Annotated in this window: 54 protein-coding genes and 2 pseudogenes (2 of these 56 only partly in view); 33 read left to right on the top strand and 23 right to left on the bottom strand. The window is 45.3% G+C overall.

Features of this window, described 5'->3' with window-relative positions; translation table 11 throughout:
- From H6F63_RS23905 to H6F63_RS23925, 5 genes are all read left to right on the top strand, one after another.
- Window positions 1–337, top strand: the 3' portion of a protein-coding gene (locus H6F63_RS23905; protein ID WP_190639863.1) for a PAS domain S-box protein. Its footprint begins 3,137 nt before the window's first position; 337 of the gene's 3,474 nt are visible here — the last part of the coding sequence; the start codon falls outside the window, past its left edge; it ends in the stop codon at window positions 335–337.
- 280 nt (window positions 338–617) lie between these two features.
- Window positions 618–1,115 carry an HNH endonuclease gene (locus H6F63_RS23910; RefSeq protein WP_190427406.1) on the top strand — a complete coding sequence of 166 codons (498 nt, stop codon included), beginning with the start codon at window positions 618–620 and terminating at the stop codon, window positions 1,113–1,115.
- Window positions 1,116–1,482: 367 nt separating this feature from the next.
- Window positions 1,483–2,769: a bifunctional oligoribonuclease/PAP phosphatase NrnA gene (locus H6F63_RS23915; protein WP_190427403.1), complete on the top strand. Its 1,287-nt coding sequence runs from the start codon at window positions 1,483–1,485 to the stop codon at window positions 2,767–2,769.
- A gap of 28 nt (window positions 2,770–2,797) precedes the next feature.
- Window positions 2,798–3,295: a phosphohistidine phosphatase SixA gene (sixA, locus tag H6F63_RS23920; RefSeq protein ID WP_190639864.1), complete on the top strand. Its 498-nt coding sequence runs from the start codon at window positions 2,798–2,800 to the stop codon at window positions 3,293–3,295.
- 94 nt (window positions 3,296–3,389) lie between these two features.
- Window positions 3,390–4,523 carry a citrate synthase gene (locus tag H6F63_RS23925; protein WP_190427398.1) on the top strand — a complete coding sequence of 378 codons (1,134 nt, stop codon included), beginning with the start codon at window positions 3,390–3,392 and terminating at the stop codon, window positions 4,521–4,523.
- 110 nt (window positions 4,524–4,633) lie between these two features.
- Here H6F63_RS23925 and H6F63_RS23930 read toward each other — a convergent pair whose 3' ends face one another.
- Entirely contained in the window at window positions 4,634–4,792 is a 159-nt protein-coding gene (locus H6F63_RS23930; RefSeq protein WP_190639865.1) for a type II toxin-antitoxin system HicB family antitoxin, read from the bottom strand.
- 203 nt (window positions 4,793–4,995) lie between these two features.
- Window positions 4,996–6,120: a CD225/dispanin family protein gene (locus H6F63_RS23935; RefSeq protein ID WP_190639866.1), complete on the bottom strand. Its 1,125-nt coding sequence runs from the start codon at window positions 6,118–6,120 to the stop codon at window positions 4,996–4,998.
- 171 nt (window positions 6,121–6,291) lie between these two features.
- On the opposite strand from H6F63_RS23935, the gene H6F63_RS23940 reads away from it, so the two are divergent.
- The 5 genes from H6F63_RS23940 to nuoK all read left to right on the top strand — a co-directional run bounded on the left by H6F63_RS23940 (window position 6,292) and on the right by nuoK (window position 10,317).
- Window positions 6,292–7,149 (top strand): Rpn family recombination-promoting nuclease/putative transposase, encoded by an 858-nt coding sequence (locus H6F63_RS23940; protein WP_190639867.1) that lies wholly within the window; start codon window positions 6,292–6,294, stop codon window positions 7,147–7,149.
- A 247-nt stretch (window positions 7,150–7,396) separates the two neighbouring features.
- On the top strand, window positions 7,397–8,515 hold the full coding sequence (gene nuoH, locus H6F63_RS23945) for an NADH-quinone oxidoreductase subunit NuoH (protein ID WP_190427542.1): 1,119 nt from the start codon (window positions 7,397–7,399) through the stop codon (window positions 8,513–8,515).
- Window positions 8,516–8,679: 164 nt separating this feature from the next.
- Window positions 8,680–9,261, top strand: coding sequence for an NAD(P)H-quinone oxidoreductase subunit I (ndhI, locus tag H6F63_RS23950; RefSeq protein WP_190427539.1), 582 nt, complete (start codon window positions 8,680–8,682; stop codon window positions 9,259–9,261).
- Window positions 9,262–9,357: 96 nt separating this feature from the next.
- A complete protein-coding gene (locus tag H6F63_RS23955; protein ID WP_190458433.1) occupies window positions 9,358–9,990 on the top strand; it encodes an NADH-quinone oxidoreductase subunit J in 633 nt (210 codons plus the stop codon).
- 21 nt (window positions 9,991–10,011) lie between these two features.
- Entirely contained in the window at window positions 10,012–10,317 is a 306-nt protein-coding gene (gene nuoK / locus H6F63_RS23960; RefSeq protein WP_190427538.1) for an NADH-quinone oxidoreductase subunit NuoK, read from the top strand.
- Window positions 10,318–10,499: 182 nt separating this feature from the next.
- Here nuoK and H6F63_RS23965 read toward each other — a convergent pair whose 3' ends face one another.
- The gene (locus tag H6F63_RS23965; protein ID WP_190427381.1) at window positions 10,500–10,736 is read right to left on the bottom strand and encodes a hypothetical protein; all 237 of its coding nucleotides are present in this window, start codon (window positions 10,734–10,736) and stop codon (window positions 10,500–10,502) included.
- On the opposite strand from H6F63_RS23965, the gene H6F63_RS23970 reads away from it, so the two are divergent.
- Window positions 10,720–12,042, top strand: coding sequence for a 3-isopropylmalate dehydratase large subunit (locus tag H6F63_RS23970; RefSeq protein ID WP_190639868.1), 1,323 nt, complete (start codon window positions 10,720–10,722; stop codon window positions 12,040–12,042). The genes H6F63_RS23965 and H6F63_RS23970 overlap by 17 nt on opposite strands.
- Window positions 12,043–12,121: 79 nt before the next feature.
- Here H6F63_RS23970 and H6F63_RS23975 read toward each other — a convergent pair whose 3' ends face one another.
- Complete coding sequence (locus H6F63_RS23975) at window positions 12,122–12,310, bottom strand: hypothetical protein (protein ID WP_190639869.1); 189 nt, start codon at window positions 12,308–12,310, stop codon at window positions 12,122–12,124.
- A gap of 25 nt (window positions 12,311–12,335) precedes the next feature.
- On the opposite strand from H6F63_RS23975, the gene H6F63_RS23980 reads away from it, so the two are divergent.
- From H6F63_RS23980 to H6F63_RS31180, 3 genes and pseudogenes are all read left to right on the top strand, one after another.
- Window positions 12,336–15,344: a HEAT repeat domain-containing protein gene (locus H6F63_RS23980; protein WP_190639870.1), complete on the top strand. Its 3,009-nt coding sequence runs from the start codon at window positions 12,336–12,338 to the stop codon at window positions 15,342–15,344.
- 26 nt (window positions 15,345–15,370) lie between these two features.
- Window positions 15,371–15,622: a hypothetical protein gene (locus tag H6F63_RS23985; RefSeq protein ID WP_190639871.1), complete on the top strand. Its 252-nt coding sequence runs from the start codon at window positions 15,371–15,373 to the stop codon at window positions 15,620–15,622.
- A gap of 104 nt (window positions 15,623–15,726) precedes the next feature.
- Window positions 15,727–15,888: pseudogene (locus H6F63_RS31180) on the top strand (HNH endonuclease); the annotation flags it as partial.
- Window positions 15,889–16,127: 239 nt separating this feature from the next.
- On the opposite strand, the gene H6F63_RS23990 reads toward H6F63_RS31180, so the two are convergent.
- Entirely contained in the window at window positions 16,128–16,460 is a 333-nt protein-coding gene (locus H6F63_RS23990; RefSeq protein ID WP_190639872.1) for a hypothetical protein, read from the bottom strand.
- Window positions 16,461–16,646: 186 nt separating this feature from the next.
- Here H6F63_RS23990 and H6F63_RS30685 point away from each other — a divergent pair, with 186 nt between their 5' ends.
- Window positions 16,647–16,772 carry a hypothetical protein gene (locus H6F63_RS30685; RefSeq protein ID WP_277876484.1) on the top strand — a complete coding sequence of 42 codons (126 nt, stop codon included), beginning with the start codon at window positions 16,647–16,649 and terminating at the stop codon, window positions 16,770–16,772.
- On the opposite strand, the gene H6F63_RS23995 is transcribed toward H6F63_RS30685, so the two are convergent.
- From H6F63_RS23995 to H6F63_RS24005, 3 genes are all read right to left on the bottom strand, one after another.
- Window positions 16,750–16,929, bottom strand: coding sequence for a PCP reductase family protein (locus tag H6F63_RS23995; RefSeq protein ID WP_190427366.1), 180 nt, complete (start codon window positions 16,927–16,929; stop codon window positions 16,750–16,752). The genes H6F63_RS30685 and H6F63_RS23995 overlap by 23 nt on opposite strands.
- Window positions 16,930–17,037: 108 nt before the next feature.
- A complete protein-coding gene (cynS, locus tag H6F63_RS24000) occupies window positions 17,038–17,478 on the bottom strand; it encodes a cyanase (RefSeq protein ID WP_190427364.1) in 441 nt (146 codons plus the stop codon).
- Window positions 17,479–17,559: 81 nt separating this feature from the next.
- Window positions 17,560–18,744 (bottom strand): NAD(P)H-quinone oxidoreductase subunit H, encoded by a 1,185-nt coding sequence (locus H6F63_RS24005; RefSeq protein ID WP_190639873.1) that lies wholly within the window; start codon window positions 18,742–18,744, stop codon window positions 17,560–17,562.
- Window positions 18,745–18,834: 90 nt separating this feature from the next.
- Between H6F63_RS24005 and rsmH the strand changes: the two genes are divergently transcribed.
- Window positions 18,835–19,704, top strand: coding sequence for a 16S rRNA (cytosine(1402)-N(4))-methyltransferase RsmH (gene rsmH / locus H6F63_RS24010; protein WP_190639874.1), 870 nt, complete (start codon window positions 18,835–18,837; stop codon window positions 19,702–19,704).
- Window positions 19,705–19,825: 121 nt separating this feature from the next.
- Here the strand turns inward: rsmH and H6F63_RS24015 are convergent, their stop codons facing one another.
- The 7 genes from H6F63_RS24015 to H6F63_RS24045 form a co-directional block, all read right to left on the bottom strand.
- Window positions 19,826–21,169 (bottom strand): ATP-binding protein, encoded by a 1,344-nt coding sequence (locus tag H6F63_RS24015; protein ID WP_190639875.1) that lies wholly within the window; start codon window positions 21,167–21,169, stop codon window positions 19,826–19,828.
- A 1,165-nt stretch (window positions 21,170–22,334) separates the two neighbouring features.
- Window positions 22,335–24,215, bottom strand: coding sequence for a CheR family methyltransferase (locus H6F63_RS24020; protein ID WP_190639876.1), 1,881 nt, complete (start codon window positions 24,213–24,215; stop codon window positions 22,335–22,337).
- Between the two features lie 96 nt (window positions 24,216–24,311).
- Entirely contained in the window at window positions 24,312–25,997 is a 1,686-nt protein-coding gene (locus tag H6F63_RS24025) for a chemotaxis protein CheB (RefSeq protein WP_190639877.1), read from the bottom strand.
- 636 nt (window positions 25,998–26,633) lie between these two features.
- A complete protein-coding gene (locus H6F63_RS24030) occupies window positions 26,634–29,318 on the bottom strand; it encodes an ATP-binding protein (protein ID WP_190639878.1) in 2,685 nt (894 codons plus the stop codon).
- A 107-nt stretch (window positions 29,319–29,425) separates the two neighbouring features.
- Complete coding sequence (locus tag H6F63_RS24035; RefSeq protein ID WP_190427334.1) at window positions 29,426–29,854, bottom strand: response regulator; 429 nt, start codon at window positions 29,852–29,854, stop codon at window positions 29,426–29,428.
- A gap of 68 nt (window positions 29,855–29,922) precedes the next feature.
- A complete protein-coding gene (locus H6F63_RS24040; RefSeq protein WP_190639879.1) occupies window positions 29,923–32,688 on the bottom strand; it encodes a PAS domain S-box protein in 2,766 nt (921 codons plus the stop codon).
- A 367-nt stretch (window positions 32,689–33,055) separates the two neighbouring features.
- Entirely contained in the window at window positions 33,056–35,257 is a 2,202-nt protein-coding gene (locus tag H6F63_RS24045; RefSeq protein ID WP_190639880.1) for a PAS domain S-box protein, read from the bottom strand.
- A gap of 670 nt (window positions 35,258–35,927) precedes the next feature.
- Between H6F63_RS24045 and H6F63_RS24050 the strand changes: the two genes are divergently transcribed.
- The 5 genes from H6F63_RS24050 to H6F63_RS24070 all read left to right on the top strand — a co-directional run bounded on the left by H6F63_RS24050 (window position 35,928) and on the right by H6F63_RS24070 (window position 39,827).
- Window positions 35,928–36,650, top strand: a complete 723-nt coding sequence (locus H6F63_RS24050) for a response regulator transcription factor (RefSeq protein ID WP_190427327.1) — start codon at window positions 35,928–35,930, stop codon at window positions 36,648–36,650.
- A gap of 184 nt (window positions 36,651–36,834) precedes the next feature.
- Complete coding sequence (locus H6F63_RS24055) at window positions 36,835–37,005, top strand: hypothetical protein (RefSeq protein WP_190639881.1); 171 nt, start codon at window positions 36,835–36,837, stop codon at window positions 37,003–37,005.
- Window positions 37,006–37,009: 4 nt separating this feature from the next.
- On the top strand, window positions 37,010–38,710 hold the full coding sequence (locus H6F63_RS24060) for a SpoIIE family protein phosphatase (protein WP_190639882.1): 1,701 nt from the start codon (window positions 37,010–37,012) through the stop codon (window positions 38,708–38,710).
- Window positions 38,711–38,714: 4 nt separating this feature from the next.
- Entirely contained in the window at window positions 38,715–39,143 is a 429-nt protein-coding gene (locus H6F63_RS24065; RefSeq protein ID WP_190639883.1) for an anti-sigma regulatory factor, read from the top strand.
- A gap of 252 nt (window positions 39,144–39,395) precedes the next feature.
- Window positions 39,396–39,827, top strand: a complete 432-nt coding sequence (locus H6F63_RS24070; RefSeq protein ID WP_190639884.1) for a hypothetical protein — start codon at window positions 39,396–39,398, stop codon at window positions 39,825–39,827.
- Window positions 39,828–39,966: 139 nt separating this feature from the next.
- Here H6F63_RS24070 and H6F63_RS24075 read toward each other — a convergent pair whose 3' ends face one another.
- Window positions 39,967–40,398 carry a ketosteroid isomerase family protein gene (locus H6F63_RS24075; RefSeq protein ID WP_190639885.1) on the bottom strand — a complete coding sequence of 144 codons (432 nt, stop codon included), beginning with the start codon at window positions 40,396–40,398 and terminating at the stop codon, window positions 39,967–39,969.
- Between the two features lie 187 nt (window positions 40,399–40,585).
- Here H6F63_RS24075 and queG point away from each other — a divergent pair, with 187 nt between their 5' ends.
- Together queG and H6F63_RS24085 are read left to right on the top strand one after the other, a co-directional pair.
- Entirely contained in the window at window positions 40,586–41,536 is a 951-nt protein-coding gene (gene queG / locus H6F63_RS24080) for a tRNA epoxyqueuosine(34) reductase QueG (protein WP_190639886.1), read from the top strand.
- Between the two features lie 71 nt (window positions 41,537–41,607).
- A complete protein-coding gene (locus tag H6F63_RS24085) occupies window positions 41,608–42,249 on the top strand; it encodes an HAD-IA family hydrolase (protein ID WP_190639887.1) in 642 nt (213 codons plus the stop codon).
- A 114-nt stretch (window positions 42,250–42,363) separates the two neighbouring features.
- On the opposite strand, the pseudogene H6F63_RS24090 reads toward H6F63_RS24085, so the two are convergent.
- Window positions 42,364–42,564: pseudogene (locus tag H6F63_RS24090) on the bottom strand (restriction endonuclease subunit R); the annotation flags it as partial.
- Between the two features lie 68 nt (window positions 42,565–42,632).
- Window positions 42,633–43,931: an ATP-binding cassette domain-containing protein gene (locus H6F63_RS24095; RefSeq protein WP_190639888.1), complete on the bottom strand. Its 1,299-nt coding sequence runs from the start codon at window positions 43,929–43,931 to the stop codon at window positions 42,633–42,635.
- A 1-nt stretch (window position 43,932) separates the two neighbouring features.
- Here H6F63_RS24095 and H6F63_RS24100 point away from each other — a divergent pair, with 1 nt between their 5' ends.
- Window positions 43,933–44,079, top strand: coding sequence for a hypothetical protein (locus tag H6F63_RS24100; protein ID WP_190639889.1), 147 nt, complete (start codon window positions 43,933–43,935; stop codon window positions 44,077–44,079).
- A gap of 48 nt (window positions 44,080–44,127) precedes the next feature.
- On the opposite strand, the gene H6F63_RS24105 is transcribed toward H6F63_RS24100, so the two are convergent.
- Entirely contained in the window at window positions 44,128–46,644 is a 2,517-nt protein-coding gene (locus H6F63_RS24105) for a DNA topoisomerase (ATP-hydrolyzing) (RefSeq protein WP_190639890.1), read from the bottom strand.
- A 164-nt stretch (window positions 46,645–46,808) separates the two neighbouring features.
- Here H6F63_RS24105 and H6F63_RS24110 point away from each other — a divergent pair, with 164 nt between their 5' ends.
- A complete protein-coding gene (locus H6F63_RS24110) occupies window positions 46,809–47,207 on the top strand; it encodes a response regulator (protein ID WP_190427293.1) in 399 nt (132 codons plus the stop codon).
- A 613-nt stretch (window positions 47,208–47,820) separates the two neighbouring features.
- Here the strand turns inward: H6F63_RS24110 and H6F63_RS24115 are convergent.
- Entirely contained in the window at window positions 47,821–48,168 is a 348-nt protein-coding gene (locus H6F63_RS24115; protein ID WP_190427290.1) for a hypothetical protein, read from the bottom strand.
- Between the two features lie 213 nt (window positions 48,169–48,381).
- Here H6F63_RS24115 and H6F63_RS24120 point away from each other — a divergent pair, with 213 nt between their 5' ends.
- Window positions 48,382–49,326: a DMT family transporter gene (locus tag H6F63_RS24120; protein ID WP_190639891.1), complete on the top strand. Its 945-nt coding sequence runs from the start codon at window positions 48,382–48,384 to the stop codon at window positions 49,324–49,326.
- On the opposite strand, the gene H6F63_RS24125 is transcribed toward H6F63_RS24120, so the two are convergent.
- Entirely contained in the window at window positions 49,313–49,552 is a 240-nt protein-coding gene (locus H6F63_RS24125; protein ID WP_190639892.1) for a hypothetical protein, read from the bottom strand. The genes H6F63_RS24120 and H6F63_RS24125 overlap by 14 nt on opposite strands.
- Before the next feature lie 108 nt (window positions 49,553–49,660).
- On the opposite strand from H6F63_RS24125, the gene H6F63_RS24130 reads away from it, so the two are divergent.
- Both H6F63_RS24130 and H6F63_RS24135 read left to right on the top strand, forming a co-directional pair.
- Window positions 49,661–50,548 carry a three-Cys-motif partner protein TcmP gene (locus tag H6F63_RS24130; protein WP_199298240.1) on the top strand — a complete coding sequence of 296 codons (888 nt, stop codon included), beginning with the start codon at window positions 49,661–49,663 and terminating at the stop codon, window positions 50,546–50,548.
- Window positions 50,549–51,334 carry a phage Gp37/Gp68 family protein gene (locus tag H6F63_RS24135; protein ID WP_190639893.1) on the top strand — a complete coding sequence of 262 codons (786 nt, stop codon included), beginning with the start codon at window positions 50,549–50,551 and terminating at the stop codon, window positions 51,332–51,334.
- Window positions 51,335–51,428: 94 nt separating this feature from the next.
- Here H6F63_RS24135 and H6F63_RS24140 read toward each other — a convergent pair whose 3' ends face one another.
- Window positions 51,429–52,343, bottom strand: coding sequence for a LysR family transcriptional regulator (locus H6F63_RS24140; protein ID WP_190639894.1), 915 nt, complete (start codon window positions 52,341–52,343; stop codon window positions 51,429–51,431).
- Window positions 52,344–52,733: 390 nt separating this feature from the next.
- Between H6F63_RS24140 and H6F63_RS24145 the strand changes: the two genes are divergently transcribed.
- Complete coding sequence (locus H6F63_RS24145) at window positions 52,734–53,012, top strand: hypothetical protein (protein ID WP_199298241.1); 279 nt, start codon at window positions 52,734–52,736, stop codon at window positions 53,010–53,012.
- A gap of 241 nt (window positions 53,013–53,253) precedes the next feature.
- On the opposite strand, the gene H6F63_RS24150 is transcribed toward H6F63_RS24145, so the two are convergent.
- On the bottom strand, window positions 53,254–53,922 hold the full coding sequence (locus H6F63_RS24150) for a class I SAM-dependent methyltransferase (RefSeq protein ID WP_199298242.1): 669 nt from the start codon (window positions 53,920–53,922) through the stop codon (window positions 53,254–53,256).
- Between the two features lie 137 nt (window positions 53,923–54,059).
- On the opposite strand from H6F63_RS24150, the gene H6F63_RS24155 reads away from it, so the two are divergent.
- The 4 genes from H6F63_RS24155 to H6F63_RS24170 all read left to right on the top strand — a co-directional run.
- The gene (locus H6F63_RS24155; protein WP_190639895.1) at window positions 54,060–54,482 is read left to right on the top strand and encodes a hypothetical protein; all 423 of its coding nucleotides are present in this window, start codon (window positions 54,060–54,062) and stop codon (window positions 54,480–54,482) included.
- 169 nt (window positions 54,483–54,651) lie between these two features.
- Window positions 54,652–55,851: an alanine racemase gene (gene alr / locus H6F63_RS24160; protein ID WP_199298254.1), complete on the top strand. Its 1,200-nt coding sequence runs from the start codon at window positions 54,652–54,654 to the stop codon at window positions 55,849–55,851.
- Between the two features lie 385 nt (window positions 55,852–56,236).
- Window positions 56,237–56,623 (top strand): SH3 domain-containing protein, encoded by a 387-nt coding sequence (locus H6F63_RS24165; protein WP_242020076.1) that lies wholly within the window; start codon window positions 56,237–56,239, stop codon window positions 56,621–56,623.
- A 471-nt stretch (window positions 56,624–57,094) separates the two neighbouring features.
- Window positions 57,095–57,671 carry the 5' portion of a mechanosensitive ion channel family protein gene (locus H6F63_RS24170; RefSeq protein ID WP_190639897.1) on the top strand. The gene runs 212 nt beyond the window's last position, so only the first 577 of its 789 coding nucleotides appear in the window; the start codon lies at window positions 57,095–57,097; the stop codon falls past the right edge of the window.

Genomic DNA, 57,671 nt, shown 5'->3' on the forward strand with positions numbered 1-57,671 from the left:
GATGGCGCTGGATATGCAGAATGCGATCGCTCACTTTAACCGCAAAAACGCTAAAACTTTCAGCATCCGCATCGGCATCAACACCGGGCCAGTCGTTGCTGGTGTTATTGGTATCAAAAAGTTTATTTACGATCTGTGGGGAGACACGGTAAATACCGCTTCTCGCATGGAATCCCACGGAATACCCGGTGAAATACAAGTTACAGATGCTACATACGAGTTATTAAAATACCAGTATCAGTTTCAGGAGCGGGGAGTCATTCAAGTAAAAGGCAAAGGCAACATGACAACTTATCTCCTGGTTGGGAAAAAAGTTAAAAACCACGTAGTTCTATAAGTGCGTCTGAAAAGCGATACATCTGGAGGGACATGGCAATGCCATGTCCCTACAACACAATAAAAAATTTTTAACGAAAAAAATTTTTAACTGGGAATGCTATTAGCGAGGCGACCGCCTCACGTATCATCCAAGCTTTCCTGAGTCCTTGGGGGAGATAGCGCCTCTCTTGTGAGCGTTTCCAGTCTGAAACTCTTAACAAGAATCTCCCACTCTCCCCGGCTGCCCCTATGTCAGCTGTGTTACTATCTGGGAAAATCTTCTCTTATCTCGATCACTCATGGGCAAGGTTCTGGTGTTAAACGCCTCGTATGAACCGCTCAATATAACGAGCTGGCGACGCGCGGCAGTCTTGTTGATCAAAGGGAAAGCCGAACAAGTTGAACACAACGGCAAACTCGTATATACAGAGTTCCCATTACCAACGGTTATTCGACTGCGATACTATGTCCGAGTTCCTTACAAGGAAATTCCTCTGACCCGTCGAAATATCCTCCATCGTGATAATCACTCCTGTCAATACTGCTCTTACACGGGTGATGATTTAACCCTCGATCATGTGATTCCCCGTTCTCGCGGTGGTGGTGATAGCTGGGAAAACATTGTCACCGCTTGCGTCCGGTGCAATGTCAACAAAGGTAGCCGCACTCCCAAAGAAGCAAATATGATATTGCGACACCCTCCCCGAAAACCATACAGTAGCCTGCACTTTGAGGTTGCTAAACACCTCAAGAGTGGTACGCATCAGGAATGGCGAAAATATGTAATTGGTCTTTAAACCCCCTACACCAATCAATAGGTGCAGGGGGTTTTTTGTCAAAACTCAAAAGAAAGAACTAACTTGTATTTCTAAGCTGTTAAGTTTCTGTGTCAAGTCCGGAAAACGCGACCACAGAGGGAGTGCGGCTGGTCAATTTTTTTGTCAAGATCGATGAATAAGTCGGTCTGTCCAGCTCGGCATCCTATCACCACCGTCTGAAAACCTGGTTGGCTCAGAAAAAGCGGGTTTGAAGCATATGTAGCCTTCTTGTTCATAGCCTGGAGCAATTTTGGCCAACCCTCAAGCATCTGGCAGTAAGTGTGAGGACGATTGCGGCAGTAACTGGAATATTAATCAGAAAATACTTTGACATTGCGTCATTTATATGCAATCAAATTTGCTCAACCCTCTCAATGGTTCTTCAATAGCCGCTGAGTCGATGTCTATAGACAATCAGCAAAATTCAGGGTCTGTTGTGGAAACTCAAGAAATGGAGCCAACTGCCAAACAATCGAGCAATGCGTCGGGAAATTATTCTAGAAGAGTGTCGAACGAACGGCCGCCAGAACGTGTAGTCGAGTTGCTACGACAAACTTTAGAGCGTCACCGAGGCGATCGCCAGCTGGTGCTACTACAAGATTTTCCCGATCCAGATGCTCTTTCTGGAGCTTGGGCGTATCAACTTATTGCTAAGCAGTACAATATCCAGTGCGAAATTGTCTATGCTGGTACTCTTAGCCATCAGGAAAATATTGCTCTGGTTAAACTTACGGGTTTACCTGCTAGACGCTGGGGTATCCAGAGCCTGAAGGAAAAAGATTTATCCGTGTATCAAGGATGCGTTTTGATTGATAATCAAGGCACTACTTGTCAATTACTGCCTCTGGTGCAACAGGCTGGCATCCCGATTAGGGTTGTGATTGACCATCACAGTACGCAGAACGAACTCAACGCGGAATTTACAGATATTCGCCCTAGTACCAGAGCTACTGCCACGATTTTAACTCAGTATCTCCAAGCGGGTTTACTGAAGTTAGATAGCAGCGTCAGCGATCACGTTAAATGCGCTACGGCGTTGATGCACGGGTTAAGGTCGGATACTAACCGACTGATGCAGGCGCAGGAAGAGGATTTTCAGGCGGCGGGGTATCTGAGCCGATTTTATGATGCTCAACTGCTGAATGCAGTTTTGCAGGCTTATCGGTCTAAGCGGGTGATGGATGTGATCGAGCGATCGCTTACTAACCGCATCGTCCAGAATAACTTCTCCATCGCTGGTGTCGGCTACCTCCGCTACGAAGACCGAGATGCCATTCCCCAAGCGGCAGATTTTCTAGTAACAGAAGAAAACGTCCACACTGCTGTGGTTTACGGGATTGTCCATGACGAAGACGAAGAACTCGAAGTCGTCATCGGTTCCCTGAGAACCAGCAAACTTACCCTCGACCCCGACGAATTTATCAAAGAAGCCTTTGGGCAAGACAGTCAGGGACGCTTCTTTGGTGGTGGTAGACTTTCAGCAGGCGGCTTTGAAATCCCGATGGGATTTTTGGGCGGCTTTAATGAAAATTCCGAGTACGCCAAGATAAAATGGGAAGTTTTTGACAGCCAAATCAAGCAAAAACTCCTCCGCTTGGTCAACCCCAAAGATAACCTACTTCATGGAGAGTAAAGGTTGGGAGTGGGGAAGATGATTACCAATGACCACTAAGCTATACTTAATTCGTCACGGAATCGCAGCTGATCAATCTGAGTATGAAAGCGATCGCGATCGCCCCTTGACAGCCGTTGGGCATCAAAAAACTGCTAAAGTAGCAAAACGGCTGCAAGAGTTGGATCTGCATTTCGACCTGATTCTAACCAGTCCCCTAGTAAGGGCGCGTCAAACTGCCGAAAATCTCTACCACACTAATCTGAGTTCCCATCTAGAAGAATCAAACCAACTTGCTCCCGGTGGAAATATCCATACTTGGATCAACTGGTTAGAAGCATGGCAAAACTCAGGCGGTTCCCAGTTAGCGCTAGTTGGTCATCAACCAGACTTGGGAAATTGGGCAGAAATCTTGGTTTGGGGTAATGTCAAAGCAGCAATCATCCTCAAAAAAGCAGGAATTATCGGGTTAAACTTGCCATCTAGCGGTTCGCCGATAGGTAATAGCGAACTATTTTGGCTGACAGCACCCAAGCTGTTACTGTAATGCCGATAAAATAATTCTGGTAAAAAGGGCGACCGATACATCCATTTTTGGTAAGTTACCCTGAAAATGTTTCACTCACCCAACTGGTAGTAACATGACTGTCTGCGAGTATAAACCAGGTCTAGAAGGCATTCCGGCTGCCCAATCCAGCATCAGCTACGTCGATGGTAAACAGGGGATACTGGAATATAGAGGCATTCGTATCGAAGACCTCGCAGAAAAAAGTACGTTTTTGGAAACGTCCTATTTATTAATTTGGGGTGAACTCCCGACAAAGGCAGAACTCGAAGCCTTTGAAAGTGAAATTCGCTACCACAGGCGGATTAAATATCGCATCCGGGACATGATGAAATGCTTCCCCGAAACCGGACACCCGATGGATGCGCTACAAGCCTCAGCAGCGGCTCTAGGGCTGTTTTACTCGCGTCGCGCTTTAGATAACCCGGCTTACATTCGCCAAGCCGTGGTGCGCCTTTTAGCAAAGATTCCGACAATGGTGGCGGCGTTCCAGCTGATGCGGAAAGGTAACGACCCGGTGCGTCCTCGCGACGATCTCGACTATGCTGGCAATTTCCTATATATGCTAAACGAGCGGGAACCCGATCCGCTGGCGGCTAGGATTTTCGATGTCTGTCTGACGCTCCATGCAGAGCATACGATGAATGCTTCCACCTTTTCAGCTAGGGTAACGGCTTCGACTCTGACTGACCCCTACGCAGTGGTAGCCTCAGCTGTGGGAACTTTAGCAGGCCCTCTGCATGGTGGCGCGAATGAGGAAGTCATCACCATGTTAGAAGAAATTGGCTCGGTGGAAAATGTCCGCCCTTGGCTGGATAATTTGCCGCCCAAGTCTAAAATTATGGGCTTTGGTCATCGCGTCTACAAGGTGAAAGATCCGCGAGCAACAATTCTGCAAAGTTTAGCAGAGCAGTTGTTTGAGAAGTTTGGACACGATAAATACTACGACATTGCCGTGGAGTTGGAAAAGGCAGTCGAGGAAAAATTAGGCCCGAAAGGAATTTATCCAAACGTAGATTTTTACTCTGGTTTGGTTTATCGGAAAATGGCAATTCCCACAGATTTGTTTACTCCGGTGTTTGCGATCGCTCGCGTAGCTGGTTGGCTTGCTCACTGGAAAGAACAGCTCGGAGAAAACCGCATCTTCCGTCCTACCCAAATGTATACTGGCGATCGCGGAGCTGCCTATATCCCCATCGACCAGCGCTAGATACAAGTTAAAACAAAACATTATTTCTCATGTAGAGATGTTTTCTAAAAACGTCTCTACACTTTTTTTGAGGGGTGCCACAATTATTAATAAGAAAACAAAAATTTAATTCAGGGAAACTCTTCCAGGTATAGGTTTGTAGCTTCTTTTAAATTGGAAATGGCTTCTTCAATCGTTTCCCCTTGGTCAACTGTGCCGACTTCGGAACATTCAGCTACATACATATCTTCTTCTTTGTGAATGATGACAGTAAAGGTTTGACTGTTCATAGGATTTGATATTTGTGTTGATACTGAACGTAGAGCGATCGCGCTTTTTTTCTAATCTAGTTTGACGAGTTGCTCGCTTCTGACAAAAATTGTATGGGGAAGCGATCGCTCCTTCCAAAAACTGAGGTTAAGAGGGATCGCTCTTTTTTGGACCAAACACAATTATATAAGTTTTAGTATTCCTGGTTATCACTGCTAGCCTGTTATTGCTGACACATAGCTGTATGGAGCAAATCAGGGTCAACCGCACCTTTTATTCTTGTATTCACTGTTAAAAACCCTATAATTTCATTATTTTCATTTACGATTACAGGTGGCTGATTGGTATTAGTGTTATAAGCACTTGTATCGGAAATACGGCTTCCATAATCGCCAACTCGAATCCAAACACTTTTAGAGGTGACACGGCTTCCAAACTCACCAACTTGATTGGAAATAGATTTTTCATTAATCTTATCACTAGAAATAATTCCAAGGAATACATTGTCAGCCCCCATTAGATAAGCATGGCCATCAAGTTGAGACAAAGCATTACGGACTGGATTTGTTTCTGGATATGTTTCAATTGGAGGCAGATATTCTGACGGTTGAGGTGTTACATCTGAAGGTACGTATGGATCTATTAATTGCTGTCTTGTTGCTACTTGGCGCTGATTAGCTCTTTGGAATCCCTCTCGGAATCCATGAAGGAATGCTGCACCAATGATAAAACCACCAACACTTACTCCAATAATGCAAGATATTTTTGCTTTATTGGATAAAGATAAAGCACCATCATAATCACCTTGTTGATTTTTATTTTTTACCTTGGTAGCAAAAACAATACCAGCCACTCCAGCAGGAATGCAGGCAAATAGTGTGACTAGAATAGATGGAAATAAGTAAGTGCGAGGGCAGCAGGGTTTATTTTGAAATTGAATCCGGGGAGAAGCTACGAGCTTAAATATATCCTGATTTGTTGAAGTTTTTGAATCTTCAGAAACGTTATTTTCGACGCTAGGAACACTGGTTTCCGATTGAACGCTATTATCCACGCTCATAGCCTCAAAGTCTTGACTCCAAGCTGGAAATTCATCACCAGGCTGTCGCCCATAAACCTTCACTCTCTTGATAGACTCAGACCCCAATTTAATTATCCAATTACGGACAAAAGTAACTAAGGTTGGTTGATTTGGTACTTGAGCTGATTCCAGCATGATTTGTAGACAATCATCCTTGAGGATAGCTTTCGCTATAATGCCTTTGGGTTGCAGATGGCGGTTCATCAGGGATGTGATCGCTGTTGCATCACCTTGCTTGGCGAGTTTTAGAAGATTTGGCTGAGTCATAACAAATAGATGTGAGGAGTGACAGAAAATAACCTTCTATTTAAGGATTCCCAGCGCTAATAGATAAATTGCTATTTTTCAGAAGTTTTTGCGCGGTAGCGCTCTCTTCGCATCGCTCTGATTCACTATCACCCAGTAAAGTAAGCAAAGAATCTCAACACCTATTTACCATTGGATTACGATAATATTTGCAAATATCTGGCAGAACAGTACCCAGCCGAGTTTGTGCGCTGGCTACTTTCAGATGAAGCTACCGAGATTCAGGTACTCAAAACTGAACTTAGTGCTGAACCGATTCGCGCCGATTCTCTCACACTGTTGCAAACTGCCAACCAAATCCTGCACATAGAATTTCAAACTCTGCCAGCATCAGAGCCACCACTACCATTTAGAATGCTGGACTATTGGGTGCGACTGTATCGACAGTATCGCTGTCCCATTGAGCAAGTCGTGATTTTTTTAAAATTTACTACCTCAGAAGCTGTCTTTACTGAGCAGTTTGCGGCAACAAATACTAGACATAGCTACCGAGTCATCCGCCTATGGGAGGAAGACCCGGCTCCACTTTTGGCAAACACTGCCTTGTTGCCATTGGCTACGCTAGCTAGAAGCAACACTCCCAACGCCTTATTGGAGCAGGTCGCAGCCCAGATCGATATGATCGAAGAACCAGAGCAGCGGGGGAATCTCGCGGCTTGTGTCGAGGTGCTGGCTGGTTTGCGGTTTGAAGAAAGTTTAATTCGCCAACTTTTGAGGGAGGAAATTATGCAGGAATCAGTAACGTATCAAGCCATCATCCAAAAGGGAGTGCAACAAGGCCTGCAACAAGGAAAGCAAGAAGGAAAACAAGAGGAGGCGCGATCGCTTGTCCTGCGTCTGCTAACCCGTCGATTTGGTGCTGTTGACCAAGAACTGCAAGAGCAAATTGGGACATTATCCGTCGCGCAGTTAGAGGAATTGGGCGAGGCGCTGTTAGATTTTCAGACTGTAACGGATTTAGTTGTTTGGTTGGATGAGCATTGCTCATAGCGTCCTGGAGCAGCAGGAGCAAGCGATCGCACTTTACACATCCATCTGAATGCGATCGCTCCCTGCTCAGATACAATCTCTTAACCAAATTGATAAGTAGAATTTCTCATGCGCCGCGCTGGGCTGGATACTCTGCAACGATATACTAAACACTGGGGTCGTAAAAAAATCTTCACAATAGAAAAGATAGACAGATTCGACACCCGGTGTCTCGAATCAGCTCAGTAATTACTTAGCGATGGCTTTCATGAACCCAGGCATTGACCTACAAGGAACTTTTATCCAATCCCTCAAGGATTTGGGCATCCCATCTGGTGCTGCCAAAGCGATTTGGATGCCGCTACCGATGTTTTTGATGATCATTGGTGCCACGGTCGGCGTTTTGGTAGTTGTATGGCTGGAGCGGAAAATTTCTGCTGCCGCTCAGCAGCGTATTGGCCCAGAATTCGCCGGCCCATTGGGCGTTTTACAACCAGTAGCCGATGGTCTGAAGCTGGTTTTTAAAGAAGATATTGTACCAGCCAAGACTGACCGCTTGCTATTCACCCTGGGGCCGATTATCGTCGTTATTCCAGTGTTTTTGTCCTATTTAATTGTGCCATTCGGACAAAACCTGGTAATTGCTAACATAAGCGTAGGGGTCTTTTTGTGGATTGCGCTTTCCAGCATTGCCCCGATTGGCTTGCTGATGTCTGGCTATTCGTCAAACAACAAGTATTCGCTGCTAGGTGGCTTGAGAGCAGCAGCGCAGTCGATTAGTTACGAAATTCCGCTGGCGCTATCCGTATTAGCGATCGCTATGATGTCTAACAGTCTTAGCACCATCGACATCGTAGAACAGCAATCTGGCTACGGCATTTTCAGCTGGAACATCTGGCGACAACCCGTAGGATTTATCATCTTTTGGATTGCAGCCTTAGCAGAATGCGAAAGACTTCCCTTTGACTTGCCAGAAGCAGAAGAAGAATTGGTTGCAGGTTATCAAACCGAATACTCAGGAATGAAATTCGGTTTATTTTACATTGGTTCCTACGTCAACCTCGTTCTCTCCGCCCTACTGGTGGCAATTTTGTATCTGGGCGGCTGGGAATTTCCTATTCCCATTGAGATGTTAGGCAGCTGGCTGGGATTCAATGAAGCGAGTCCCTTGTTGCAGGTAATTGATGCCTCGCTGGGAATCACAATGACTCTGCTGAAAGCTTACTTCCTCATCTTCATTGCCGTTCTACTTCGGTGGACTTTACCTCGCGTTCGCATTGACCAATTACTTAATTTGGGTTGGAAATTCCTGCTGCCAGTATCGCTGGTAAACCTACTATTAACCGCAGCGCTAAAACTCGCATTTCCTGGTGCTTTTGGTGGCTAGTCCGATTTTAAATTTTTGATTTTTGATTTTGGATTAGTTGTGAGATCCGAAATCATCGGAGACCTAGAAACTCCTTCGCCCCCGCAAAATCCAAAATTATCGGAAGACTAGAAACTCCCACCTCCGCAAAATCCAAAATTGGAGAGAGAGAGACACGAACAATGTTGAAGTTCCTCAAACAAGTTGGCGATTACGCTAAAGAAACTGTCCAGGCGGCTCGGTATATTGGTCAAGGATTGTCCGTGACTTTCGACCATATGCAGCGCCGTCCAATTACTGTACAGTATCCCTACGAAAAACTCATTCCCTCAGAGCGTTTCCGGGGTAGAATTCACTTTGAATTTGATAAGTGTATTTCCTGCGAAGTCTGCGTGCGGGTTTGCCCAATTAATCTGCCAGTGGTGGATTGGGAATTTAACAAGGAAAGCAAAAAGAAACAGCTCAAACACTACAGCATCGACTTCGGAGTTTGTATCTTTTGCGGTAACTGCGTAGAATTCTGTCCGACTAATTGCTTGTCGATGACTGAAGATTACGAGCTTTCTACCTACGACCGTCACGAATTGAACTATGACAACGTGGCACTCGGTCGTCTACCGTATAAAGTCACGCAAGACCCGATGGTGACACCGCTGCGCGAACTAGCCTACCTGCCGAAGGGTGTCATGGAGCCGCACGACCTACCGCCTGGTTCTGTTCGCGCTGGTCAGCGTCCAGAGGAAATTCTGGAACAGATGGAAAAATAAAAGTCAGTGGCTAATTGCTTATGACTAATGGCTAATGGTTTTTATCAATTAGCCATTAGCCACTAGCAATTAGCAATTAGCAAAGGACAAAAAGCAGTGAATCTAGCAGAAGGCGTTCAGATTGTTTCGTTTGGCTTGCTGTCGGTGATGATGATTGGGGCAGCATTAGGAGTAGTGCTGTTTTCTAGTATTGTCTACTCAGCATTTTTGTTGGGCGGAGTATTTATCAGCATTGCTGGTTTATACCTTCTCCTGAATGCAGATTTTGTATCAGCGGCGCAGATTCTCATCTATGTTGGAGCTGTTAACGTTTTGATTTTGTTCGCCATCATGTTGGTGAACAAGCGGGAGGATTTTACACCCATTCGCAATCGTTGGATTCGTCAAGGTTCAACCGGATTGGTATGTGTCGGTTTGTTTGCGCTTCTGGGAACGATGGTGGTAAGAACTCCTTGGGCTTTATCCAGCTTACCCCATTCTGTTGAAAGTACCATTGTGCAGCTGGGTGAGCATTTTTTCAGCGACTTTTTGCTGCCATTTGAGCTAGTTTCTGTACTGTTGTTGATGGCAATGGTCGGCGCAATTATTTTGGCGCGTCGCGAATATATTCCAGAAGAAATAGTCTCCGAACTAGCTCAAACAAAAGCTTTAACTTTGCAAGAACGTCCCCGCGAACTTTTGACGGTAGGCACTGAAAGCACAAAACTCCCCGTAGATACCAATACATAGAAGCAAAGAAAACTCATGCAACTGCAACTTCAGTATTTTCTAATATTAGCCGCTGCCCTTTTCTGCATCGGCATTTATGGCTTGATTACCAGCCGCAACGCAGTGCGGGTGCTGATGTCGATTGAATTGATGCTGAATGCAGTAAACCTGAATTTAATGGGCTTTTCTAATTATCTAGATCCCCAGGAAATAAAAGGTCAGGTTTTTACTGTTTTTGTGATTACAATTGCGGCTGCTGAAGCTGCTGTTGGTTTGGCAATTGTGCTTTCAATTTACCGCAACCGCGAAACGGTGGACATGGAGCAGTTTAATTTGCTCAAGTGGTAAATTATTAGTTATTAGTCATTAGTTGTTAGACTAATGGCTAATAGCTTAAATTAAATTGATATAGCAGTCCTATTTCATTTGTATAGCAATCCTATTTAAGTTGTTAACGAGTATTCGCCCTGGTGTAGGGACACGGCAGTGCCGTGTCCCTACACCAGGGTTTCACGAATCATTTAGGATTGCTATAGCAGGATGCCTGTTGTCGTGACACCTGCGCTACCTACAAACAAAAAAAATCGCAACTCGTTGAGGACGGCAATATAAAATGACATATTTCTAGAAAAAGTTGGCATCATTAAGGAATGCGCTACTCGCTTCCGGCGTATGCGGGAAAGCGCTACTCGCTGCCCTTGAGTGATGGTAAAGCGATCGCTATTAAAGCATCTTTGCAGGAGAATACTTATGGGGATGACCCTCACCGAAAAAATCTTAGCCCGTGCTTCCGGTCGGTCTGTTGTCGAACCGGGAGACAATATCTGGGTAAACGTTGATTTGTTAATGACTCATGACGTTTGCGGCCCCGGTACAATTGGGGTTTTCAAGCGGGAATTTGGCGCAGATGCCAAAGTTTGGGACAAAGAAAAGATTGTTTTGATTCCAGACCATTACATTTTTACTGCTGACGAACGCGCTAATCGCAACGTTGATATTCTGCGCGACTTTGCCAAAGAGCAAGACATTAAATATTTCTACGACATCACCGACCGAGCCGACTTTAAAGCTAATCCCGATTACAAAGGTGTTTGTCACATTGCCCTAGCACAAGAGGGTCACACTCGTCCGGGAGAAGTGCTGTTTGGTACCGATTCCCACACCTGCAACGCCGGCGCTTTTGGTCAGTTCGCCACGGGCATCGGCAACACGGACGCTGGTTTCATCATGGGAACTGGCAAGCTGCTGATTAAAGTCCCGGCGACGATGCGCTTTGTCTTTGAGGGAGAGATGCCGAATTACCTATTGGCAAAAGACCTGATCTTGCAAATCATTGGAGATATTGGGGTTGCTGGAGCCACTTATCGGGCGCTGGAATTTTCCGGTGGTACCATTAACGGTCTGTCGATGGAAGACCGGATGACGCTGTGTAATATGGCGATTGAGGCGGGTGGCAAAAATGGCACAGTCGCCCCGGATGAGACGACGTTTGAGTACGTCCGCGCCCGGACTAACAAGCCTTTCGAGCCAGTTTATACGGATGCTGATGCCCGTTTCTACTCGGATCGGCATTATGATGTCTCCAAGTTAGAGCCGGTCGTCGCGAAGCCCCATTCTCCAGATAATCGTGCCTTGGCGCGGGAATGCCGGGATGTCAAGATTGACCGAGTTTATATCGGTTCCTGCACTGGCGGCAAAACCTCAGATTTTATGTACGCTGCCCGCATTCTTAAGGGACAGCAGGTGAAGGTTCCTACTTATTTAGTACCGGCAACGCAGAAAGTCTACGAAGATTTGTTCACCCAGAAGTACGAAGGACAAACCCTGTCTGAGATTTTCTTGGCGGCTGGTTGCATTGAGCCTGCTGCACCTTCCTGCGCCGCTTGTTTGGGTGGACCCAAGGATACTTTCGGGCGTCTGAATGAGCCGGAAATTTGCGTTTCTACGACTAACCGCAATTTCCCCGGTCGGATGGGGAATAAAGAGGCGGGGATTTATTTGGCTTCGCCTTATACGGCTGCGGCTTCGGCGTTGACTGGATATGTAACCGACCCCCGCGAATTTCTGAGTTAAAAACGCGCTCGGTACGCAGAGGAAAATATAAAGCTTTCTTTGCGTACCGATAGCGTTTTGCTTGGCGTTATGAGAGCGTTTAAAAACTTTTTGATATATATACTTTAGCCAAGGCTGTCGATGAGATCGATATAATTTTGCCAACTTTGTTCTTGGAAAGCGCGATCGCTTGCCCAAAATATAATTTGTCACGAAGGAAGCGATCGCGCTTTTTCTGTTTGAAACGTGGACGCGATCGCTCTCTTCGACTGGTTATACTCGTAGGCATGAATTAAGCAGATACGGGGATAATTATGGACTGGTTAGCTGCGTGGGGGGTTTATACTGTTGCGGGATTTGTATTTACAGAGGTTCTGGCTCCTTTAGCCAAAGGAGCTTTAGAGGATTACGTCAAAGATTTTTTCAAAGACAGCATCAAGGATTTTACGGGCTTATTCCAGAAAGATACCCTGCAAAAGGCAGTTGGTAAAGCTCTGAAGGAATTTTTGCAATTAATGCAGCAGGAATTAGAAGATGCTGAACTTTCTGAAGAACAACTGAAAGCTTACATCACACCATTTAATCAATTTATTAATGATAAATCTGTTAAAGAGATATTAGGAAGTGCTTTTCAATATGACTGTCAAGCTATAAATATTAAGAAATTATCTATAACTTGGTATCAGCTAGACTTGTTATCTTTGCCAGAGGGATTTGATTGGGAACAGGTTGGCAAGCGTTATCTTAAAAAAGTTAAAGCCATTATCCGCGAATCAGACGAGTTACGCGGTATCTTTGACTCAAAAAATATAGAAGCTATTCAACAAAACACTAAAGAACTGGCTGGAATTTCCCCGGAATTTGATTTAACCCGATATCAGGAAGGACTGCAAGAGCGATACAGCAATCTTAATTTAGATAGTTTAGATACGACTGTTTACGACTATCGAGAAAAACTCAAGGTATGGGAAATTTTTATAGCACAAAATGTGCGAGAATGCCAGGAATATTTACCCCAAGTTTACGAGATTCCTAAAGAGCATCAAAAACGGCTAAGAGAGAGTAACCAAATCGAAGCAGACGTTAACCCGGAGGAGTGGGAACGATACAAAAAAGTTTATTATCAACAGCCAATTCGCTCAGTTTTAGATATTGTTAATGACTCTCAAACTTATCCCTATATTGTAATTTTGGGCGATCCAGGTTCGGGGAAGTCCACATTGTTGCAATACATCGCTTTGAATTGGGCAAGAACGCCTCTCAATACTGTTATTGAACAGCCGATTCCGTTGCTGATTGAATTGCGGACTTACATTCGCAATCGCGACTCTGGAGAGTGCAAGGATTTTCTGGAATTCTTCCACAAAGGCTGTGGAATTGTCTGTCGCCTCAATCAACATGAACTTCACGAACAGCTAAAAGCTGGCAAAGTTTCGGTGATGTTTGATGGGTTGGATGAGGTATTTGACCCGGCGAAACGTGAGGAGGTAATTATTGATATCCATCGCTTCACGAATGATTATCCGAAGGCGCGGGTAATTGTCACTTCTCGCATTATTGGCTACAAACCGCAACGCCTGCGAGACGCCCAGTTTCGTCACTTCATGCTGCAAGATTTAGAGTCAGACCAAATTGAGGATTTTCTCTATCGATGGCATGAATTAACGTTCACGGATGAGGCACTTAAAGTTAGCAAGCGGGAACGACTGCAACAGGCAATTAAAACGTCTTCAGCGATTGGAGAACTGGCAGGAAATCCCCTATTACTGACAATGATGGCAATACTCAACCGCAAGCAAGAATTGCCTAGATATAGACCAATACTTTACGAAAAAGCTTCAGAAGTACTGCTGCATCAATGGGATGTGGATCAGAAATTGCTAGAAAATCCGAGGATAGATTCGGTAACGATTGACTATAAAGATAAGCAGGCGATACTGCGTCAGGTTGCCTACTTTATGCAAGCAGCAGATCAAGGATTAGCTGGCAATCTGATTCGGGGAGACGATTTAGAAAAGATTCTGACTAGCTTTTTGAAAAGCAGGGAAGTCAATCAACCAAGAACAGTTGCCAGGTTGCTGATTGAACAGATGCGGAGTCGCAACTTTATTTTGTGTTTCCTGGGTGCCGATTCCTATGGTTTTGTGCATCGGACATTTTTAGAATACTTCTGTGCCTGCGAGTTTGTTGAACGGTTTGGGAAACGGGGGATTGAAGGGGGTTTGACACTTGAAGAACTCAAAACGGAAGTTTTTAGCAAGCATTGGCAGGATGAATCTTGGCATGAGGTTCTGCGCCTAGTTACGGGAATGATTGATACAAAATTTGCAGGTGAAATCCTAGATTATCTGATGGCGCAGAAGGGCGAAGATGAAAAGTTTATCAATCTATTTTTAGCAGCTGAGTGCCTTTTAGAAGTCAGGAATCGCTCGGCAATTGCAGTAACATCTGACCAACTCCTCAATCAGATGAAGGGCTTAAGTCAGTATGACCTACCTTACGATTACATACCCTATGGAGTTGAGGCAAACTTGGTTTGGGAAATTCGCACTCAAGCTGTTTCATCTGTCGCCACAACTTGGAAAGATGACCCGGATACCTTACCTTGGCTCAAACAACGGGCGCAAGCGGATGACGATTCGGATGTGCGACAAGCAGCGGTGCAAGAATTAGCCCGTGGTTGGAAAGATGACCCGGATACCTTACCTTGGCTCAAACAACGGGCGCAAGCGGATGACGATTCGGATGTGCGACAAGCGGCGGTGCAAGAATTAGCCCGTGGTTGGAAAGATGACCCGGATACCTTACCTATTCTCAAACAACGGGCGCAAGCGGATGACAATCCGGCTGTGCGACAAGTGGCGGTGCAAAAATTAGCCCGTGGTTGGAAAGATGACCCGGATACCTTACCTATTCTCAAACAACAGGCGCAAGCGAATGACGATTGGAGAGTACGACAAGCGGCGGTGCGAGAATTAGCCCGTGGTTGGAAAGATGACCCGGATACCTTACCTTGGCTCAAACAACGGGCGCAAACGGATGACCATTGGTATGTGCGGCACGCGGCGCTGGAAGAATTAGCCCCTGGCTGGAACGATGAGCCTGATATGTTTGAATTTTTGCACAATCGCGCCCTCAACGACTCATTTAAGCGTGAGTACGACTTTCAAACCAACCCTCGGCAATACGCACTTGAGGCAGTTATCAAAAATTATCCTGACCATCCCCGGACTCTATCGCTGTTGCGCGATCGCTCTCTCAATGACCCAGACGAGACAGTGCGCGAGTTCGCCAGCGAGGAACTAAAAAAATTAGATCAATAAAATTAGAGAAAAATGGAGATAAACTCATGACCGCTGTAAAGACAACCAAAGTCTATGACGAAATTATTGATTTCATTGCTGCTGGAACTACTCCTCAAAGTGTTGTTAATTTTCGACTATCAGAAGCAGCGCAAGAACGTTTAGAAGACCTGGTTTATAAACACAAAGCAGGAGAACTTACACCAGATGAAAAACGGGAATTAGACTATTTCCTGACGCTAAAACATATAATGATCCTAGCAAAAGCACGGGCTTATAAGTATATTAAAGCTGAGTAAGTATTTAAAGTAAAAAGGGCGAATATAATTCGCATCTAGACAGACTAAACCCGCATAGGCGAACTTTGTTTATGTAGCCGCAATTTACAATCGCCAGGTATATTTTTCGACTAGATGAGAATACGATTCAACCGCTGACAGATATTGGCGAAGTAACTGCACGAATTCTAGATTTTAACAACGATGAGCGCATTCTAGAGCGACAAGAATTAATAGTAGTTGGTAAGTATCCGTCTGCATCTGCCCTAAGACGGATTAATAAGTAGATTTACTGAGTTTAAAATAGTGCGACTTGAGCGATCGCATCCGTTTCTCTGCGTATTACTGGCGCGATCGCTTCACAGAAACTTTATAATTAGGCGGAAATATACCGATGTTTGTAAATATTTAGTAAAGATGTACTCGGAACAGTGGCAGCTTTACTTAAAGATTACGTAAAGTTAAATTGAGTGTATACGTATATTTGCGTAATAACCTCGGTTTCGTCCAGAAGACGAGTATTGTACTAAAGTAACGGAACACCTATGAACTTGCGGACTATATCAAAAGAAGCATACAAAAGTAAGTATTTACTCTTAAGCGTTTTAAGCCTGTCTATAGTTGCAGGGATCTCTTCTTTTGTCAGTTTTACATTAATTTCCCAGCGCAATTCCCGGACAGATTTCGTGCAGCAAGCTTCCTCTAAGGAGAGTGGCACGAAAAAGAGTTCTTCAAGCAAGAAGAACAAAGCTAAAAAAAATACCAATAAGTCGAAACTCTTTACAATGGAGCCAAGTTTTACAACTACTCCCCAGCCTAAAACTTTGCCACCTGCGTCAATAGCTACGCCTACCACCACTTTGCCGACTAAGTATCCCTCGGCACCTGTTACAACAACGAATTATGGAGGGATGATAACCACACCCTCGACTACCTTACCAAGCGCGTATCCCATCGCCCCTAGTACGACAAATAATAGTGGGACGATAGGTATACTGAACATAACAACCAGCCCTAGAAGTTATTAGATGGGCTATGGGGCTGAGTGCTACGATTTTTTGTAGTGCAAAAACTTGCCAGAGATGATAACTACGCGATCGCTATCTCAACTAAACATCAAACGATCGCCCCTAAACTTTACGGCGCTGCTACTGCCCAAACTGTTGTTTAGCTTGCTGATAAACTTCCGCTGTTATTAATTTTTGCCCTGCTTCTTGGGCAAATTTTTCGATTTTTTTCCTAGCGGCGGGACGAACAAAAAAGGGAATTTCTTTCAACTTCGCTTCAGCTTCGGGTGTCCACTCTACCGCATTAGGTTGATTCGCCACAGTTTTCTCCAAAAAAAATCCTTAAAACAGGAGTTTAACAGGTAAGCGATCGCTCTTTCCAGCGTCTCATCAAGAACGCGATCGCCTTTCCTCAACCCTAGCAACGAGTTACCACTTTTTGTAGGGCAAAAACTTGCCAGACATGATGACTTTTACGCGATCGCCTTTGGGATCTTCTTCCTTCTCCACATCCAAGGTAAAATCAATTGCGCTCATAATGCCATCACCAAACTTTTCGTGAATCACGCTTTTGATCGGCATTCCGTAAACCTGCATTATTTCATAAAATCGATAAATCAAAGGGTCAGTAGGAACAACTGGCCCCAAGCCTTTTAGAGGGCTTTCTGTTAATTCTTTAGCATAAACCGGGTTAACATCTAATGCAGCAACCAGCTTATTCGCCTCTTCCTCAGAAGCACTAGCTTGACGGTAGATCACCGCTGCAATCCATACCTCGTCACGTCCCAATATTTTTTCTAAATCGCCAAAGCTTAGTTTCTTATTTTTTTTCGCATCTAAGAGTGTCTGAGTAATTTCTGGAACTTGCATTATCAACTCCTCACCCATTATTTATTTAAGCTAAACATGAAAAAGGCAAAAGTGATTTTCCTTTTGCCTTTTTCATTTTCTTTATCGATCCACTGAACCCATGATGATATCGATACTGCCCAAAATTGTCACGATATCAGCCACTTTCACACCCTTAATGATGTGAGGTAGGATTTGCACGTTAACAAAATCGGGAGTGCGAATCTTCCAACGCCAGGGGAAAACGTTATCATCCCCAATCAAGAAAATTCCCAGTTCACCTTTGCCACACTCGACGCGGACATAGTGTTCGCCTTTAGGAATCTTGAAGGTAGGGGAGATTTTCTTACCGATGTACTGGTAATCAAAATCGTTCCACTCAGATTTTGCCCCTTCTGCCATGCGCTTAGCTTCCAAGTTTTCGTAAGGGCCACCAGGAAGTCCCTTAAGGGCTTGGCGAAGAATTTTCACAGATTCGCGCATCTCCCGAATCCGCACTAAGTAACGGGCAAAACAATCCCCGGCAGTTTCCCACTGCACATCCCAGTCGAAATCGTCGTAGCATTCGTAGTGGTCAACTTTCCGCAAATCCCACTTCACCCCGGAAGCGCGCAGCATGGGGCCAGAAAGTCCCCAGTTAATCGCTTCTTCCCGGCTGATAGTGCCAACGCCCTCAACCCGACGGCGGAAAATGGGGTTGTCGGTAATCAAGCGTTCGTATTCGTCAACCTTGGGGTAAAAGTAGTCGCAGAAGTCTTGGCACTTGTCAACCCACCCGTAAGGCAAATCAACGGCAACTCCTCCAATGCGGAAGTAGTTGTTGTTCACCATCCGATAACCAGTAGCGGCTTCCCACAGGTCATAAATCAACTCCCGTTCCCGGAAAATGTAAAAGAAGGGAGTCTGTGCGCCAACGTCAGCCATGAACGGGCCAAGCCACAGCAAGTGGTTGGCGATGCGGTTCAGTTCTAGCATGATGACACGGATGTAGCTGGCGCGTTTGGGAACCGCAATATCAGCCAGCTTTTCTGGGGCGTTGACGGAGATAGCCTCGTTAAACATCCCTTCGGCGTAGTCCCAGCGACTAACGTAAGGAACGTACATGATGTTGGTGCGGTTTTCGGCAATTTTTTCCATGCCGCGATGCAGGTAGCCGATTACGGGTTCGCAATCTACGACATCCTCGCCGTCTAGGGTGACGATTAGTCGCATCACTCCGTGCATGGAGGGATGGTGCGGCCCCATGTTCAGCACCATCGGTTCAGTTCTAGTTTCTAACTTTGCCATAAATTACATTTTGTTTCGCGGCCTCTTGATTCTAATTATGACGCTTTGAGGCTTAATGAGATTGAGGCATTGATGTTAAAGGCAAATAGGATGAATAAGGCAAGTTTTTATCATGTTCCTGTTTTGAGTCGGGAGTTAATTGAGGGGTTGGCAATCCGTCCAGGGGGACACTATTTAGATGCAACGGTGGGGGGTGGTGGTCACAGTCGGTTAATTCTGGAAGCTGCGCCGGATACTCAAGTGACGGCTATTGACCAAGATCAGCAAGCGATCGCATCCGCCCAAACCGAACTCGCCCAGTATAGCGATCGCATCCACTTCTACCACGGCAATTTTTCTGAGTATCAGCCGAAAAATCTCAGTTTTGATGGTATAATAGCCGACTTGGGTGTTAGCTCGGCTCAGTTCGATGTACCAGAGCGAGGCTTTAGTTTTCGCCACGAAGCCGAGTTAGATATGCGGATGAACAGGGAGCGATCGCTTACAGCAGCTGAGGCGATCAATCACTGGGAAGAATCGAAACTGGCAGATATCTTCTTTAAATACGGGGAAGAACGCCTATCTAGACGAATTGCCAGGGCAATTGTGGAAAAACGCCCGTTTCAGACGACAACACAGTTAGCAGAAGCGATCGCTTATAGCGTTCCCAAAGCATACCGTTACGGCAGAATTCACCCAGCTACTCGCGTCTTTCAAGCTTTGCGAATTGTAGTTAACGATGAATTAACCGCACTGGAAACCTTCATAAATAAAGCACCCACTTGGTTAAAACCAGAAGGCAGAATTGGAATTATCAGTTTTCACAGTTTAGAAGACCGACTGGTAAAGCACGGGCTGCGGGGAACGTCAATCTTACGGGTGTTGACGAAAAAGCCGATTATACCACAAGAAGATGAAATAGGAAATAATCCGCGATCGCGTTCAGCTAAGCTGCGAATAGCAGAACGAAAGGAGCCTTGATATACCGTCGCCCGTAATATCTGCGACAGAAACACGGGCAAGGGCATGGCAATGCCATGCCCCTACAGGCAATTGATATGTTGTATTCTTTTTTAAAATTGGTACTATTAATTGCTAACTTTTAACTTAAAACTTCTAACTCCACAGGAATTTGTCTTGGCAATTCCACCTGAAAAATGGAGCCTTCCCCCAGCTGACTCTCTACCTTAATCTTTCCCTGCATCATCCGAACCAAGCGATCGCTAATCGCCAGCCCCAAACCAGTACCGCCCCTGTCGCGTGTTAGACTCTGATTGAGTTGGCGAAATTCTTGAAAAATGTGCTGTAAGTCGGACGGATCAATGCCAATCCCCGTGTCTTTAACAGCGATCGCTACTCGGTTATCAGACAACTCCTGCGCCTCCAGCAAGATGCTACCAGAGTCAGTAAACTTAATTGCGTTGGAGATGAGATTAACTAAAATCTGCCTCAAACGGGCTTTGTCATTGACAACACAAGGGTTATCCAGACAACATTGAATATTCAGTTCCAACTGCTTCTGCTCTGCCAAACACTGGAGTTCTTCAACGGTTTCCTTCACCAGTCCGACTAAGTTAAATTCTGCTAAGTCAAGATCCAGCCGTCCAGCCTCCAGCTTAGAGAAATCTAGAATCTCCTCGATCATCTTCAGCAGGTGCTTACCACTGTTAAGAATGCGCTCCACCATATTTGCTTGACTTGGGGGCAAGTGATGGTTACGCTGGCGCAGCAGCAATTGGGAAAAGCCAATAATCGCGTTCATTGGAGTACGCAGTTCGTGGGACATCAACGCCAAAAACTGCGATTTCAACCGAGAAGCTTCTTGAAGTTGGAGATTTTGCAGATGATAGGCGCGAATTTTTTCTTCAGCTTCCTTGCGGGCGGTGATGTCGCGCATCATCCAGCGCAAAGAGACAACCTTATCTTGGCGATCGCGCACACTGGCGACAGTCAGAGCAGCATGAAAGCAGTTGTCATGACGCGGTTTTACAACCACCTCCCACTCACGCTCCGAGCCGCCTTCGCGCAGCCGCAGAAGTTTGGTACGAAAAGCGCGTCGTTCTTCCTGGGAGATAAAGATGATTAACGGCTTCCCCATTAAATAATTGTGCGCGATACCCAGCAAATCAGCGGCGGCGCGATTGGCTTCCCGAATTGTCCCATCAGCATCAGTCACCAGGTAGCCATCTGGCGCGAACTCGAACAACTCCTGATAGCGCTGGCGTTCCGCTTCCACTGTTTCCCGCGCCGATTCCAGTTGCTCATTTTGCTGGCGCAGTTCCTCTTCAGCGACGCGCAGTTCTTCCAACGAGGTGCGGAGTTCTTCGAGAGAGTCCGCCAGCAGTGCTGGATACTCTATTACATGGGATTCCCCAGCTCGCTGATATAAGCTACCAGCGCGGTTATACACCTTCTTCATGTGCTGGGTAAATTCGTTGGTGTTCATTTTGGGAACTACAGGTTGTTTTTAAAAATAAAGGGTATAAAAGGATTCTTCAATTTTTCTTGTCTTGCTTCCAGGTTTGGGAAATAAAGCTACTTTTTTTTGTTTTCGGCCCTTTTGGCTTTTCTCTTCCTATAGAGAGATTTCCTAGAGAGAGATTAATTGTTGCGATCGCTTGTGCTTACGCGCTGGCGGAACATCACTAACCTAGATGTATTGGTTTGAATAGGGTTTCTTTTAGAGTAAGTGAATATTACTATACGCCCCTAGAGCTTTAAAGTAATCCACAATTTGGTGATTATTACAAAAACCCAAGTTTATTAAGGCATTTGTGGGATTTGGCTGGCCCTCGTCCCCATCCACGATCCTTATTCAAACCGGATTTTACTGCTTCTGGAAAGCAATGTCGGAAAAAATTCCTTTTCACCCACCAGTCATTGAATGGAGTAGTAACAAAATTATGCTTTTCATGTTAAAGCCTTTTTGAGATTCTACACGACCAATGTGTTTTAAGTTTCTGCTTACTTTCTCAGAAAAGCCCTTGTTTATTAGCCATTTTGCCAAACTCAGCCGAAAACTAGATTTTTCGGCTTATAGCTTCAGCTATCTCACGATTCCTGGGTAAATGTTTCAAACTATTAAAACGGGTTTAAGTTTTTAGCTTGAAATTTATTTCCAGGCTCATGAATCCAAGAAGTTTATTTTTTTGTTAAGAATTTCGCCATTTGTTACTTTCCTGTGTAATTACGTAATTTGAAATTGGTATATCCTTATAGACATAAGATTTACAAACTTAGGATGTTTATCACTCCCCTATCAGGCTGAAACTAACTAGCTCTTAAGTTATATACAAGATTTCACCTAAGAGGATGTCCCAGAAGTGTCAAAAGTTAGTTTGACCCCCCAGCCCCCGCGCTAACGCGCCGCTGCGCTAGAAAAAAGGGGGGAGAATCAAGTCTTAGTACCTACCGTGTATACACAAGTCTTCTAGCGCTGTCCTATAACGTTTTGATCCCCCCTAGCCCCCGCGCTAACGCGCCGCTGCGCTAGAAAAAAGGGGGGAGAATCAAGTCTTAGTCCCCCTTTTTAAGGGGGATGCAAGGGGGATCTCCACGGGTGTATCCCAAGTTTTGCAAAAATACTAGGCGATTTCCAGTCTGTGGGCGATTTACTTTTCAGACATCCTCTCAGAAGCTTCTAGCGCCTCTTGCTCCTCCATCACCAAAATCGCTCCCTGAATTTCTCGTTGGGTGTTAACCAGTGGCGTGCAGGTAACTTTACACGCTATCGCCTTACCGCGCCGATTGATAGCATTTGCTATCACTTCTTCATAATCACTTTCCCCAGACAAACATCTGCGGATGCACTGTTTAAGTTGCTCTACAGGTAAGCCAATATCCAGATTCAGAAAGTGCTGTCCCTGAACTTCATCGACTCGCAGCCCCCACAAATCTTCCGCTTTGTAGTTCCAAATCTGGATGTACAAATCTTGATTCACCACCACAATACCGCCTCGCAGACTGGTAAAGATAGCCTCTAAAAAGGCGTTTACTTGGTTGAGTTCTTCGGTGCGGCGGCGCATTTCATCGTTGAGAGCTTGCAATTCCTCGTTAGTGGATTGCAATTCCTCATTCATTGTTTCTAATTCTTCATTGGAAGATTGCAGTTCTTCGTTAGTTGTTTCTAATTCTTCATTAGAAGATTGCAGTTCTTCGTTAGTCGTTTCTAACTCTTCATTTGTAGACTGGAGTTCTTCATAAGCCATCTCCAGTTCTTGGCTAGAGTGCTGCAAGTCGTCTTGCAGCCGTTTATAGCGGCTGACATCGGTAAAAGAAATCGCAACGCCCAGGATATTGCCGCTCATCTCTACCAGGGGTGACACTAGCACCTCTAGATAGATTAATTCACCGGAGAAACTTCTCCATTCAACCTCTTTGATGTGAACCGGACGGCGATCCGTATAAGCTTGCTCGATGCAGGAACGCAACTCTACCGGACGATAAGAAATTTCTAAATCTTGCAAGGGACGACCGAGATCCCCAGGCTTCAAGCCAAACATGGCTCTGGCTCGTTCATTTACTTGCATCAGGAAGCCATTGACATTTACCACTATCTGTGGAACTACGGAGTTATCAAAGGCGGCTTCTCGGATGCGTGTATAACTGCCGATATTGTTCACTTTCTGGTCTTTATCAGTATCTGCCATGAATAATAAGCGATCGCGCATACCTATCTTAGGTACTGTTGTAAAAACTCGTAGCTTCAAATCTACAGGTATAAAACGATGAGCCTGAGTAACCAACATCTCAGCTTTCCCCAAAAACAGAAAGCCGCCCTCTCGCAGGGCAAAGTGAAAGCGGTTGAGAATTTTGGCTTGAGTTTCGGCATTGAAATACATCAGGGCGTTGCGGCACACCAGCAAGTCAATGCGGGAGATGGGAGCATCGATAGTTAAGTTGTTCCGCCCAAAAATCAGGGTACGACGTAGATCCTTACGGAAGCTGTAGCCGCGTTCGCATCGCTCGAAATACTTATCTAGCATTTCTGGCGAAAGGCTCCCCACTGCCTGAAGAGTGTAACTAGCTTGGCGGGCTTGGGCGAGTGCGTCTTCGTCTAACTCAGTGGCGTAAATTTTCACTCGTGCTTTGAACTGTTCCACCCCCAGCGCCTCAGCCAGTACCATTGCCAGGGTATAAGCTTCTTCTCCGGAGGCACAGGCAGCACTCCAGACGCGGATCGGTTCGTTGGCTTCTTTATTGGCAGTGATGAGGGGAACGATTTTTTCGCCGATGTAATCCCAGGCTTCGCGATCGCGAAAGAAGCAAGTAACGTTAATTAATAGGGTATTGAATAGGGGAATAAATTCGTCTTGATGTACTTGCAAGTAGTCTAAATAATCGTTGTAGGTTTCTATCTCTACAGTTTGCATTCTTTTGTTTACCCGACGCATCAAGCTAGAACGCTTATAACCTGTGAAATCAAAACCACGGTTGTTTTTAATGTACTCTAATAACGCTTCAAATTCAGGATCAATGTTTAGCCGATTCATTAGAAAAATTTAATTTTTGGTCGTTTGTCAGTGACTAATAAGTCATAGGTTGGTTTTTGAACAATTAGCTATTAGCTAACGACAATTTATTAAAGACTATGAATAACGACTATTCATCGTCAGATTTAACAAAGTAGTAGCGATTTCATCTAATGGGAGAATCCAATCGATACAGCCTGTATCAATGGCGTTTCCTGGCATCCCAAAACTATCTGAAGATGTTTGATCCTGCGCGATCGTTTTGCCTCCCATTTTTTTGATCGCCTGGATACCGCTGGCACCATCGCAACCTTTGCCCGTGAGGATGACGGCGATCGCTCGTTCTTTAAAACTAGCTGCTACTGACTCAAATAGCAGATCGGCTGAGGGGCGGACAAAGTGTACCAATTCGGTTTTTGATAGGGAGATGGTAGCGTCTGGGTTAACCAGCAGATGATGATTGGCAGGAGCGATGTAGACTCCTCCGGGACGCAATTGATCTCCCTCTTGTGCCTGCTTAACCGCCAGAGTTATGCGATCATCCAAGATTTCAGATAGTTGGCTGGCACGGTGGGGTTCTAGGTGCTGCACTATTGCGATCGCTGCCGGAAAGTTTTCCGGTAAGGCAGACAGAAGCTCAGTTAAGGCTTTCAACCCTCCAGCTGAGGATGCGATCGCCACTATGGGGAATGGGGACTGGGGATTGGGGACTGGGGATTGGGGAATTGTTACTCTCCCACTCTCTCCCTCTTGCCCGTTTTTGTTGTTTACTCCGTTCCCATTCTGCCCATTTTCCACTTGCTCCCCATCTCCATCTTTAAGGCCTTTTAACAGCACTTGCCGGATAACGGCGGCGTTTTGCTGTGCCTCCTGTTCCTGCTGGGCAAAGCGTTGGGCTGACTTGGTGTGGTTGCGATCGTGTGCGCCTTTAAACATCCGATGGGCAAGAGCCGCCCGCTCCTCCAGCGCTCGGAGTCCGCTCCACAGTGCGGTTTCTAGCGCCTCTGATTGCTCCGCTAGGAGAGTTTCCCCAGAAAAGGCGTGACCTGTGCGACACCGGAAGCGAAGCAGTTTTCCGTCACCCAGTTCCCACAATGCGCCGCCGCAATCTGGACAGGCAAAACCAGAGGGTGTCCCTGGTCTCTCATATTTTGAGTGAGCAGCCATATCTAATTCCACCAGATCGGTTTCTATTTCCATCTGAGCAGATGCAGAACCTCCTTGTCTCTCTTCCACTTGCTCTTGAGCCAAGCGTACTAAGAAGGGAGCGATCGCATTCAAAGGCAAAATATGATCTACATCTACATTCTCGATAGCGCTGCGCGGCATTCCACTAAACAGGGAATCGTCGGGATTTTGAACAATTGCTATACCGCCTCGGCTTTTCACTGCTGCTAAACCAGCAGTACCGTCGTCAAGATTTCCTGACAGCACCACACCAATTACTCGCCGCCCGTAGTGCTGTGCTGCCGTGCGAAACAGAGGATCGACTGCTGGTCTGTGACCGTTCTCTTTGGGCCCACGCGCTACCTGGACGCATCCACGTTTGACCAGTAGGTGATAATTTGGCGGTGCTATGTATATCTGCCCGTGCTGAATTGGCGCTCCGTCTTCGGGGTGCCAGGCTCTCAAGGTGCCGCAACGGTTCAGGATATTTGGCATCAAGCTGGTGTTTTGGGCTGGAACGTGAAGAACTATAAAAATTGCAGCTGGCAGATCAGTCGGCAAAGCCTTGACCAGCTTTGACAGAGCTTCTACTCCACCTGCGGAGGCACCAATAACAATTATGTCGTGACCGGGCATTTAACTCCTAATTACTTTTGTGAAAGTAGCCTTTTGTGTCTAGTGGAAGATGCTTTTTTAGAGATAAAGTAGATTGTTATTCAGGCTACAATTTGTTATTAGTCAGTAGCTATAGCAGTCTTAAATGGAATGGCACTTAACTTTGGCTCTGCGCTCAAGCCCTGAACTAAAGTTCGGGCTGAAAGCTTTAGTCCGTTAAAACGGACTAAAAGGCTTGGTATTTATTAATTTGAACCCGTTTCAACGGGTTTGAGCTTTGAGCTGTGAAATTTATTTCACGACTCTTTCGTTGGTAGCTCAAGCCCTGAACTAAAGTTCGGGCTGAAAGCTTAAGTCCGTTTTAACGGACTAAAATGCTTGCTATTTATTAATTTAAACCCGTTTCAACGGGTTTGAGCTTTGAGCTGTGAAATTTATTTCACGACTCTGTCGTTGGTAGTATCAGCTGCGACTGGCTCTCCTAAGTCCTAAATCTATAAATAAAATAGGACTTCTATGGTAACCATTAGTTATTGCTTATTAGTTATGATTTATCGGTTAGTTAATATTAATTATACTTTGGTTTCGCGCCTGCTCAAACTGCACATCCCTCCAGGGGGGAAAATATACTTACGTGCGAGTCCAACCTCCGCTGACTTACTTACTAACGTTGCGAGCCAACACTACTTCAAAAGTAGACCCCTGTCCCAGCTTACTCTCTACTGATATTTTACCGTGCATTAATTGTACTAATGAGCTAGTGATGGCAAGTCCCAAACCTGTACCAGCATACCTTTTGGAGAGAGATTGATCGACTTGCCGAAATTCTTCAAAAATATGGTTTAGGTTTTCCTGGGCAATGCCGATACCTGTATCTTTAACAGCGATCGCAACTTCATCAGGAGAAACTTCCCGCAGCTTGACCCATACACCACCGAAATCGGTAAACTTAATCGCATTGGAAAGAAGATTTACCAAAATTTGCCGCACGCGAGCGCTATCGTTTATTATTTGCGGGTTAGCTAAATCTGCCTGAACCTCTAAACTCAGATGCTTCTCCGAAGCAAGCGATCGCAATTCATCAGTTGTTGCTCTCACTAGATGCACCAGGTTAAATTCGTCTGGTTTGAGTTGCAGTTTTCCGGCTTCAATTTTCGATAAGTCGAGAATGTCATTGATTAGCGTTAACAGGTGTTTGCCATTGCTGAGAATCCGTTGCACCATGTCTTCTTGGTGCTGGGTAAGCTTATTTTGCCGCTGGCGCAACAGTAACTGAGAAAACCCAATCACAGCATTCATTGGTGTCCGCAGTTCGTGGGACATGGTGGCGAGAAACTGCGATTTCAATCTAGCAGCTTCCATTAATTGCAGGTTTTGCAGTTGAATCTGAGTTGAAAGGCTTTCCAAATCCCGGTTTTGTTGAGCCAAGATTTCATTCTGGTAAGCTAAACGTTCCTCTCGCTCCTCTAAAGTATTAATCAGACGAGCATTATTGATTGCGATCGCTGCTTGTTCTCCCACCGCCGCCAGCAGAAATCCGTCTTCCTGGTCAAAAGCATGAGTGTCTTCCCAGTTACCAATCGCCAGCACTCCTAACCGTCCCGCCTGCGCCGACTCAATCGCCACCACATACATCGAAGCAGCCATCTCGGAACCTTGGCTGTGCCCCTCTTTCCCTCTTTCCTCGTCCTGAATCAGCTGGGAAACTCCTGTCAAAAACACCTGAGAAAGCAATCCTTCCTCTGAACCAAAGCCATCTTCTAGCTGCAACTTGTCCGTACCTATTCCCGCCGTGACCGTCAGCACCAAGCGATCGCATTGGGGATTTTGCAACATTATGAAACAAAACTGAGCGCCTGCGATCGCATCGCAAACTGCTTGCACCATCACTCGCAACAACCCTGGTAAGTCAGACAGACGCTGGTTAAGTAAATTTGTCAGTTGCTGTAGCGTCCGCAGTTGTTGCTGTTGTTCCCCCAGAATGATAATTGCCCTACGTAAATTATTACTCGCTTCCTGCGCTTCCCGGTATAGTTGCCCATTTTCCACCGATAAGGCAGCACGACGGGCGAGTTCTTCCGCCAGCGCTAAGTCTGATACGTCGTAGGCTGCTTTTACTTGGGTGCAAACCAACGAAATCGCGCCGATTGCCCGCCCGCGCACCAACAGCGGCACTACTATATAAGAGCGGAAGCCCATATCCCGAACTATTTGCAGGTGTTCGGCATCGCGGGTAGCGGCTACCAATATGTCGTCGGTAATTTCTGGAACTAATTCCGAGTTGCCAGTACGCAACACTTTCATCGCCGGATGTTCTCCGTTGATATCCGGCGGGTAGCGGTGCTTTAGCTGGCGCACCAAATTTTCTTGGCTGGGATCTGAAACAGCCGCCCCCAGCCGACGCACTAAGCCATCTGCTTCCAAAATGTCTATTAGGCACACGTCTGCTATGTGAGCCACCACCAGTCGCGCCAGAGTTTCCATAGTTCCCTGGTAGTCTAGGGAAGCAGAGAGGACGGCACTAGCCTCAGCCAGGAAACGCTGCCTTTCTAAAGCTTGCTTGCGCTCCGTAATGTCGCTAATAATACCGGACATCCGGAACGCTTTGCCTGTGCTATCCCGTTGAGCTTTGCCTTTGGCAATACAGTAACGATATTCCCCGGAGACATGGCGCAGTCTAAATTCCACATTACATTCACGCTCTAGGTCTAGGTGAGCGGTGACGATCTTGATAATCCCCTGTCTATCTTCTGGATGTATTAGTTGACAAAACGCATCGTAAGTGCTTACAAACCCATCGCCGGACAAGCCAGTGATTTCAAAACAGCGCTCATTGCAGTAAATTTGGTTTCTACTGATATCCCAGTCCCAAATCCCGTCGTTTGATCCTTCTAGAACAAATCGGTAGCGTTGTTCGCTTTCTTGAAGTAGCTGATTGGCTGTCTGGGCAAGCGTTTCAGCCCGATTTAGCCGAATGGCATTTCTGAGCGACCGGGCGAGACTTTCTGGGGAGACTTTGCTTTTAGAAATATAATCTGATGCACCTGCTTTCATCACCTCGACGGCGATTTGTTCGTCTCCTTGGCCAGTTAATACTACCAGGGCGGCTTTAAACCCAGACGAGCGGATATCTTGCACCAAGCTCAGTCCGTCACCGTCGGGGAGGCGATAGTCGAGAAAGACGCAGTCAAAATCATCACGACGTAAAGATGCGATCGCTTCTTGACAATTGATTGCTTCCACCACCTCCATTTTTATGCCAGCAGTTTTTAGCGATCGCCGCACCGCCATTCGATCTACTTCATCGTCATCAACTATCAGTATCTTTAAAGTTTCTTCCATATAAATTAGTTTTTAGTCTGTTGTCTGTTGACGTTTTAACGTTTGAATATTTCCAAGCTTTAATATGTTGTAATAATTTCTAACGTTTCAACTTGACAACTGACTAATTACGGCATTTCACTGAGCATCCAGTATTGATTGAGTGTTGCCACTGCTTCCACAAATTTAGTAAATGTTACTGGTTTAAGGATATAGCCTGCCACATTCAAATTATAAGCTTCTACCTTATCTTTGTCTTCATTGGAAGTAGTGAGGACAATCACGGGCGTTGCTCGGAGTTCCGGATCTGCCCGCAACTCGCGCAAAAACTCAATCCCGCCCATTTTCGGCATATTTAGGTCGAGTAAGATTAACCGACGCTCTCGCGGAATTTTTGTTACATTGTCCTCATCCCGCAAAATAGCCAGCGCTTCTAACCCATTGTGGGCGACATAAAACGGATTGGTGATATTGTTTTTTTTAAAGGCTCGTCGCACCGTCATCACATCAACTTCATCGTCATCAACCAGTAACAAGTTTGTCATTTTACCTTCCATATTTTAAAGATAATTGAAACTGGTAATTGGGTGCATCCTCCCCCAGTCTCCAATCACTTACTTTTTGGCTATTTGGGCCAGGTGAAATAGAAAGTTGCTCCTTGCCCTAATTGAGATTTCAGCCAAATTGTTCCTCCTTGCTGTTCAATGATTTTCTTAACAATAGCTAGACCAACACCAGTATTTTCTACCTTGTCTCGCGCTTCCAGTGTCTGAAACATCACGAAAACTTTTTCATGATATTGGGGAGCGATCCCATTTCCGTCATCTGCGACAGCAAATTCGTAGCACGTTTCTCTATTCTGGACAGATATTGTCACATTTCCCTCTGACCGAGGGTGGTGTTTAATACAGTTGCTCAGCAGATTAGCAAACACTTGCTCTAAGAGCAAGCGTCCTGTAAATAACGTTGGCATTTCCGGCTCTATGGTAATGGTAAAGGTTGGAGGAGCTGCCAAGGAGCCGATAATATTTGCCAGCAAGGTTGCTACGTTTACAAGTTCTGGTGGTTTGCTCACCCGTCCGACGCGGGAATACTGCAAAAGTGCATTAATTAGTGCTTCCATGCGATGAACGCGCCCGCGCAGTAAATCCATGTTACGGCGCGTTTCCAGATCGAGTTTATCTTCGATATCTTCTTCAATCCAAGTCGAGAGATTTGCGATCGCTCTCAATGGTGCCTTCAAGTCATGGGAGACAATATAAGCAAACTGGTCGAGTTCTTTGTTGCGTTTCTCTAGGTCAGCGTTAGTCTGGGCGAGAATACTACTCAGACGGGCTAATTCCTCCGCACGGGCTAGCAAATCTTCTTCAGCTTTTTTGCGCTCGCTGATGTCAACACAAGAGCCAATATAGCCAGCAAAAGTGCCATCGGGTGTAAATCGCGGTCTTCCTGTATCCAAAACCCAGCGATACTCCCCATCTGCACGCAAAAGACGGTATTCCATCTGGAAATTTTCGCGGACATGAAAAGCCGTCATGTAGGTATCCAAGCAACGTTGGAAATCATCTGGATGCACTCCTTGAGTCCAACCGTGGCCCATTTCTTGCTCCAGAGTCCGTCCTCCGAAGGTAAGCCAACTTTGATTGAAGAAATTACACAACCCATCTGTCCCCGACATCCATAACAACACTGGCGCACTATCTGCCATTGTGCGGAAACGTTCTTCGCTTTCTTGCAATGCTGCTTGCGATCGCTTACGCTCAGTCAGTTCTTGTTCCACTGTTTGGAACAGACGAGCGTTGTCAACTGCTAAAGCAGCACGACGAGCCAGTTCAGAGGCAAATATGAGGTCAGATTCGTTGTAGTGACGATTAGACTCAGCCCAGACAAAGGTAATCGCCCCCAGTGTCCGCCCGCGAGCTACCAACGGTACGATCATTGCAGATGTGTAGCCAATTTGCCTGAGCAGTTCCAGTTGTTCTGCGTCGCGGGCTACCTCCACCAGGAGCGAGTCGGGAATCTCTGGGTATAATTCTGCCTGACCAGTACGCAGCACCTTCGCCAGACCATACGGCTCGTTCATGTCGGGGGGGTAGCGTTGATGCAATTGTTGCGCCCATTCCACCTTTGACGGGTCTACATGGATAACTGCCAAGCGGCGGGGTGTCTGTTCCTCATCAAGGATATCGACGCAGCACCAGTCAGCCAGATGGGGGACGGCGAGGTGAGCCAAGGTTTCCAGGGTGGTTTGGTAGTCAAGGCTGTTAGAAAGTAGGGTGCTAGCCTCGACAAGAAACTGCTGTTGTTCTTGCGATCGCTTATTCTCGGTGATATCCATGCACACGCCGAGCATTCTGACTGCATTTCCTGTTTCGTCGCAAAAAACCTGACCTTTTCCCCCAATCCAGCAGATATTGCCGTTAGGCGAAATAATCCGGAATTCAATGGCGTAATTGGTTTTCTGCTCTACAGATTGCGCGATCGCTTTCTCTACAAACTCCCGGTCTTCCGGATAAATCTTTTCAACAAAATCTGCAAAAGTGCCGCTTCCAGTAGCTATAGCATTCATAGGTTCCAGCGTATCCGACCACGCCAGCTCCCCTGTCAGAATGTTCCAGTCCCAAATCCCCATTACTCCCGCGTCTAGGGATAACCGCAGTCTCTCCTCACTTTTACGCAGCGCTGTTTCCGTCTGCTGTCGCTCAGTAATATCTAAAATCAGAGACAGCACTGAAACGACATTCCCCGACTCATCTACTAAAGCCGAGTTGTACCACTCGCAGTAGACAATCGAGCCATCTTTTGTATAGTTCCGGTTGTGGGAAATATTACGCCGTTCGCTGCCATTGAGTAACCGGGATACTACCCCATTGACAGATGCCAAATCTTCTGGTAATACGAATTTCCATTCGCTCGGATGTTTACCCATTAGTTGGTCGCTTTCCCATCCGAATAGGGTTTCGGCTTGCTGCGACCACTTGATCACCCGAAAGTTACTATCCCACTCGATGACTGCTAGTGGCGAGTTTTCTAGATGAAAGCTGAGTATCTGGAGTGGATCTTGTGTAGTTTCTTGTTGTTGGGTAGGGATAGCGCGATCGCCTTGCAGCTTTTGGCGATAAGTATTAACCACACTCGCTACGCTTGCTGTCGCCAAAGTAGTTTTACTTTCGCGACTTCTAGTTGCTTGATGCTTTTTTACCTGCAAGAAAGCGGCTAAAATAGAGGTCAACATTCCTCTTTTGATGCCACTATACAAGACACTAATTAAAATAGCCATAAAAATTAAGCTAAAGTAGCCATTTTTATCGCTATTTATATTGAGAGTGTCTACTAGCAGTTTAATTAGCAAAGCTAGTATTACCGCTACTATAGGGACACCGTAACGCATAAGCTAAGAGCAAACCACTAGGCAAAAGCTCCATCCTCCTAATGACAAAATGCCACACAACAGCTGCTTCGACATCCACCACTAGGAGGGCAACTAATTTTTTTAATAGTTTTGGGTTTTGAGTAAAAACGCCTTCTAAATGTAGAGACTTTGCTAGCAAAGTCTCTACACGCGGGTACACAAACAGGACTTAGGCAGTTAATTAGTGAATGCCTGATTCTGTCGTAGGGGCATGGCAATGCCATGCCCCTACAGCGTGTTGACGTGCGTAAGCCCTAACAAACCAAGCTACCCTCCCCCAAGGGGAAGGCTTAGCCTACAGCCTAGAGGCGTATATTTAACAAGGAAACTTCTCGCCTCTCAACTCCTAACTCATAACTTCTAACTCCTCGCTTCTTGGCGGAAATTTAGACCAGGTAAAGCGAAATGTCGATCCTTGACCTATTTGAGATTCCAAGCGGACGCTTCCCCCTTGAGTCTCGACAATTTTTTTAACTAGAGATAAACCAACGCCAGTGTTTTCCGCCGTATCGCGGGCTTTTAAGGTTTGAAAAATCTCAAAAACTTTCTCATGGTACTCGGTAGCAATTCCTGGCCCATCATCTGCTACGGCAAATTCGTAAAAGTTGCCTTGGTCTTGAACAGATATTGTCACCGTTCCATCGGCTCGATCGTGGTGTTTGATGGCGTTGGAAAGCAGGTTGGCAAAAACTTGTTGTAAGAGCAGGCGTTGGGTGGAAAGAGTAGGCATTCCTGGTTGTACGCTGATGGTAAAGGCGGGTGGGGGTGCTAGGGAGTCTACGATCTCTGCTAGTAAGTTAGCAACGTCCACTTTTTCAACTGATGCTTTGACTCTTCCGACGCGGGAATAATGGAGGATGCCATCGATCAGTGCTTCCATACGATGAACGCGCGATCGCAGTAAAGTTATATTGCGCTGGGTTTCTTCGGATTCACCAGGTAAATCTTCTTCAATCCAAGTGGAGAGGTTAGCGATCGCTCTCAAGGGTGCTTTCAGGTCATGGGAGACAATATAAGCAAACTGGTCGAGTTCTTGGTTACGTTTTTCTAGGGCGGTGTTAGTTTGAACCAAGATAGAACCAAGTCTGGCTAATTCCCCTGCACGCGATCGCAAATCTTCTTCAGCTTTTTTGCGGTCGGTGATGTCGCTGTTAATTTCCAGAATTGCTAACGGTTCCCCGTCATCATCCACCTGCAACGACCAACGACTAGAAACAGTAATCTTGCTTCCGTCGCGCTTGGTGTGAACAACTTCACCCTTCCAATAACCTTCTTCTTGGAAGACTTCTTGAATTTCTTCTAACGGTTGCGGAAATTCGGTTTTGAATAAGGCGTGGCTCAATTGACCAATGGCTTCTTCTTTTCTCCAGCCATAAATCCGCACTGCACCCTGATTCCAATAGGTAATCAGATCGTGGCGATCGCGCACAATAATCGTATCATTTGCCAAGTCGAGCAGAGTCGCTTGTTTTCGCAGAATTTCCTCCGACTGTTTGCGCTCCGTAATGTCGCGGACAATCCCAATTAACAGGTGCTGATTGTCCAATCGCATTTCGCTAAAGACTAACTCCATCGGGAACACTGTCCCATTCTGCCGCTGTCCCACCGTCTCTTGCAGCCGCCGAATTTTGGAATAGTCATTGCCAACAAAGCGGTTTAGAGTTTGGACACTATCACCGCTAAAGTATTGTGCCAGCAAGAGTTTTAGGTTTTTGCCAACAACTTCCTCTGGTTCATAACCAAACATCATCCCCGCAGCTTTATTAAAAGACTCCAGGTGTCCCTGCTCATTGATAGTAATAATCCCATCAACCACATTATCCAAAATTGCTTGGATGCGAATGTTACTTTCGCGCAAGCCAGTTTGCCGTTCTGCAAGTTCCCGGTCTAACTGGTCAAACAGATACACAGCTGCCAGCGAGCCTAGCACCCCAAGTATGACCGTAGTGCCTAGTACGCCTATGGTCATTACCTGCTGCTGGTTTAATTCCTGTTTGCGCTGAGAAAGCAGTATCTCCTCTTCCCTAGAAAAATCAGTAATTTGCCGACGAATGGCATCCATAGTGATTTTGTCTTGAGCATCCAATCTGAAGGTGTCAGTGGCTCCTTGTTGGATGGCTCTTAACCTAGCCACATTTTGGTTCATAATGTCGATTTTTCGCTGGGAAAGCGATTGAATCTCTCGGACTCGTTGTTGCTGTTCTGGTTTATCTTTGACTAGCTGACTCAGTTCCTCAATAGTGTGAGGAATGCTAGCCATCCCAGAATCATAGGGTTGCAGATATTCAGGGCGATTCGTCAGAGCATAACCCCGAACTCCAGTTTCGGCATTCACTAAAGCTGTGAGCAAGCGATTGGCATACAAAAGCACCTTTTGAGTATGGTCTACATACTGTTGCGCCACTGCGTTACTGCGTTGAAGTGCCGCAAACGCTACTACTGAAGTTAAAAGACACAAAATGGGAATGGCGATAATCAGCGCACCCCGCCGACGCACGGGTAAGTCTGACCAGAGAAGACGCAGTTGTTGAGTTCCAGAGGCGGTCATTACGAACTTTTTGTTTTGTGCTTTTATTTCAATCCCTGATAGGGATTAATATAGAACCACCCCTGTTCCAACAAGTCAAACCCTAATAGGCATTAGGCAGACTATACCATGTCCATGACGCAACGCTGTATTTGCTTTGCCCTAATCCCCAATCCCTCTTGAAGATCGAGATTTTAAGAAATCCGCAAAAAGGGTGATTCTAAGGCTGCCAACCCGGTATACTCATACCAGCGCTAGTTGAAAACCGTGATTGTTCTAATGGCACCGACTCAAGCAATGTGGAGAATTATAGCCGATAACATCCAGCGATTTCCAGCAACGCCTATGTCTGGCTGCGATCGCGTGGTTTGCTTTGGCTGTGTTCCGTGTTTAAGTATAGGGTCTTGACAAAATCAAGAGCAGTGGTGGTTTAAAGGGCGCGATCGCTCACAGGTTTGTACTACAATTAACCAGTCCCTAAACTGTCACCAGAAACAAACGCTGCCCTTGACATTAATGTAGTGTAATGTTTACCTAGACTACCCTTAGTAAACAAAAGCGCTGAAATTTGCTTGGGAGGGAATAAATTATCAGAACACTGAAGGGATGCACTTTAATTGACTGCTGCAAAATGTTTATAAACTCAATTATTTTAAGAAAGTCATAGAATTGGAAAGTGTGGAAGTAGAAGATGAGCCAAATTCGCGTAGCTTTAATTGAAGACCACGACCTAACCAGGGTCGGGATACGAACAGCGCTGCAACAGCGTGGGGAAATAGAATTTGTCGGCGAGGCAGCAAATGCCGCCGAAGGTCTGAAGTTACTGGAAGCGACCAAGCCAGATGTCGCCATTGTCGATATTGGTCTGCCAGATATGGACGGGATTGAATTAACAAGAACGTTCAAAGAAGCGCAGGCAGCATTGGAAGACCCAGCTAACACGAAAGTATTGGTGTTGACCTTGCAAGATGACGAAGAAGCAGTGCTGGCGGCATTCGCAGCAGGTGCAGACTCGTACTGCATGAAGAATATCAGTTTTGATAAATTGCTCGAAGCGCTGCAAGTGACTCACGAAGGCAACGGATGGATCGATCCAGCGATCGCCCGAATTGTCTTAAGGCAGACCAGAGCCAGTCAAGCAGGAGGCGATTTAGCACCTGCATCAAAAACGGTAATAATTCATGCTACAGAGCCAGAATACTCTCAGCTAATAGAAGCTTACCCCCTGACAGAAAGGGAATTGGAAGTTCTCCAACTGATTGTTGAAGGCTGTAGCAATGCCGCGATCGCCGAAAAACTATACATCACCGTAGGAACCGTAAAAACCCACGTCCGGAACATCTTAAATAAGCTGTGTGCCGATGACCGCACCCAAGCAGCTGTGCGTGCATTGCGCTCTGGTTTAGTAGGATAAACACTCTTGAGCCATCAGAGTTTGAAATGCAAAATTAAAAATTAAAAAAGCGATGATTAATTTATTAATTTTGCATTTTAAACTTTTTATCAGCTGTCGTTCTGACCAAATCATCAATCAGCGGCATCTAACAGGGTAAAAACGCTTTTAGCGTTGTCTCCGGTTGGCTGTATTAAAACAAAGTATGACCATTTGGATTACCCTTAAGCTGTCGATGTTTAATCTTAACCCTCAAGCGATATATGGAGAGGAGGTGACTGGGGAAGAGGTGAAAAGCAAAAATGGGGTGTTAGCAATTACCTTTTTTCCATTCCACAATCCACAATCCACAATCCACAATCCACAATTGGTATGAGCCGATGAGTCAGGCAGAAGGGAGCAAACTCAAACTGATGGTGGTTGATGATGAGCATGACAACCTAGATTTGCTGTATCGAACATTCCGCCGAGATTTTCGAGTCTTCAAAGCCGACAGTGCCGCCTTGGCGCTGCAAGTATTGGAGGCAGAAGGGGAAATGGCTGTGATTATCTCTGACCAGCGAATGCCCCAGATGAACGGCACGGAATTTTTAAGCAAAACAGTTGAGCGCTTCCCTGATACAATTCGCATCCTGTTAACCGGATATACGGATGTTGAAGACTTGGTGGACGCAATTAACTCAGGTCAGGTATTCAAATACATCACCAAACCCTGGAACCCAGAGAACCTGAAAGCAGTAGTTCAACAAGCTTCAGAAACTTACAAGGTTCTAAAGCAAAGAACAAACGAACTGCGCCGTGCTTTGCGACGAGAAGAACTGTTTAATGCAGTGACAACTGCCATTCGGGAGTCACTTGACTACAACAGTATGCTGCAAACGGTTGTCAATACAATTGGTCAGACATTTGAGGCAAGCCGTTGTATTCTCAGACCAGTAGAAGGCGATCGCTTGACGAGCGAAGCCTTCTCATACCAAAATCCTAATGCCGCCGCTAGTCAATTCCCTAATATTGATTCCGCCCTCGAAGCTGCCCTTGAGACTCACCAAACACAATTGGCTCAAGGCGAAGAACAAGGAACGCAATACACCCATCTAGTTGTACCCCTGATCTACCAGCAACAGCAGCAATCAGTTCTCTGCCTCTATCAGGACACTCAAAATGGGATGTGGGAACCCCAAGAAGTGCAGCTAATTGAAGGTGTTGCCGAACAAGCAGCATTGGCAATTTCTCAGGCAAAACTCTACCAGCGCACGCAACAGCAGGCTCAGCAAATGCGCGCCGAACTAGAAGTAGCACGGCAAATCCAAAACAACCTACTGCGGCAAAGCTGGCCAGAAGTAGAAGGTCTTAAGGTACAAGCCTGTTGCGTAGCAGCTAGAGAAGTGGGGGGTGATTTTTTTGAAGTATATTTCCATCCCCAAGGCGACATCTGGCTGGCAGTAGGAGATGTATCTGGTAAAGGCGTACCAGCCGCGTTATTTATGGCTAGTGCGATTTCCGTGTTGCGCCGGGAACTGGCTCAAGAAATTTCTCCGGAGCCAGATGTCGTAATGCGGAATTTAAACAGTATTATGTCAGATGATTTAGTCAGCACTAACTGCTTTATTACAATGGTGCTGGCTCGTTATACCCCAGCAGATCATACTCTCGTCTATGCCAATGCTGGTCACATCTATCCCCTCATATGGTCGCATCAAGCAGTGTTGCAACAATCAGCACAACTTGAGGACTCGGCACTTGAGCCGAATTTCCTGAAGACTCGTGGCATTCCTCTAGGGATTCTACCAGTCTGGAAAGCCAAGCAGGGACAGGTAACTTTAAATGCAGGGGAAATATTCTTGCTGACGAGTGACGGGATCACCGAAGCGACTGTCACTCAGTCGAGCGAACCGGGTCAATCGGATGTTGGTGGGAGCTTGGAACCCCAGGGTAGTATGCTGACACAAGATGGTCTTTGGAAACTTCTTAGGCAAGAGCCAGCGCCTTTCAATTTGACCAACTTATTAGCCCGGATTCGAGAACAGACGAACAACGTTCAGGAAGACGACCAAACTATACTCTCTCTGGAGGTTCTTTAAATAAATGAGAACTGAGCTGCACGTACCAAGTGACTTAAAGTTTTTGACGATTGTCGAAAGCTGGCTGCTGGGCTGTTTGGAAGTTGAGCTGACCGACTCGGTTGATTGGCCTCGTCAATCGAATCGCTTACGATTGGCTTTGGTGGAGGCATACTCAAACGTGGTGCGTCATGCTCATAGAGATCAACCAAATCTGCCAGTGTTGATTCGTCTGGAGCTGAAAGAGCGGGATATTGCTCTAGAAATTTGGGATCACGGTCAGGGATTTGATTTATCAACTTATCTACCACCCAACCCGGATGATAAACAGGAAAGCGGCTATGGTTGGTTAATTATGAACCGACTGATGGACAGGGTGGAATACCGCTTACAGGTAAATGGTCGCAACTGTCTGAAGCTGGAAGCAAGCTTACCAGAGGCAACTAAAGCTTAGGGACGTATCAACGAATATTCAATTAGGGTGTCTTACAGTTAAACACAGGGGACTCAAGCAAAGCTTTTGACCTAAAATTTGCTTACCTTTTAAAGCTGGTTGTTGGCAATGGGGATGGGATAGCTTTGTAAAAAAGGTTGAATAAAAAACCTTTTTGTCAAGTTTTACTAAGAAGAATTGATTTAATCTAATTAATATTTACTATTTGAAAAAGTTAAGACATTAAATTTTAATTTTGCGTTGGCGATCGCTATGAAACACTTGTTTCCCCTGGCTCCGCGTTACCGCCTTGATGATGAATCACCCTGGCTGGAGGGAATCGATCCAGCACGCTACTACTGGATTGCGGTAAATGGTGATCGCACTCTGAAAGTAGCAATTCCTGGCTTAAATGTATGCTCTCTGGATGAGTGGAAGCAAACAATTCGGCTGTTTAAAGCTATGCAGCCAGAGGAGCAGATGAGGATAGAGCGGACAACCTGTTTTTGTACCATTCACTGTATCAGCGCAAATTGCTTTGCCGTAGCGTCTGTTGTGAATGGCGCACCCGTATGGCACCTTTTTGACCAAGAAACACTCGAAAGTCTGCTGCGGACAAGTCACCCAGATTGGGTATGCGCTCCCAAGGATCTAGAGTTATGGCGTGAGATGTTGGCACTTTCTTGGCAACAATCAGCAGCGTAATCAAATTGCCCTCGTTTCCAGGCGGGGACCCGGAATGCCAATTGGGAGGTGCCTGCTTTCTCTTCAAATTTAAGCGTGTTAGCGAAGCCAACACAGCAGGCATTCTCAGTCTGTGACTCTTAACGAGAGACAATATCATTTAGCGGCGTAGATTTAAGAGTTCTTGGGGAGATGCCAAGAGTTTGATAGTGGTGGAAATAATTTGACGTTCTGGGTTAAGGATAAATAGCCAGGAGACATTGATACCAAACACAGGTGTTTGCACTTTGCCGCTGACTTGGACTTGTGTATTAGTGTCTTCTAAAGTTTCGGCAATTCCCTGACGGGGAGAAAGTGTAAATCCTTGGGCTTCTGCTTTCAGGTAAGATGCGATCGCCTCTGGCCCCACTATCGGCGACTCAAACGGAGGATTCATTGCTCCATCTTCTGCAAACAAAGCAGCTGTTGCTTCAAAGTCACTTGCGTTCATCGTTTCAAAGTAACGCAGTACCACTGGCTCATTTAGTCCTTCAATTTTAAACTCAGTGGTAGAAACAGATTCGGTTGCGGGCAAATTGTCGGCAAGTGTCATCAGTTTAAGAAGAAACCACGCTATTAGTATTAAACAAAAAAGCAGGTTTACACCTGCTCTTTTAGAGGGATTTTCTCAAAATGTCCTGATTAGCCATTTTTATAAGAAAAACCGTACAGAAAAGCTAAAGTATATAGTCTTTTATTGAGGTTAGAATGAAATTCGGATAATTAAAAACGTATCCAAAATGAGTGTGAAAGTGTCCGTCAGCAGCAGTCAGGTGAAGCAACTCGCCTTGGAGTTAGGATTCCACAAGGCGGGAATTGCGGCTGTAGATGGGGCAGCAGACGGTTTAGAGGCGCAGAGATTGCAGGCGTGGCTGGCACAAGGCTATCAGGCAGATATGGAATGGATGGCGAATCCCAAGCGTCAGGATATTCGCCTGGTGATGCCAGAGGCGCGATCGCTCATTTGTGTTGCCCTCAACTATTACACGCCTCAGCAGCGTCCCGAAGGCAGCGAATATGCGAAAATTTCCCGTTACGGTTGGGGACGGGATTATCACAAAGTTTTGCATAAAAAGTTGAAAGCACTAGCTAACTGGTTGCAAGAACAAGGCGAAGGTATTCAGGCGCGTTACTATGCTGATACTGGGCCAGTGCAAGATAAAGCCTGGGCGCAGCAGGCTGGGATTGGCTGGACTGCCAAAAATGGGAATGTCATTACGCGAGAGTACGGTTCTTGGGTGTTTTTGGGGGAAGTTTTGACTAACCTCGACTTAACGCCTGACTTGCCTCATACTGAACATTGTGGGACTTGTACTCGTTGTCTAGATGCTTGTCCTACGGGTGCAATTACTCAGCCCTTTGTGGTAGACGCTTCGCGGTGCATCGCTTACCACACGATTGAGAATCGAACTCAAAAGTTGCCAGATGCGATCGCCCCCCATTTACAAGGCTGGGTTGCTGGTTGCGATATCTGCCAGGATGTTTGCCCTTGGAACCAGCGTTTCGCTAAGCCTACTGACCTTACAGAGTTTCAGCCTTATCCTGAAAATGTGGCTCCCACTTTAACAGAATTAGCTGAAATTTCTGATGAAGAATGGGATCGTCGGTTTCCAGCCTCAGCCCTGCGGCGGATCAAACCAGAGATGTTGCGGCGCAATGCCAGAACAAATCTAGAAGCTTCAGGCAACTAAACCAATAAAATAGGGTGGAGAAGTGGGCGGTACACAAAACAAAATTTATCCCAAGAGATACACCCAAACCAATGACCGAAAAAGCCATTATTTTTGATTTTGATGGCACAATTGCTGATACGTTCGATGCCATTGTGAGTATTACTAATTGTTTAGCCTTAGAATTTGGTTATAAGCTAGCCACTCTAGAGGATATAGAACAATTCCGAAATTTAAGTTCTAGAGAAATTATTCACAAATCTGGTGTTTCCTTCTTTAAGTTACCCTTTCTGCTCAGGAAAGTTAGAGCAGGCTTAAATAATAAAATTCAAGAGCTAAAACCATTTCCCGGAATTAAAGAAGCTCTTATAGAGCTAAAAGCTCAAGGTAATACTTTAGGAATTATTACTTCTAATTCCCAAGATAATGTGACATTATTTTTGGAAAATAATGTATTTTTAGAAATTTTTGATTTTCTTTACTCAGCTCCTACTGTTTTTGGCAAGCACAAGGTAATAAATAGTTTTTTAAAACAACATAACATCAAACAACAAGATGTTATTTATGTTGGAGATGAAACTAGAGATATAGAAGCAGCTAGAAAAAGTAATGTGAAAGCAATCGCAGTCACTTGGGGGTTTAATTCCAAAGAAGTGTTAGCCAAGCATAATCCAGATTTTCTAATTTACAATCCCCAGGAATTGATTGAAGTTATAGAAAGCTTGAAAAAATAGGGTTTTCAAAAACAAGGCGCAGGATTAGATTACCAAATTTGTAGAAGCAAGTAGGTTGGGTTGAGGTAACGAAAACCAAAGCTAATATTGGGTTTATTGGGTTTAGGAGCATCCCTTCACCTGTCCTTCCAAAACTTTTCCTGCTGTTAAGTAGTGCCGAAAGTCATTCCTGATTTGTACAAGTTCTTGGTGTTCAAATTCTGTCAGAGTTTCTAGCGATAATAAAGGCGTGAATGAGCCGTTGTACTGCTCTTGAAATCTTAAAAAACGATGAGCATCGTCTAGAGATAAATTGCGGGCGTTTAGTGTTGTCATAAGTTAATCAATAGCTAATGGTAATAAACTTAGCAATTAGTCATTAGCAATGAGCTAATGACTAATGACTAACGCGAGGTAATTGCCATGCCAGTTTGTGGATCGAAGAAATGAATTTTTTCTGGTGTTAAGGATAACCACAAACGATCGCCTATTTTCACCTCTTTGTCTGGTGGGATTCGGACTTGTAAGGGAGATGTGGTAGGTGAATCAAGCAAAGTTACAGATAAATAAGTTTCGTTGCCTAGTGCTTCCACCAAATCGACTCGTACTTGTAGATTTTTAGGGGCGGGAACGCCGATACTTAAGTGTTCGGGACGGATGCCTAAAGTAAGCGATCGCGTGTCGTATTTTTGCAGTGTCGATGCCCAAATATCAGGTAAGGTGAGGCGAAACTGAGAATGGGTAATTAACAAAGGGGCTTTCACCTGTACTGGGAGAAAATTCATCGGCGGAGAACCGATAAATTCCGCCACGAAGCGGTTAGCAGGATGGTTATAAATTTCCAAAGGTGCGGCGATTTGCTGGATTTTACCGTGATTCATCACCGCAATGCGATCGCCCATCGTCATCGCTTCAGTTTGGTCGTGGGTGACGTATATTGTTGTCGTACCTAGTTGTCGCTGAAGCTTGACAATTTGGGCGCGAGTTTCCGCCCGGAGTTTAGCATCTAAGTTAGATAGGGGTTCGTCCATCAAAAACACTTGGGGGTTTCGCGCGATCGCGCGTCCCAGTGCAACTCGCTGCTTTTGTCCTCCCGACAGTTGTTTTGGCAACCTGTTTAAGAGCGGCTCAATTTGCAACAATTGAGCAACCGTCCGCACCTGCTCATTAATCGCTTTCTCGCGTTCGGGTATGTAGCGAAGATGTTTAGGAAGCGATCGCGTCATCTCCACCAACAGATTTTCCGCCCAAATTGGCAAAGAGGACTTAGGAGTGAGTGAAGGGTTTTTCTCCCCTTCTCCCCCTCTCCCTGTGCGTCGCAATCCAAAGGCGATGTTGTCATAAACCGTCATGTGGGGATAGAGGGCGTAGCTTTGAAACACCATCGCGATGTCTCGTTCCTTCGGCGGTAAGTCGTTCACCAAGGAGTCGCCTACCCAGATATTGCCGCCAGTCAACTCTTCGAGTCCGGCAATAATCCTTAACAGGGTACTTTTGCCGCAACCCGAAGGCCCCACCAACACCATAAACTCGCCATCTTCCACCGTCAGATGAATCCGTCGCAAAACATTCGTATTTCCAGTAGGCGAAGACTTGTCTGCTTCATCTACTGATGTCAGCAGTTCTGCCGTTACTGGTGCGACAACTTCCCCTTTACGAACGGAAAAGCTTTTGTAAACGTTCTCTATAACAACTTTTGCCACGATGAATCAATATCCACTACCAATCTATTCTCGGTTACTTACAAAGCCGCGCAACAATCAGCGTTGCACATTGATTGGATGTCCAGAATTTAGCGATCGCGTGCAGCATCTTCACGACTGGTCGCAGGTTGCCATAACTAATAGCTAATAGCTAATTGTTTTCTCTTCCCATTAGCTATTAGCTATTAGCCATTAGCTACTGACCAATAACTACATTGACGATTTTTTCGTCAGCGTTGGGTTGAAGAATGCGATCGCCTGTCCCATCTTTCCCCCAAAACCTGATTGAATCTATAGGACTTCGCACTACTCGCTCTCGACTCGTCAGCAGCATTACCGCCTCTCCCTTCCTAGCTGGTATCATTCCCAGCAAAACATCAGTTTTATCAGTAAACTGCATCACCTGAGTTCCAATGTCGCCCAAATTTCCCAATCTCAGAGTATTTTCAGGCAAGCGTTTAGCGTAACCCAACCCAGAAACCAGCAATACACTATCATCAGGACGCAGCGTTACACACCCGACAACTTGCTCACCACGGCGCAACCGGGATGCTTGCACCCCCATCGTTGCCCGTCCCATTGCCGGGAACTGTTCCTCAGTAACTTCCACCTTAAGCAAGCGCCCACCAGTAGTTGCCAAAATTAAATGTTCGCCGCTTTGAGTCAGGTTGACATACTTCAATTCATCATCTTCTTTCAATTTAATTATCGTCAAGCCGCGACCGGAAATATTAGCAAGTTCTACCATTGGTAAACGCTTAATTTTCCCCTGTTTGCTCAAAAGAATTAAATCGGCGTTTTCCGGCTCTTTTGGTAAAACAAAGTGGGAAACAATTGTTTCAGCAGCAGCTTGAGCAGAACTAGACAACAATGTTATGAGTGGCGTGCCTCGCGACTGCCCAGTTGTGGGCGGAATATCGCGAACTTTGACCGGGTAAGCTTTGCCGCCACCAGTCAGAACTATTAATTCTGCTGTAGTGTCAGTCTGCTCTAATTGCACCACAAAATCATCTGGACGACTTCCACCGTTACCTTTACCAGACGCTGATTTATTTCCACTTTTTGACAGCCGCCGCACATACCCCCGGCGGGTAAATTCCAGAGTAACTTCTTCTAAGGATTGTGGATTGTCTGTTGTTTGTTGTGGGTTGTCGGCTGTGGTTTTTTTGTCAGTTTTTCGTTCTTTAGCTTCAGCCGTTTGTCGCGACTTACGAGGGACAACTATTTTGGTGCGACGCGCATCTGCGAATTTACGTTTGAGAGTTCGCAAATCTTTCTTCAAAGCTTTTAGCAATTCATGGCGATCGCTTAGTAAAACCCGCAATACTCCTATTCTCTCTGAAAGTTGTTCAAACTCAGCTTGTAAGTTTTGCCTCTCCAACCCCGTCAGGCGGCGCATTGGCATTGCCAGAATTGCATCTGACTGCACTTCGCTGATGTTCAACCGTTCTTGCAGGGAGATTTTCGCACTGCTACCATCGGGAGCATTTCTCAGAATTTCAATTACAGCATCCAGCTGAGATAAAGATGCTACCAACCCTTGCACAATGTGGAGGCGTCTTTCTGCCTCCCCTAACTCGTGACTATACTGCCGAGTCAGGGTTTGTTCGCGGAAATTGATAAATTCGTGCAACATTTCGCGCAGTGTCAGTTGGCGCGGTTGTCCGTCTACCAACGCCAGCAAAATCGCTCCAAAGTTTGTACACAGCGCAGTTTGCTTGTAGAGATTACTGAGGACATCTTGAGGGTTGGCGTCTCGTTTCAGTTCTACCACCACGCGCATACCCTCGCGATCGCTCTCATCCCGCAGATCGGCGATGCCCTCCATTCGACCATGATTGACCAGTTCCGCCACCTTTTCAATCCAAGATGCTTTATTCACCTGGAAAGGCAACTCTGTCACCACCAGCGCCGTCCGCCCTCGGCGACCGCGACTGGCTGGCATTTCCTCAATCGTAGCCACTCCCCGCACCGGGATAATACCGCGCCCAGTGCTGTAAGCTTCTCTAATTCCCTCCGTGCCAATAATTTCGCCCCCAGTCGGGAAATCTGGCCCCGGAACCAGCTCCCATAACTTTTCGTCCGATAAATCAGGGCGATCGATAAGGGCAATTAAACCATCCACCACTTCACCCAAGTTGTGCGGCGGTACATTAGTCGCCATACCTACGGCAATTCCAGCGCAACCATTGAGTAACAAAATTGGCAACTGTGCTGGCAGTACAGTTGGTTCCTGTTGGGAGTTGTCAAAGTTGCCAATAAAGTCAACTGTTGCCTCGCCAATTTCGCTCAAAAGCGCTTCATTGCCAATCGGCGCTAGTCGCGTCTCTGTATAGCGCATAGCAGCTGGTGGGTCATTGTCCACCGAGCCAAAGTTACCATGACCAGCTAGTAGGGGATAGCGACTGGAAAAATCTTGCACCAGGCGCACCAAAGCGTCATAAACCGACTGGTCGCCGTGGGGGTGATATTTGCCTAAAACGTCTCCCACCACCCTCGCACACTTCCGATAAGGGCGGTCTGGAGTCAATCCCAGTTCGTGCATGGCATACAAAATACGCCGATGAACTGGCTTTAATCCATCGCGGACATCGGGTAAGGCACGCCCGACAATCACACTCATGGCATATTCAAGATATGACCGTTGCATCTCCGCGTGTAGAGGCGTGGGGATGATCTGTCCAGTCGCCAGCAGGTTCAATTGTTTCGCCATGAGTTTTATTTCCTATTTCCTGAACACACAAATTTTTTTTGCATCTAGAGATTGATGACAAATCGCTTAGCAAATGGCAACGTGACAAAGAACCTTTCACAATAGGATGGAACGCAGTTATGACCACGACTCTCCAAACAAGCGCCAAAGAAAGGAAAAACTCGATGAAAACCGTTCTGATTGTAGAAGACGATCCGATTAATGCTCGGGTTTTTTCTAAGATTCTGAGCAAACGAGGTGGCTTGGCAGTTAAGCATACCGAAAATGTAGAAGAGGTAATGCAAATTGCCCAGTCCGGAGAAGCTGACATTATTTTGATGGATGTATCCCTGGCACACAGTGTTTACCAAGGTAAGTCGGTTGATGGCATAAAAATTACCCAAATGTTGAAAGCTGATCCCCAAACGGCTAATTTGCCTATTATCCTGGTTACGGCTCACGCTATGGAGGGTGATCGGGAAAATTTCCTTAAGCAAAGCGGTGCCGATAGCTACATTTCTAAACCAGTTGTCGATCATCAACTGTTTGTGGAGCAAATTATTGCATTGTTGCCACCACAGTAGTCTTGAGTCGTAGGGGCAGTGCAATCGCCTGCCCAAAAGAGAAAGCCAAAGTATTCCACGAGAACTCGGTTGCGATCGCTTGACCAAAGACTTTAGCATTTCTGCTTTTACCTCTGGACTGGGTAAAACCCAGTTTAGTACATCTGTATTATTAAAGGAATACGTTGGCTAGTAATGGCTGTTTGCTTATGCTTACAGCTTAATTCTGGCTGAAGCGGCTTGGCAGGGAATAGCGACAAGTGTTATCCGCTGCAAACTCCGCTCCCGCGTAAGTTGGGGGATGAGTCCAAAAACCTAGCGCCCTAGCAGAAATTCTATTTTATTGTCTGCCCCCTAAGAAATTTCGCCCAGATGCTTCCACAAACTCAACCTACAATCATTCTTTAGAAAAGTGTCAAAACTTAGCTTGATCCCCCCAGCCCCCGCGCTAACGCGCCGCTGCGCTAGAGAAAAGGAGGGAAAATCAAGTCTTAGTCCCCCTTGAGAAGGGGGATGCAAGGGGGATATACACCCTCTAAGCGTCTCGATTATGACTTTTCAAACATCCTCTAAGATTTCAGAGTTACATACATAATTCAAACATCCTCTTAGAAAGTAAGGCAACTTAGTTCATCTATATTTCCCCAAACAAAGATTCAAATTCAGCCTTTAAGGAATTAAAATCAGCGACTCTGGCAACTAATAAATTCTCTCTTCCCGCATCCTTTAACCGCTTGTTCCAATACTGGATATTTTCCGAATTGTTTACCCAGAAGTCAACTACTGTATTTAAAACTTCTTCTAAATCCCAGCCTCGCTTAGGCGGAACAACCTCGACTGATTCTAAAAAAGCGTCAAGAGTGCATTTAGGGGTTCCCAAATATTCCACCCCAATGCTGGGGTCTTTTTGAATTATTTCCTGTTGGTGGTTGAAGAAGTATAAAACGGGAGAAACACCTAAAATTTCAAAGGTATATTTCATAGCCGTCACCTGAATTTGTTCTCTCTTTGTGAGTCATACCAATTCTTAGAGGATAGTATGGTCACATTGGTTACATCCTTGGCATCCTACTAAAGTAAATTTTATTGATGTGCAATCAAGAAAAGTATCAGCCAAAAGGAGTGCGATACTGGTAGTAGGTTCTCTACCTTTAGATAAAATATACATCTAATTTAACCAAAGCCAGAGATTGTAATGATATTTTTAGCAAATATTCTAATTGAGATTACAAATTTTAAAGGAGAACTGGCGGCGCTGGGTGCCGCATTTTTGTGGGCGATCGCATCCGTAGTTTATGGTCGCTTGGGTCGGCAAATTCCACCACTGGAACTAAATTTCCTCAAGGGAATAGTAGCGATCGCTCTTTTGATTCTCACCCTACTTTATTCTGGTCAGATGCTACCTGAAATCAACTCAACTGCACTAACATTGCTGCTACTCAGCGGCGGACTGGGAATTGGCATAGGAGATACAGCTTATTTTGCCGCCATCAACTATCTGGGGCCTAGACGCACCTTAATATTAGAAACCTTAGCACCGCCCTTAGCAGCACTGCTTGCCCTGATTTTTTTACAAGAAAAGCTCAGCAGCGCTTCCTGGTGCGGTATTTTATTGACGATTTTAGGGGTTGCTTGGGTGGTGACGGAACGCTTGCCCAATTCCACCGCCAACACCACCCATCTGACTGTGCGCGGTATCAGTTGGGGAATGCTTGCAGCAGTCTCACAGGCAAATGGCGCAGTCCTCTCCCGTGCAGCGCTGGCGCAGTCGAGTATCAGCCCTTTGTGGAGTACCCTGGTGCGTTTGGGAGCTGGGGTGCTGGTATTGGTGCTGTGGTTGTTGCTCAAAGGTAAGCAGCAGAAGACTCCCGAAAGTGTCTCGACATTTAAGATTTTACAATCTTGGCAAGTGTTGGGAGCGATCGCTTTGACTTCCTTTTTCAGCACTTACCTCGGCATCTGGTTACAACAAACTTCTCTGAAATTCGCACCCGTTGGCATTTCTCAAACTCTCACCTCCACAAGCCCTTTGTTTGTTTTACCGCTGGTAATTTTGATGGGTGAAACGGTCAGTTCCAGAGCTATTCTAGGTGTTTTAATCGCATTAGGCGGTGTTGCGGTGCTATTTACTTTGCAGTAGCAAGGATGAGAATAGATTGTGGAAGCGATCGCCAGTTTTTGAGAATATAGGTATAGAGCGATCGCTTAGGAAGCATCCCACTTTTGTAAAAATGTCCGGCGACTAAAGTCGTGGCTAATATAAAGCCTGCGAAGGTAGGCTTCGTTCGTTTAGCCCTAAGCTGGAAGCCTGTGGGCTTATATTTGCAAAAACGGGATGCTCCCGATCGCTTAACTCTTATTATCAATATTTACTGGGATATATACCTAAAATAGATTTTTCTCAAATACACCCCTACAGTGTTCTACTTTGGTATAACATTACTTTAATTTAAAACTAATGGATGGAGTTATAAATGTTTGGTGGTAATTGGACAACTGATAAACTGGAACGTGTACGCAAATACCTGAAAGCATATACAACAATTATGAGAAGACAAAATTTTAGTAATTTCATTTACATAGATGCTTTTGCTGGAACTGGATGGCTAACCCTTAAACAGAATGAGCAATCAGAACAGCCCTCACAATTAGAATTATTTAATTTTGCTAGTCCTGCTGAAGAAACCTCAAGTAACACCTTGGAAGGTTCTGCACGAATGGCGCTTCAAGTCAACCCTGAATTTACAAAATATATTTTTATAGAAAGAGATAAAAAAAGATTTGAAGAACTAGAAAAAGTAAAACTAGAATTTCCTAATAGGGATATTTTAATAAAAAACTCAGATGCAAATGTGTTTATTAGAGAAATATGTAATAACCAGAATTGGATAGAAATGAGAGAGCGGGCTGTTTTATTTCTAGATCCTTATGGTATGCAGGTTCCTTGGGAGACAGTTGAAGCTATTGCAAGAACACGAGCTATTGATCTCTGGTATCTTTTTCCAATAGGTGTAGCCTTAAATAGATTACTGAAAAAAGATGGAAAAATAAATGATTCATGCCGAAGGAAAATAGATATAATAATTGGTACAACTGAATGGTACAATGTATTTTACGCAGAAGAGAAAAGTAAAGGGTTGTTTGGCGAAGAGTCTAGGATAATAAAAGTAGCAAATTTTGATTTAATTAAACAATACTTCATTGAACGCTTGCAAACTGTATTTCCAGGCGTTGCTAACAATCCTAGATTGCTATTGAATTCTAAAAACAATCCTCTCTATCTTCTATGTTTCGCATCAAGCAATCTAAGGGGGACACCTACGGCAATTAAAATTGCTCAAGATATATTGAGAAGAGAATAAATGAGTACAAAATCACAAATTGAATGGACAGAATTCACTTGGAATCCCCTAACTGGCTGTACAAAGATTAGCCCTGGCTGTAAAAATTGTTACGCTGAAAGAATGGCCATGCGTCTTCAAGCGATGGGACAACCTAATTATAAAGACGGGTTCAAACTCACTTTACATGAGCAAACATTAGAATTACCGTTGCAGTGGAAAAAGCCAAGAACTATATTTGTTAACTCGATGAGTGATTTATTTCATAAAGATGTGCCAACCGAGTTTATTGTAAAAGTTTTTGAGGTGATGGAAAAAGCATATTGGCATAATTTTCAAATTTTAACTAAAAGGTCAAATCGACTTCTAGAACTAAGTGATGAAATTCCTTGGATGTCTAATATTTGGATGGGAACCAGTGTAGAAGATAAAAACTACGTCTTTCGGATTGACGACCTTCGTAAAACTAAAGCAAAAATTAAATTTCTTTCTCTTGAACCTCTACTAGGACCATTATATAACCTAAATTTGACAGGAATAGATTGGGTTATTGTAGGCGGTGAGTCTGGCCCTAAAGCTAGATACATAGATCCATCATGGGTCATAGATATTCGCGATCAGTGTCAAAAAGCTGAAGTACCCTTCTTTTTCAAACAATGGGGCGGAACTAATAAAAAGAAGGCTGGACGATTACTAGAAAATCGGACATGGGATGAAATGCCTGTCACTCAGCAAAACTTAGGGAGTTATAGGGAGGACTTTGAAACGGTTAGTAGTCAAGAGCCATCGAAAGTGATTATCAGGTAAATTTAAACTCTTCGTTTGGAGCTTCTATATCTACACTAAACTGGACTAACGTTATCAAGTCACCAAGACAAAATAACTGAAGCGATCGCATTCTTTAAACTACCGCTTTTAAAGTGCATTGATCCACACCTCTAAGAGTGTCGAGAAATGCGAACACAGCCGGACTTTGAAGGGAATTCGCTAGCACCGCCACTCTAATTACTCTCTCTAAAGGAACTGGTAAACTGTAAACCTGCACTTCTGGCGGTAATGGTTCGGCAGCAAGACGAGGAAGAATAGCTGCTCCTAAACCTTGCAAAACCATACCAACCGTTGTCGAATCTTGCTTAACTTCATAAGCAGGATTTATATGAAAGTTTAAATTTACCAAATGTTGTCGAAGCAAAGCGTAGCAGGCATTGCCGTAAGCCAAGATTAACGGGTAAGTTGCCAACTGCTCCCACGTAATTTTGTCAGTCTCTAGTTTGGGAGTCGGAGGCAGTACAACAATATACTCATCCCGCAAAATTTCCCAGCCTTCAAATTCATCACCACCGGGTAAAGCCGTGAAGCCAATATCAGCATGACCATCGCGCAAAGCTTGTTCTGCACCCAGATAATCAGAATGTTCGATGATGCTGACGGCAATTTTTGGGTAGCGATCGCGAAATCGAGCGATCGCAGCTGGCAAGATGTGAGTTGCTACGCTACGAAAACAAGCAATTCGCACACTCCCGCCATGTAAGCCTTTTTCTAAATTAACTTCTTTCTCTATTGCTCCTAGCAGTTGCAGCACGCTTCGCGCATGATCGATGACTCGTTCCCCTACGGGTGTGAGATGAGCGCCGTGACGACCGCGATAGAGCAAAATCACGCCTAATTCTTCCTCTAGGGTAGCGATCGCATGACTGATCGCTGACTGGGAAAGTTCTAAATGCAGCGCGGCTTCGCTGAAATTGCCGTACTCTGCGACTGTAACCAAGGCCCGCAATTGGGAAAGCTTTATCCGACTGCTATTGATTTCATTCATAGACGTTATGAAGGTAATGTATGAATTTTGCCAAAAGTCTTCATCCTCTATCTATGAATTTTATTCATACTAACTATGCAAATATTACTTTGTTTGTCAAATAAGCAATTGTTAGATTTAATTTATCAGCTAAATTTGTTTCTGCAATCTAACAGCCTTGGTTTGTTTGCCCGATATTTTAAGTTTCATTTCGTGACAGAACATCACCCAACTGGGTGATTTGAATGGGTGATTTTACAGCGCCATTAATTCACTCTAAGAAATATGTTTCCAGGCTGAGGTAGGATTATCCGTTACAAATTGGGAGATAAAACAAGTTGGCTATACCACATTTAATGAAAGCAGAATCATAAATTTAGCGATTTACCATTTCCCATAAGGTACTTTTTTATGCAATCTTACATCAGTGAGTTAGACAGACAAAAGCTGGAAGATATTTATGCCAAACAATACCAGCAGCCAGTCAAAGAATCAAAACTATTGTTGGTACTCAATAAAATTTGGCAGCTCTTGATTACCACCTTAACCCAAGAGCCAGAAATAAAAGTTTGGCAGCGAAGCGATCGCTTCGGTAATACTTGGTGGGAAGCCTACAATCCTGCTAATGGTCGCTCTGCCACTTTTGGCAACGAAATAGAACTGTTGAGCTGGATTGAAAAGAGTTATTAGGGATAATTTCAACCAGTTTCAGAGGTTAAAGCAATGAAACTTTCATCTAACAACATTCCTAAATTAAGTTCTCAACAGATTGAGAAAACCGACAGCAATAAAAAAGGAAAATATCCTCCTCTGCTTCGCCTGTTGAGCGCGTTTTGAGAGTTTAGCTATTATTATGCCGAATAAAAAGACCGCAGCAGAGGATAGTGAATAACTTTTGGGCGAATCTCATGAAGACTTGGCAGATGCTATATCAACGCTTGAGTGCTAAAGTCAAACCATCAGCAATTGGAACGATACTCAGAGAAACCCGTTCATCACCGTGCAATTTTTCATTAAAAGCTCTAATGCTTTTAGTGCTTTGATCCTGAACTTGAAGATCAGCGACTCGTCCAGACCACAAAACGTTATCGATGACAATTAGACCACCGCGACGGATTAATTGTAGCGATCGCTCATAATATCCGTCATAATTCCCCTTATCAGCATCAATGAAGGCAAAATCAAACGTTTCCGCCTGTCCAGATGCCAACAATTGATCCAGCGTCTCTAGTGCTGGTGCAATACGCAGCTCAATTTTATCCGCCACCCCAGCCGCCTGCCAATATCGCTGCGCTACCGAAGTGTACTGCTCACTGACATCGCAAGCGACAATTTTACCAGTCGAGGGAAGGGCAAGGGCAACACACAAAGAGCTATAACCAGTAAATACGCCTACTTCTAGCGTTTTCGTAGCACCCAGCAACTGCACCAAAAGCGCCATAAATTGACCTTGTTCTGGTGAAATTTGCATTCTGGCTTGGGGATGATTGGCGGTTTCTTGTCGCAGTTGTCGCAAAATTTCTGATTCGCGCAAAGAAGCCGATAACAGATAATTGTAGAGCTGGTCATCTAAGCCAAGGTCTTTTTTTCTTGACATCATAGATTTATAACTTGAAGAGACCCAAAGCTTATACTATCGCTTAAAAGCGCCACCTCGTTCACGGGTACGAGGCGTATAGCAGGGTTATAAAAATTGGGTGCAAGATGTCAAGGAAGCAGAGGAGAAGTAAGAGGGCGATGGTGCGGATATTCTTGACCGTGATTTTGGTAGGATTGCTGACAGCTTGTGGTGTTGCTGCACCGCTACTAAATAGCCAACTGATAGAGAAAGCGATCGCATTTCAAGTCAGTCAAACTCAAAAACAGCTAAGTCAGCAGTTGAACCAGCCAACCCCCAGTGTTCAAATTAGTCAGCTGCGAATTAAGAAGCAGGAATCTTCGATAGTTAACAAGTTACCCACTTACCACCTTCAGGGAACCTACAACCTTAACCTCGAATTCCCCAGTCGTCAGGTGACTCAAAAGCAAAACCTTTTTGATGTTTACCTGCAAAGTCAAATTGAGGGTAAAACTTGGCGTTTGTTGATTCCCGAATCCACAACCAAAGACAAAGACACTAAACCTATTTGGCGCAGTTATTTAATTCCTCCTTTGTATTAGATGATACGGTTGGCGAATCTATTAATCTTAAACTGCGTCCGGGCGTGCCTGCCCAACCTACGCAGATTAAACTGGTGTGAGTGAGTGTGTGTGTGAGGAGTAAGTTTAAATGCTGAGTTGGGAGCAGACTCCTAGAGAGATATCCCCCGAAGGGTATCTAAATGCTGCCATGCGCGGCGATCGTCTACAGACGCTACGCGACAGGGTATCCGCGCCGCTACGCGATCGCGCTTGGGTAGAAATTGATTTAGCCGCTTTAACTCATAATGTGCGGCAATTGAGACATTTTCTATCGCCGCAGACGGAACTAATGGCGGTGGTGAAGGCTGATGCTTACGGTCATGGTGCCATAACTGTTGCCCAAACGGTTTGTGAAGCGGGTGCTAGTTGGTTGGGTGTCGCTACGATTCCAGAGGGGATTCAACTGCGAGAAGCTGGGATTGAAGCACCGATTTTGATTTTGGGCGCGAGTAATACTCCCGAACAAGTACAAGCGATCGCCCACTGGAATTTGCAACCTACTTTGTGTACGCCACAGCAAGCTTTGGTATTTTCAGAGACACTGGGCATTGAAAATCGTTCTTTGTCAGTTCATGTAAAATTAGATACCGGAATGTCACGGCTTGGCACCATCTGGCAGCAAGCAGCTGAGTTTGTCCAGCTAGTGCAACGGTTGCCGCATCTGAAAATTGCCAGTATATATTCCCACTTTGCAACCGCTGACAGTCCAGACCCCACGGTGATGAGACAGCAGCACGAACGATTTGAGGAAGCGATCGCCTTCATCGAAGCCACTGGTATTAACGGGCCGAAACTACACTTAGCAAATTCCGCCGCCGCCTTAACTGACCGCTCCTTACACTACGACATGGTGCGAGTCGGTTTAGCTACTTACGGGCTTTACCCAGCGCCGCATCTAAAAGCCATTAACCTCAAGCCAGTTATGCAGGTAAAAGCGCGTATAACGCAAGTAAAAGATATTGCATCAGGTACTGGTGTCAGCTACGGTTATCAATTTATCGCCAGTGAGAATATGCGCCTCGCCGTTGTTGGCATTGGCTACGCCGATGGTATTCCTCGCAATCTCTCCAACAAAATGCAAGTTTTGATCCGAGGTCAGCTAGTGCCGCAAGTGGGGGCAATTACGATGGATCAGTTGATGCTGGATGTCAGCGCTATTCCCGACTTGCAAACTGGCGAAGTTGTCACTCTACTGGGGAAACAGGGAGAATTTCAAATTTCCGCCGACGACTGGGCGGCGACTTTAGGCACAATTTCCTGGGAAATTCTCTGCGGCTTCAAGCACCGTTTGCCTCGCGTAGCAGTGGGCGAAGCACTGGAAATTTCAGATCAAGCTGCATCATCTTAACTTTTCTATCCCTGTTAGATACGGGAAGAACCTTACAAAAACCCCTCTTTGCTGGCAAAGAGGGGTTTTTGTGGCTTGCAGCTTTCTTAGTCCCACTTGGGAGGAATAGCACTTAACTTTTGCCCTGCCCTCAAGCCCTGAACTAACGTACTCTTCGAGAAGCCGCTTCGCGTTTACGGGCTGAAAAGCCTGCTATATATGGGTTTCAACCCGTTCAAACTGGTTGAAGCTTTGAGCTGTGAAATAAATTTCACAGCTCCACTTTAGAGCGATCGCACATCTGACAGATTAAATTTCTGGAAAATGCCCAAGCTCTATTGGAGTAGAACATAGCTGCACATTGGACAATCTATCCAAAGTCTTAAATAGTTAGTTTGAGGAAAATATGAGAACAGCTAAGAATGTTTTAGTCAATACTCAAGTAGTTGCTTTCACAGGGCTTGTGGCTACTTTGATGCTGTCAGCAGCACCTGCTTCTGCACAGTCAAAAATTCCTCAGCGTGAAATGTCTTATTGCATGGCAACGCTGACCGGTCAAACTCCGGGGGCGCGGATTAATTTGCGTTCCGGCCCTGGCATCAACTATGAGCAGAAAGGCTATGGACTTGTGGGCGATCGCGTTCACATATTACGAGAGTCCGGTGGTACCCCTCAAGATTTAGCAGTCGTTGAGAATCGCCAAGGGTTTTCTTGGTACAGAGTTGGGTTTCCCAAAAGTGGCGCTCGTGGTTGGGTTCGCGGAGACTTCATGACTCCTGAATGCTTCAACTAATCTAAGTTGCGCTCAAAAATGTCATTTTAAGCGAAGCATCTTTGAGGGGCTTCGCTTTATTCTATTACCAGTATTGCCCCCTAGTCTTTAAAAAGGGGGGTATTCTCAAAGCCTCTTTGGGTTTGGGCAAAGCAAATGGGTTGGGCAAACTGTATTCAGCGATCGCAGGCTATCGCTGATAGAATTATTTTACTTGCCAATTTTTATTCCTTAAACTTGTTAAAATGCGATATTGCCATTCACCCTGAATAAATATTCCTTGGCGTATCCTTCAATAACAAATCCCAATCTTTTTATAGCAATCCTATTTGAGTTTTCAGATTACTAGCCCTTCAGATACCCGACTTCTTTAAGAAGTCGGGTATCTCGCCTTCACAAATCATTTAGGACTGCGATCGCACATTACCGCTGCGCTGATTGTGGGGTAGATAAAAAAAGATATATTGATTGGAAGTATAAAGACGATTGAGAATGGATAATTTTTCTGTTGAGACTGCATCGCAGTTATGGAACTACCTGGTTAATCAAACGTACTTTAAGATTTTACAGAACCTTCTCTGGGCGGCTGGGATTCTGCTGCTCACACGATTAGCCGTAGGTTGGATAGGTGGTCTTACCCGCAAAACACTCAGTCGCACAGAACCAACTCTACGCAAGTTTCTGGTTCAGGTAGCGGAGATTTTTACGCTGGTGGTCGGAATTGTGGCAGTTCTCAATAAGTTGGGAATTCAGACAACCAGCGTCGTTGCGGTGCTGGGGGCTGCTGGTTTAGCGGTGGGTTTGGCATTGCAGAATACCCTATCCCACTTTGCTGCGGGTGTGATGCTAATTAGTACACGCCCGTTTGAGGTAGGAGATTTTATTGAAGGTGCAGGGGTTGCTGGTGTGGTAGATGCTATTGGGACTTTCTCTACTACGCTGATAACGCGAGATAACGTGGTGATTACGGTGCCGAATGGTCAATTATTTAGTGGAAATCTCAAAAATACCTCCGCACTGGGTAAGCGACGAGTGGATTTGGAAATTGATATAGGCGATCGCCCGATTG

The sequence above is a fragment of the Trichocoleus sp. FACHB-40 genome, assembly GCF_014695915.1.
GTDB lineage: Bacteria > Cyanobacteriota > Cyanobacteriia > Cyanobacteriales > FACHB-T130 > Funiculus > Funiculus sociatus.

Excerpts from the sequence above, each read along its gene's own strand:
- H6F63_RS24140 (WP_190639894.1), bottom strand. The coding sequence starts at position 52,343 with ATGAATGAAATCAATAGCAGTCGGATAAAGCTTTCCCAATTGCGGGCC.
- H6F63_RS24035 (WP_190427334.1), bottom strand. The coding sequence starts at position 29,854 with ATGGAAGGTAAAATGACAAACTTGTTACTGGTTGATGACGATGAAGTT.
- nuoH (WP_190427542.1), top strand. The coding sequence starts at position 7,397 with ATGAACCCAGGCATTGACCTACAAGGAACTTTTATCCAATCCCTCAAG.
- H6F63_RS23910 (WP_190427406.1), top strand. The coding sequence starts at position 618 with ATGGGCAAGGTTCTGGTGTTAAACGCCTCGTATGAACCGCTCAATATA.
- H6F63_RS24070 (WP_190639884.1), top strand. The coding sequence starts at position 39,396 with ATGAAACACTTGTTTCCCCTGGCTCCGCGTTACCGCCTTGATGATGAA.
- H6F63_RS24115 (WP_190427290.1), bottom strand. The coding sequence starts at position 48,168 with ATGAAATATACCTTTGAAATTTTAGGTGTTTCTCCCGTTTTATACTTC.
- H6F63_RS24075 (WP_190639885.1), bottom strand. The coding sequence starts at position 40,398 with ATGACACTTGCCGACAATTTGCCCGCAACCGAATCTGTTTCTACCACT.
- H6F63_RS24045 (WP_190639880.1), bottom strand. The coding sequence starts at position 35,257 with ATGACCGCCTCTGGAACTCAACAACTGCGTCTTCTCTGGTCAGACTTA.
- H6F63_RS24030 (WP_190639878.1), bottom strand. The coding sequence starts at position 29,318 with ATGGAAGAAACTTTAAAGATACTGATAGTTGATGACGATGAAGTAGAT.
- H6F63_RS24150 (WP_199298242.1), bottom strand. The coding sequence starts at position 53,922 with ATGATGTCAAGAAAAAAAGACCTTGGCTTAGATGACCAGCTCTACAAT.
- rsmH (WP_190639874.1), top strand. The coding sequence starts at position 18,835 with ATGAATAAGGCAAGTTTTTATCATGTTCCTGTTTTGAGTCGGGAGTTA.
- H6F63_RS24005 (WP_190639873.1), bottom strand. The coding sequence starts at position 18,744 with ATGGCAAAGTTAGAAACTAGAACTGAACCGATGGTGCTGAACATGGGG.
- alr (WP_199298254.1), top strand. The coding sequence starts at position 54,652 with ATGCGCGGCGATCGTCTACAGACGCTACGCGACAGGGTATCCGCGCCG.
- H6F63_RS24055 (WP_190639881.1), top strand. The coding sequence starts at position 36,835 with ATGACCATTTGGATTACCCTTAAGCTGTCGATGTTTAATCTTAACCCT.
- queG (WP_190639886.1), top strand. The coding sequence starts at position 40,586 with ATGAGTGTGAAAGTGTCCGTCAGCAGCAGTCAGGTGAAGCAACTCGCC.
- H6F63_RS24100 (WP_190639889.1), top strand. The coding sequence starts at position 43,933 with ATGAATCAATATCCACTACCAATCTATTCTCGGTTACTTACAAAGCCG.
- H6F63_RS24155 (WP_190639895.1), top strand. The coding sequence starts at position 54,060 with ATGGTGCGGATATTCTTGACCGTGATTTTGGTAGGATTGCTGACAGCT.
- H6F63_RS24110 (WP_190427293.1), top strand. The coding sequence starts at position 46,809 with ATGAAAACCGTTCTGATTGTAGAAGACGATCCGATTAATGCTCGGGTT.
- H6F63_RS24065 (WP_190639883.1), top strand. The coding sequence starts at position 38,715 with ATGAGAACTGAGCTGCACGTACCAAGTGACTTAAAGTTTTTGACGATT.
- H6F63_RS24105 (WP_190639890.1), bottom strand. The coding sequence starts at position 46,644 with ATGGCGAAACAATTGAACCTGCTGGCGACTGGACAGATCATCCCCACG.
- H6F63_RS24130 (WP_199298240.1), top strand. The coding sequence starts at position 49,661 with ATGTTTGGTGGTAATTGGACAACTGATAAACTGGAACGTGTACGCAAA.
- H6F63_RS24165 (WP_242020076.1), top strand. The coding sequence starts at position 56,237 with ATGAGAACAGCTAAGAATGTTTTAGTCAATACTCAAGTAGTTGCTTTC.
- H6F63_RS24060 (WP_190639882.1), top strand. The coding sequence starts at position 37,010 with ATGAGTCAGGCAGAAGGGAGCAAACTCAAACTGATGGTGGTTGATGAT.
- H6F63_RS24135 (WP_190639893.1), top strand. The coding sequence starts at position 50,549 with ATGAGTACAAAATCACAAATTGAATGGACAGAATTCACTTGGAATCCC.
- H6F63_RS24120 (WP_190639891.1), top strand. The coding sequence starts at position 48,382 with ATGATATTTTTAGCAAATATTCTAATTGAGATTACAAATTTTAAAGGA.
- H6F63_RS24015 (WP_190639875.1), bottom strand. The coding sequence starts at position 21,169 with ATGAACACCAACGAATTTACCCAGCACATGAAGAAGGTGTATAACCGC.
- H6F63_RS23980 (WP_190639870.1), top strand. The coding sequence starts at position 12,336 with ATGGACTGGTTAGCTGCGTGGGGGGTTTATACTGTTGCGGGATTTGTA.
- sixA (WP_190639864.1), top strand. The coding sequence starts at position 2,798 with ATGACCACTAAGCTATACTTAATTCGTCACGGAATCGCAGCTGATCAA.
- H6F63_RS24145 (WP_199298241.1), top strand. The coding sequence starts at position 52,734 with ATGCAATCTTACATCAGTGAGTTAGACAGACAAAAGCTGGAAGATATT.
- H6F63_RS23985 (WP_190639871.1), top strand. The coding sequence starts at position 15,371 with ATGACCGCTGTAAAGACAACCAAAGTCTATGACGAAATTATTGATTTC.
- H6F63_RS24085 (WP_190639887.1), top strand. The coding sequence starts at position 41,608 with ATGACCGAAAAAGCCATTATTTTTGATTTTGATGGCACAATTGCTGAT.
- H6F63_RS23915 (WP_190427403.1), top strand. The coding sequence starts at position 1,483 with ATGCAATCAAATTTGCTCAACCCTCTCAATGGTTCTTCAATAGCCGCT.
- H6F63_RS24050 (WP_190427327.1), top strand. The coding sequence starts at position 35,928 with ATGAGCCAAATTCGCGTAGCTTTAATTGAAGACCACGACCTAACCAGG.
- H6F63_RS23975 (WP_190639869.1), bottom strand. The coding sequence starts at position 12,310 with ATGCCTACGAGTATAACCAGTCGAAGAGAGCGATCGCGTCCACGTTTC.
- H6F63_RS23930 (WP_190639865.1), bottom strand. The coding sequence starts at position 4,792 with ATGAACAGTCAAACCTTTACTGTCATCATTCACAAAGAAGAAGATATG.
- H6F63_RS24020 (WP_190639876.1), bottom strand. The coding sequence starts at position 24,215 with ATGAATCGGCTAAACATTGATCCTGAATTTGAAGCGTTATTAGAGTAC.
- H6F63_RS23935 (WP_190639866.1), bottom strand. The coding sequence starts at position 6,120 with ATGACTCAGCCAAATCTTCTAAAACTCGCCAAGCAAGGTGATGCAACA.
- H6F63_RS24040 (WP_190639879.1), bottom strand. The coding sequence starts at position 32,688 with ATGCGTTACGGTGTCCCTATAGTAGCGGTAATACTAGCTTTGCTAATT.
- H6F63_RS23970 (WP_190639868.1), top strand. The coding sequence starts at position 10,720 with ATGGGGATGACCCTCACCGAAAAAATCTTAGCCCGTGCTTCCGGTCGG.
- cynS (WP_190427364.1), bottom strand. The coding sequence starts at position 17,478 with ATGCAAGTTCCAGAAATTACTCAGACACTCTTAGATGCGAAAAAAAAT.
- H6F63_RS23925 (WP_190427398.1), top strand. The coding sequence starts at position 3,390 with ATGACTGTCTGCGAGTATAAACCAGGTCTAGAAGGCATTCCGGCTGCC.
- H6F63_RS24025 (WP_190639877.1), bottom strand. The coding sequence starts at position 25,997 with ATGCCCGGTCACGACATAATTGTTATTGGTGCCTCCGCAGGTGGAGTA.